Source organism: gamma proteobacterium symbiont of Scutellera amethystina, assembly GCF_059730845.1.
Map to the genome: position 1 here is coordinate 2,001,831 of NZ_AP035935.1, position 57,025 is coordinate 2,058,855.

Annotated in this window: 54 protein-coding genes, 1 pseudogene and 1 other annotated feature (1 of these 56 running past the window's edge); of the genes and pseudogenes, 23 read left to right on the forward strand and 32 right to left on the reverse strand. The window is 57.6% G+C overall.

Annotated elements, in window-relative coordinates; all coding sequences use genetic code 11:
- Both AC6I79_RS09250 and oppF read left to right on the forward strand, forming a co-directional pair.
- On the forward strand, positions 1–174 hold the final stretch of the coding sequence (locus AC6I79_RS09250) for an ABC transporter ATP-binding protein (RefSeq protein WP_021510087.1). It extends 846 nt beyond the left edge of the window; only the last 174 of its 1,020 coding nucleotides appear in the window; its start codon lies off the left edge, out of view; the stop codon is at positions 172–174.
- Positions 171–1,175, forward strand: coding sequence for a murein tripeptide/oligopeptide ABC transporter ATP binding protein OppF (gene oppF, locus AC6I79_RS09255; RefSeq protein ID WP_058785617.1), 1,005 nt, complete (start codon positions 171–173; stop codon positions 1,173–1,175). The genes AC6I79_RS09250 and oppF overlap by 4 nt, the downstream gene beginning before the upstream one ends.
- Before the next feature lie 59 nt (positions 1,176–1,234).
- Here the strand turns inward: oppF and AC6I79_RS09260 are convergent, their stop codons facing one another.
- Both AC6I79_RS09260 and cls read right to left on the reverse strand, forming a co-directional pair.
- Positions 1,235–1,564, reverse strand: a complete 330-nt coding sequence (locus AC6I79_RS09260) for an HI1450 family dsDNA-mimic protein (protein ID WP_013509338.1) — start codon at positions 1,562–1,564, stop codon at positions 1,235–1,237.
- Between the two features lie 37 nt (positions 1,565–1,601).
- Positions 1,602–3,062, reverse strand: a complete 1,461-nt coding sequence (cls, locus tag AC6I79_RS09265) for a cardiolipin synthase (protein ID WP_021510090.1) — start codon at positions 3,060–3,062, stop codon at positions 1,602–1,604.
- A 162-nt stretch (positions 3,063–3,224) separates the two neighbouring features.
- Between cls and AC6I79_RS09270 the strand changes: the two genes are divergently transcribed.
- On the forward strand, positions 3,225–3,398 hold the full coding sequence (locus AC6I79_RS09270; protein ID WP_088517180.1) for a YciY family protein: 174 nt from the start codon (positions 3,225–3,227) through the stop codon (positions 3,396–3,398).
- A gap of 16 nt (positions 3,399–3,414) precedes the next feature.
- Here the strand turns inward: AC6I79_RS09270 and AC6I79_RS09275 are convergent, their stop codons facing one another.
- Positions 3,415–3,588 (reverse strand): hypothetical protein, encoded by a 174-nt coding sequence (locus AC6I79_RS09275; RefSeq protein ID WP_021510092.1) that lies wholly within the window; start codon positions 3,586–3,588, stop codon positions 3,415–3,417.
- On the reverse strand, positions 3,588–3,884 hold the full coding sequence (locus tag AC6I79_RS09280; RefSeq protein ID WP_010617723.1) for a YciI family protein: 297 nt from the start codon (positions 3,882–3,884) through the stop codon (positions 3,588–3,590). The genes AC6I79_RS09275 and AC6I79_RS09280 overlap by 1 nt, the downstream gene beginning before the upstream one ends.
- A gap of 205 nt (positions 3,885–4,089) precedes the next feature.
- Here AC6I79_RS09280 and tonB point away from each other — a divergent pair, with 205 nt between their 5' ends.
- Complete coding sequence (gene tonB, locus AC6I79_RS09285; RefSeq protein WP_181444748.1) at positions 4,090–4,821, forward strand: TonB system transport protein TonB; 732 nt, start codon at positions 4,090–4,092, stop codon at positions 4,819–4,821.
- Positions 4,822–4,872: 51 nt separating this feature from the next.
- Here tonB and yciA read toward each other — a convergent pair whose 3' ends face one another.
- From yciA to AC6I79_RS09305, 4 genes are read right to left on the reverse strand one after another with little or no spacing between them, the layout of a single operon-like run.
- Complete coding sequence (gene yciA, locus AC6I79_RS09290; RefSeq protein ID WP_058758638.1) at positions 4,873–5,289, reverse strand: acyl-CoA thioester hydrolase YciA; 417 nt, start codon at positions 5,287–5,289, stop codon at positions 4,873–4,875.
- Positions 5,290–5,343: 54 nt separating this feature from the next.
- On the reverse strand, positions 5,344–5,883 hold the full coding sequence (locus AC6I79_RS09295) for a septation protein A (protein WP_058758637.1): 540 nt from the start codon (positions 5,881–5,883) through the stop codon (positions 5,344–5,346).
- A gap of 60 nt (positions 5,884–5,943) precedes the next feature.
- Positions 5,944–6,678, reverse strand: a complete 735-nt coding sequence (locus tag AC6I79_RS09300; RefSeq protein ID WP_104092993.1) for a YciC family protein — start codon at positions 6,676–6,678, stop codon at positions 5,944–5,946.
- Positions 6,679–6,705: 27 nt separating this feature from the next.
- The gene (locus AC6I79_RS09305; protein ID WP_260642135.1) at positions 6,706–7,122 is read right to left on the reverse strand and encodes a YkgJ family cysteine cluster protein; all 417 of its coding nucleotides are present in this window, start codon (positions 7,120–7,122) and stop codon (positions 6,706–6,708) included.
- Positions 7,123–7,367: 245 nt separating this feature from the next.
- Between AC6I79_RS09305 and ompW the strand changes: the two genes are divergently transcribed.
- Positions 7,368–8,000, forward strand: coding sequence for an outer membrane protein OmpW (gene ompW / locus AC6I79_RS09310; protein ID WP_058771265.1), 633 nt, complete (start codon positions 7,368–7,370; stop codon positions 7,998–8,000).
- Between the two features lie 47 nt (positions 8,001–8,047).
- Here the strand turns inward: ompW and AC6I79_RS09315 are convergent, their stop codons facing one another.
- From AC6I79_RS09315 to AC6I79_RS09340, 6 genes and pseudogenes are all read right to left on the reverse strand, one after another.
- Positions 8,048–8,362, reverse strand: a complete 315-nt coding sequence (locus AC6I79_RS09315) for a BON domain-containing protein (protein WP_021510099.1) — start codon at positions 8,360–8,362, stop codon at positions 8,048–8,050.
- 172 nt (positions 8,363–8,534) lie between these two features.
- Positions 8,535–9,338, reverse strand: a complete 804-nt coding sequence (gene trpA / locus AC6I79_RS09320; protein ID WP_058771266.1) for a tryptophan synthase subunit alpha — start codon at positions 9,336–9,338, stop codon at positions 8,535–8,537.
- Positions 9,338–10,531, reverse strand: a complete 1,194-nt coding sequence (trpB, locus tag AC6I79_RS09325) for a tryptophan synthase subunit beta (protein ID WP_498027712.1) — start codon at positions 10,529–10,531, stop codon at positions 9,338–9,340. Before trpB ends, trpA begins: the two co-directional genes overlap by 1 nt.
- Positions 10,532–10,577: 46 nt before the next feature.
- A complete protein-coding gene (gene trpCF / locus AC6I79_RS09330) occupies positions 10,578–11,945 on the reverse strand; it encodes a bifunctional indole-3-glycerol-phosphate synthase TrpC/phosphoribosylanthranilate isomerase TrpF (protein WP_498027713.1) in 1,368 nt (455 codons plus the stop codon).
- Position 11,946: 1 nt separating this feature from the next.
- A pseudogene (gene trpD, locus AC6I79_RS09335) lies at positions 11,947–13,540 on the reverse strand (bifunctional anthranilate synthase glutamate amidotransferase component TrpG/anthranilate phosphoribosyltransferase TrpD).
- Positions 13,540–15,102, reverse strand: a complete 1,563-nt coding sequence (locus AC6I79_RS09340) for an anthranilate synthase component 1 (RefSeq protein ID WP_031280219.1) — start codon at positions 15,100–15,102, stop codon at positions 13,540–13,542. Before AC6I79_RS09340 ends, trpD begins: the two are co-directional and overlap by 1 nt.
- A 23-nt stretch (positions 15,103–15,125) precedes the next feature.
- Positions 15,126–15,230 (reverse strand) — a sequence feature (Trp leader region).
- 155 nt (positions 15,231–15,385) lie between these two features.
- On the opposite strand from AC6I79_RS09340, the gene rnm reads away from it, so the two are divergent.
- A complete protein-coding gene (gene rnm / locus AC6I79_RS09345) occupies positions 15,386–16,270 on the forward strand; it encodes an RNase RNM (RefSeq protein ID WP_088517175.1) in 885 nt (294 codons plus the stop codon).
- 12 nt (positions 16,271–16,282) lie between these two features.
- Positions 16,283–16,903, forward strand: coding sequence for an L-threonylcarbamoyladenylate synthase (locus tag AC6I79_RS09350; RefSeq protein ID WP_021510107.1), 621 nt, complete (start codon positions 16,283–16,285; stop codon positions 16,901–16,903).
- On the opposite strand, the gene AC6I79_RS09355 is transcribed toward AC6I79_RS09350, so the two are convergent.
- Complete coding sequence (locus tag AC6I79_RS09355) at positions 16,904–17,560, reverse strand: S1 family serine peptidase (protein ID WP_181444749.1); 657 nt, start codon at positions 17,558–17,560, stop codon at positions 16,904–16,906.
- Positions 17,561–18,378: 818 nt separating this feature from the next.
- On the opposite strand from AC6I79_RS09355, the gene rluB reads away from it, so the two are divergent.
- Positions 18,379–19,257 carry a 23S rRNA pseudouridine(2605) synthase RluB gene (gene rluB, locus AC6I79_RS09360; RefSeq protein ID WP_021510110.1) on the forward strand — a complete coding sequence of 293 codons (879 nt, stop codon included), beginning with the start codon at positions 18,379–18,381 and terminating at the stop codon, positions 19,255–19,257.
- Positions 19,258–19,290: 33 nt separating this feature from the next.
- On the opposite strand, the gene cobO is transcribed toward rluB, so the two are convergent.
- Together cobO and AC6I79_RS09370 are read right to left on the reverse strand one after the other, a co-directional pair.
- The gene (cobO, locus tag AC6I79_RS09365; protein WP_159378128.1) at positions 19,291–19,878 is read right to left on the reverse strand and encodes a cob(I)yrinic acid a,c-diamide adenosyltransferase; all 588 of its coding nucleotides are present in this window, start codon (positions 19,876–19,878) and stop codon (positions 19,291–19,293) included.
- Positions 19,875–20,639 (reverse strand): YciK family oxidoreductase, encoded by a 765-nt coding sequence (locus AC6I79_RS09370; RefSeq protein WP_159378129.1) that lies wholly within the window; start codon positions 20,637–20,639, stop codon positions 19,875–19,877. Before AC6I79_RS09370 ends, cobO begins: the two co-directional genes overlap by 4 nt.
- 174 nt (positions 20,640–20,813) lie before the next feature.
- Between AC6I79_RS09370 and sohB the strand changes: the two genes are divergently transcribed.
- A complete protein-coding gene (gene sohB, locus AC6I79_RS09375; protein ID WP_058758624.1) occupies positions 20,814–21,860 on the forward strand; it encodes a protease SohB in 1,047 nt (348 codons plus the stop codon).
- A 26-nt stretch (positions 21,861–21,886) separates the two neighbouring features.
- On the opposite strand, the gene AC6I79_RS09380 is transcribed toward sohB, so the two are convergent.
- Positions 21,887–22,135 (reverse strand): DUF2498 family protein, encoded by a 249-nt coding sequence (locus AC6I79_RS09380; RefSeq protein WP_394517425.1) that lies wholly within the window; start codon positions 22,133–22,135, stop codon positions 21,887–21,889.
- A gap of 370 nt (positions 22,136–22,505) precedes the next feature.
- Between AC6I79_RS09380 and topA the strand changes: the two genes are divergently transcribed.
- From topA to acnA, 5 genes are all read left to right on the forward strand, one after another.
- Positions 22,506–25,103: a type I DNA topoisomerase gene (gene topA, locus AC6I79_RS09385; RefSeq protein WP_498027714.1), complete on the forward strand. Its 2,598-nt coding sequence runs from the start codon at positions 22,506–22,508 to the stop codon at positions 25,101–25,103.
- 192 nt (positions 25,104–25,295) lie between these two features.
- The gene (gene cysB / locus AC6I79_RS09390; protein ID WP_021510116.1) at positions 25,296–26,270 is read left to right on the forward strand and encodes an HTH-type transcriptional regulator CysB; all 975 of its coding nucleotides are present in this window, start codon (positions 25,296–25,298) and stop codon (positions 26,268–26,270) included.
- A 492-nt stretch (positions 26,271–26,762) separates the two neighbouring features.
- Positions 26,763–26,921 carry a YmiA family putative membrane protein gene (locus tag AC6I79_RS09395; RefSeq protein WP_071813666.1) on the forward strand — a complete coding sequence of 53 codons (159 nt, stop codon included), beginning with the start codon at positions 26,763–26,765 and terminating at the stop codon, positions 26,919–26,921.
- 3 nt (positions 26,922–26,924) lie between these two features.
- Positions 26,925–27,101 carry a YciX family protein gene (locus tag AC6I79_RS09400; RefSeq protein WP_021314644.1) on the forward strand — a complete coding sequence of 59 codons (177 nt, stop codon included), beginning with the start codon at positions 26,925–26,927 and terminating at the stop codon, positions 27,099–27,101.
- Between the two features lie 436 nt (positions 27,102–27,537).
- On the forward strand, positions 27,538–30,219 hold the full coding sequence (gene acnA / locus AC6I79_RS09405; RefSeq protein WP_159378132.1) for an aconitate hydratase AcnA: 2,682 nt from the start codon (positions 27,538–27,540) through the stop codon (positions 30,217–30,219).
- Positions 30,220–30,290: 71 nt separating this feature from the next.
- Here the strand turns inward: acnA and ribA are convergent, their stop codons facing one another.
- Positions 30,291–30,884: a GTP cyclohydrolase II gene (ribA, locus tag AC6I79_RS09410; protein ID WP_058758620.1), complete on the reverse strand. Its 594-nt coding sequence runs from the start codon at positions 30,882–30,884 to the stop codon at positions 30,291–30,293.
- Between the two features lie 230 nt (positions 30,885–31,114).
- On the opposite strand from ribA, the gene pgpB reads away from it, so the two are divergent.
- The 5 genes from pgpB to yciH all read left to right on the forward strand — a co-directional run bounded on the left by pgpB (position 31,115) and on the right by yciH (position 34,723).
- On the forward strand, positions 31,115–31,879 hold the full coding sequence (pgpB, locus tag AC6I79_RS09415) for a phosphatidylglycerophosphatase B (RefSeq protein WP_021505947.1): 765 nt from the start codon (positions 31,115–31,117) through the stop codon (positions 31,877–31,879).
- Between the two features lie 126 nt (positions 31,880–32,005).
- Positions 32,006–32,311 carry a LapA family protein gene (locus tag AC6I79_RS09420; RefSeq protein ID WP_058771279.1) on the forward strand — a complete coding sequence of 102 codons (306 nt, stop codon included), beginning with the start codon at positions 32,006–32,008 and terminating at the stop codon, positions 32,309–32,311.
- A 6-nt stretch (positions 32,312–32,317) separates the two neighbouring features.
- The gene (lapB, locus tag AC6I79_RS09425; protein ID WP_215785860.1) at positions 32,318–33,487 is read left to right on the forward strand and encodes a lipopolysaccharide assembly protein LapB; all 1,170 of its coding nucleotides are present in this window, start codon (positions 32,318–32,320) and stop codon (positions 33,485–33,487) included.
- 205 nt (positions 33,488–33,692) lie between these two features.
- Positions 33,693–34,400, forward strand: a complete 708-nt coding sequence (pyrF, locus tag AC6I79_RS09430) for an orotidine-5'-phosphate decarboxylase (RefSeq protein WP_021505950.1) — start codon at positions 33,693–33,695, stop codon at positions 34,398–34,400.
- Entirely contained in the window at positions 34,400–34,723 is a 324-nt protein-coding gene (gene yciH, locus AC6I79_RS09435) for a stress response translation initiation inhibitor YciH (protein ID WP_021505951.1), read from the forward strand. Before pyrF ends, yciH begins: the two co-directional genes overlap by 1 nt.
- 69 nt (positions 34,724–34,792) lie before the next feature.
- On the opposite strand, the gene osmB is transcribed toward yciH, so the two are convergent.
- A complete protein-coding gene (osmB, locus tag AC6I79_RS09440; protein ID WP_031279061.1) occupies positions 34,793–35,008 on the reverse strand; it encodes an osmotically-inducible lipoprotein OsmB in 216 nt (71 codons plus the stop codon).
- A 383-nt stretch (positions 35,009–35,391) separates the two neighbouring features.
- Between osmB and araD the strand changes: the two genes are divergently transcribed.
- Positions 35,392–36,090, forward strand: a complete 699-nt coding sequence (gene araD / locus AC6I79_RS09445; RefSeq protein ID WP_021505953.1) for an L-ribulose-5-phosphate 4-epimerase — start codon at positions 35,392–35,394, stop codon at positions 36,088–36,090.
- A gap of 293 nt (positions 36,091–36,383) precedes the next feature.
- The gene (locus AC6I79_RS09450; RefSeq protein ID WP_021505954.1) at positions 36,384–37,250 is read left to right on the forward strand and encodes a crotonase/enoyl-CoA hydratase family protein; all 867 of its coding nucleotides are present in this window, start codon (positions 36,384–36,386) and stop codon (positions 37,248–37,250) included.
- 15 nt (positions 37,251–37,265) lie between these two features.
- On the opposite strand, the gene pdeR is transcribed toward AC6I79_RS09450, so the two are convergent.
- The 5 genes from pdeR to AC6I79_RS09475 form a co-directional block, all read right to left on the reverse strand.
- Positions 37,266–39,251, reverse strand: a complete 1,986-nt coding sequence (gene pdeR, locus AC6I79_RS09455; protein ID WP_058758614.1) for a cyclic di-GMP phosphodiesterase — start codon at positions 39,249–39,251, stop codon at positions 37,266–37,268.
- 153 nt (positions 39,252–39,404) lie between these two features.
- Entirely contained in the window at positions 39,405–39,701 is a 297-nt protein-coding gene (locus tag AC6I79_RS09460; RefSeq protein WP_088517171.1) for a YbdD/YjiX family protein, read from the reverse strand.
- Positions 39,694–41,760, reverse strand: coding sequence for a carbon starvation CstA family protein (locus AC6I79_RS09465; protein WP_132462449.1), 2,067 nt, complete (start codon positions 41,758–41,760; stop codon positions 39,694–39,696). Before AC6I79_RS09465 ends, AC6I79_RS09460 begins: the two co-directional genes overlap by 8 nt.
- 185 nt (positions 41,761–41,945) lie before the next feature.
- Positions 41,946–43,880, reverse strand: coding sequence for an exoribonuclease II (locus AC6I79_RS09470; RefSeq protein WP_152390975.1), 1,935 nt, complete (start codon positions 43,878–43,880; stop codon positions 41,946–41,948).
- A gap of 126 nt (positions 43,881–44,006) precedes the next feature.
- Positions 44,007–46,316 (reverse strand): FdhF/YdeP family oxidoreductase, encoded by a 2,310-nt coding sequence (locus tag AC6I79_RS09475; RefSeq protein WP_498027715.1) that lies wholly within the window; start codon positions 46,314–46,316, stop codon positions 44,007–44,009.
- 247 nt (positions 46,317–46,563) lie between these two features.
- On the opposite strand from AC6I79_RS09475, the gene AC6I79_RS09480 reads away from it, so the two are divergent.
- Both AC6I79_RS09480 and AC6I79_RS09485 read left to right on the forward strand, forming a co-directional pair.
- The gene (locus tag AC6I79_RS09480; protein ID WP_481657612.1) at positions 46,564–48,153 is read left to right on the forward strand and encodes a PTS transporter subunit EIIC; all 1,590 of its coding nucleotides are present in this window, start codon (positions 46,564–46,566) and stop codon (positions 48,151–48,153) included.
- Positions 48,154–48,341: 188 nt separating this feature from the next.
- On the forward strand, positions 48,342–49,238 hold the full coding sequence (locus tag AC6I79_RS09485) for a LysR family transcriptional regulator (protein WP_132462945.1): 897 nt from the start codon (positions 48,342–48,344) through the stop codon (positions 49,236–49,238).
- On the opposite strand, the gene AC6I79_RS09490 is transcribed toward AC6I79_RS09485, so the two are convergent.
- The 7 genes from AC6I79_RS09490 to sapA form a co-directional block, all read right to left on the reverse strand.
- Positions 49,235–50,365 (reverse strand): CMD domain-containing protein, encoded by a 1,131-nt coding sequence (locus AC6I79_RS09490; RefSeq protein WP_498027716.1) that lies wholly within the window; start codon positions 50,363–50,365, stop codon positions 49,235–49,237. The two genes, AC6I79_RS09485 and AC6I79_RS09490, sit on opposite strands and share 4 nt — an antisense overlap.
- Positions 50,366–50,559: 194 nt before the next feature.
- Positions 50,560–51,348, reverse strand: coding sequence for an enoyl-ACP reductase FabI (gene fabI, locus AC6I79_RS09495; RefSeq protein ID WP_021505963.1), 789 nt, complete (start codon positions 51,346–51,348; stop codon positions 50,560–50,562).
- 141 nt (positions 51,349–51,489) lie between these two features.
- Complete coding sequence (gene sapF / locus AC6I79_RS09500) at positions 51,490–52,293, reverse strand: putrescine export ABC transporter ATP-binding protein SapF (RefSeq protein ID WP_058758607.1); 804 nt, start codon at positions 52,291–52,293, stop codon at positions 51,490–51,492.
- On the reverse strand, positions 52,293–53,288 hold the full coding sequence (sapD, locus tag AC6I79_RS09505) for a putrescine export ABC transporter ATP-binding protein SapD (protein ID WP_021505966.1): 996 nt from the start codon (positions 53,286–53,288) through the stop codon (positions 52,293–52,295). The genes sapF and sapD overlap by 1 nt, the downstream gene beginning before the upstream one ends.
- Entirely contained in the window at positions 53,288–54,178 is an 891-nt protein-coding gene (gene sapC, locus AC6I79_RS09510; protein ID WP_021505967.1) for a putrescine export ABC transporter permease SapC, read from the reverse strand. Before sapC ends, sapD begins: the two co-directional genes overlap by 1 nt.
- Positions 54,165–55,130, reverse strand: a complete 966-nt coding sequence (sapB, locus tag AC6I79_RS09515) for a putrescine export ABC transporter permease SapB (RefSeq protein ID WP_021505968.1) — start codon at positions 55,128–55,130, stop codon at positions 54,165–54,167. Before sapB ends, sapC begins: the two co-directional genes overlap by 14 nt.
- A 2-nt stretch (positions 55,131–55,132) precedes the next feature.
- Entirely contained in the window at positions 55,133–56,755 is a 1,623-nt protein-coding gene (gene sapA, locus AC6I79_RS09520; RefSeq protein ID WP_058758605.1) for an ABC transporter substrate-binding protein SapA, read from the reverse strand.
- Positions 56,756–57,025: the final 270 nt, after the last annotated feature.

Sequence of the window (57,025 nt, forward strand, 5' to 3'; positions counted from 1 at the left end):
TCGCTGACCACCATTCCCGGCAACCCGCCCAACCTGTTGCGTCTGCCGCAGGGCTGTCCGTTCCAGCCGCGCTGCGCATATGCCATGGATATTTGTGCCAAATCACCGCCGCTTGAACCGTTTGCCGAAGGGCGCCTGCGCGCCTGCTTCAAACCGGTGGAGGAGTTAGTATGAGCACCGTAACTGAAGAGAAAAAAGTGTTGCTGGAAATCGCCGATCTCAAGGTGCATTTCGATATCAAAGACGGCAAGCAGTGGTTCTGGCAGCCGCCGAAAACCCTGAAAGCGGTGGATGGTGTCAGTCTGCGTCTGTATGAAGGCGAAACCCTCGGCGTGGTCGGTGAATCCGGCTGCGGCAAATCCACGCTGGCGCGCGCCATTATCGGTCTGGTGAAAGCCACCGACGGGCGCGTGGCGTGGCTGGGGCGCGATCTGCTGGGCCAGAGCCAGGAAGAGTGGCGTCAGGCGCGCAGTGACATTCAGATGATCTTCCAGGACCCGCTGGCCTCGCTCAACCCGCGTATGACCATTGGTGACATCATCGCCGAACCGCTGCGCACCTACTATCCAAAGATGCCGCGTCAGGAAGTGAAGGATAAGGTTAAAACCATGATGATGAAGGTTGGTCTGCTGCCGAACCTCATCAACCGCTATCCGCACGAGTTCTCCGGTGGCCAGTGCCAGCGTATCGGTATCGCCCGTGCACTGATTCTTGAGCCGAAGCTGATTATCTGTGATGAGCCGGTGTCGGCGCTCGACGTGTCGATTCAGGCGCAGGTGGTTAACCTGCTGCAAAAACTGCAGCGTGAAATGGGCCTGTCGCTGATTTTCATCGCGCATGACCTGGCGGTGGTGAAGCACATCTCTGATCGCGTACTGGTGATGTATCTCGGCCACGCGGTTGAGCTGGGGACCTATGATGCGGTGTATAACGATCCGCAGCATCCGTATACCAAAGCGCTGATGTCGGCGGTGCCGATTCCTGATCCGGACCTGGAGAAGAATAAGCAGATTCAGCTGCTGGAAGGGGAACTGCCGTCGCCAATCAATCCGCCATCAGGCTGCGTATTCCGCACCCGCTGCCCGATTGCCGGCCCGGAGTGCGCCAAAACCCGACCGCTACTCGAAGGCAGTTTCCGCCATGCGGTGTCCTGTCTGAAAGTTGATCCGCTATAAGGGCGGTGCCATAAACAACAACGCCGGGCAGTGCCCGGCGTTTTTTTATGCGCTGCGGCTTATTCACGCCACAGAATATGACACAGCTTATGATCTTTCTCGCGGCACAGCAGGATCCGCGCGAACACATCGGTAATCGGTTCGCCGTCCGCTTCACCGAGGCCGATCACCACTTCTGAGAAGAAGTCAGGGTTGAGATCGAAATCCACATGTTCCTGCCAGTCTTCGGATGGATCAAACAGCTCGGCACCGCCGCGCTCTTCAAATTGCAGATTGAACAGAATGATGTCTGCCGGATCGAGGTTATCGCCTGCCAGCTCAAGAAAAATATCGTAAGCCTGTTCCAGCGTTTCATCTTCAGTAAGGCGATTATTTAAATCCATGGTCATTCCTGCTTGCCCTGAGGCGGTAATATTTTCGCTCGTTTTACAGTAAAGGGCTAAAGAAGTAAAACAGTCGTTCGACGATGCGCTGCCACCAGGCACGTTTTGCCCAGCGCGCGCCGTCCAGCAGACGCGAACGGGCGATATAATCATCCTGGACGGTGGCGAGATCGCTACCAAAGCCGTCATCATCCACCACCAGCGTGATCTCGAAGTTGAGCCACAGGCTGCGCATATCCAGGTTCACCGTGCCCACCAGGCTGAGCTGACCGTCCACCAGCACACTCTTGGTGTGCAACAGGCCATCTTCAAACTGATAGATTTTCACCCCGGCTTCCAGCAGTTCAGTGAAGAAGGCGCGGCTGGCCCAGCCGACCAGCAGCGAGTCATTGTGGCGCGGTACAACAATGCTCACCTCAACGCCACGCAGCGCGGCGGTACAGATGGCGTGCAGTAAGTCGTCGCTCGGCACGAAGTAGGGCGTGGTCATGATCAGCTGCTCGCGCGCAGAATATACCGCCGTCAGCAGCGCCTGATGAATCATGTCCTCCGGGAAGCCCGGACCTGAGGCGATCACCTGAATGGTGTGACCGCTCTCCTGCTCAAACGGCATCACATTGCCGTCCGGGGCCGGCGGCAGAATACGTTTGCCGGTTTCGATTTCCCAGTCGCAGGCGTAGACGATGCCCATGGTGGTGGCCACCGGGCCCTCCATGCGCGCCATCAGATCAATCCACTGACCCACGCCAGCATCCTGTTTAAAGAAGCGCGGATCCACCAGGTTCATGCTGCCGGTATAGGCAATGTAGTTATCGATCAGCACCACTTTGCGGTGCTGACGCAAATCCATGCGGCGCAGGAACACACGCCACAGGCTAACCTGCAATGCCTCGACCACATCAATACCGGCGTTGCGCATCATGCCCACCCACGGACTGCGGAAGAACGCCACGCTGCCGGCGGAGTCCAGCATCAGGCGGCAGTGCACGCCGCGCCGTGAGGCAGCCATCAGCGATTCCGCCACATCATCAGCCAGACCACCCGGCTGCCAGATGTAGAACACCATCTCAATATTATGGCGCGCCAGCTGGATATCGCGGATCAGCGCCTGCATCACGTCATCGGCGCTGGTCAGCAGCTGCAGCTGATTGCCTTTAACGCCGGCAATACCCTGACGATGACGGCACAGCTCGAACAGGGAACGCGCCACGTCACTGTGTTCAGTCGCGAAAATGTGACGACACTGTTTCAGGTCGTTGAGCCATTTGGCGGTCGAGGGCCACATGGTGCGGGCGCGTTCTGCGCGACGTTTACCTAAATGCAGTTCGCCAAACGACAGATAGGCGATAATACCCACCAGCGGCAGAATGTAGATGATCAGCAGCCAGGCCATCGCCGAGGTCACCGCACGCCGCTTCATCAGGATGCGCAGCGTAACCCCGGCAATCAGCAGCCAGTAGCCAAACAGCAGCAACCAGCTGATAAGGGTATAAAATGTGGTCATAAAGTGGACGTCCCGTTCGCGCTTTGATGGGCAAAGTTTACGTGTTGATCTGCGCCAGCGAAACCTTTAATCGTTGATGACGTTTCGATGAAGGTTTCGATTTGGCATTTTTAGCCAGATCACTATAATGCGTCGCGGGTTTAGCCAGTCAGAGAGGATGTGATGAGACGCAGCAGAAATGAAGTGGCCCGCTGGAGAATGTTACGCCAGGCGCATCGCCGTCGTGCCCGCTGGCTGGAAGGGCAGTCACGTCGTTATAAGCGCATCCATGCGATTCGTCATCAGGTAGCGCAGCAGCAGCGCCGCTCCATCCTGTTTATCACGCAGAATACCTGAGCAATGAACGCGGTCGTCAGTGGCCGCGTAATACCAGTGAAACATTCACTATCTGCAGGGCCGCCGCCAGTACCACCAGCATGACGATGTGCTGGCGCGCCTGACGCCAGCCCTGACGGCGCCACAGCCACAGCGCACGACCAATCAGCAGCAGCACCAGCACTAACAACAGAAGGGGCTGCCACTGCATCAGAACACCCGTTTAAACGGTTTAACCGTGACTTTATCGTACACGCCAGCGGCGATATATGGATCGTCATTGGCCCACGACTGGGCCGTTTCCAGCGATGAGAACTCGGCAACAATCACAGAACCGGTGAAACCAGCCGGGCCCGGCTCATTACTGTCGACGGCAGGCAGAGGACCGGCGACAATCAGACGCCCCTCATCCTGCAGCAGCTGCAGACGCGCCAGGTGTGCCGGGCGCACAGAGTTACGTTTTTCCAGTGAATCTGCGGTATCTTCCGCATAAATGACGTAAAGCACGATGGGATACTCCCGTTAGACTTGCCGAATTTGCGAGACACGTTAAGTGATCGCTAAACAGAGTGCAAACGAAAGATAATGGGCGCGCGCTGCAACGCAGGCAGGGTTAAAAAGCGCCTTTCTTTTGGGCTTCAGTAGCGTGCTTATTGAAACTGATTGCTATTTGCATTTAAAATCAGCGCTTCACTCAATGAACATGACTGATATGACGACGTTGACTACGCCTTTTCCAACCCGAACGCCTGTGTCCGTGATTTTATCCGTGCTCCTTCACGGTTCGGTAATCGCCGGCATTCTTTATGCTTCATTTCATCAGACCATTGAGGTTCCTAAAGCGTCTCAGCCTATCAGCATTAGCATGGTAGCCCCCGAAGTGCAGCCTGAACCGGCGCCGGCAGCAGTAACCCCGCCGCCGCCGCCCGAGCCGGAACCCGAGCCGGAAGTCGCGCCAGAGCCACCAAAAGCCGAGCCGGTGCCGATCCCTAAGCCGGAACCTAAACCGAAGCCAAAACCGAAACCGAAGCCAAAGGTGGAGAAAAAGGCAGAGCCGAAGCCGCGCCAGCAGGTGAAGCCGCAGGAGAATCCGTTTAAACAGGACGCGCCAGCCGCGCAAACGCGCCCCTCGACGGCACCGAAGAGTAACCCGTCCCCAACGCAGACGGTGTCGGATGGACCGAAAGCGATGAGCGTCAGCAAGCCGGCGTATCCGGCGCGTGCGTTCGCGCTGCGCGTTGAAGGGCGGGTGCGGGTGAAGTTTGACGTGGACAGCGATGGGCGCGTCGATAACGTCGAGATTTTGTCCGCCGAGCCGCGCAACATGTTTGAGCGCGAAGTGAAGCAGGCGATGAAGAAGTGGCGCTATCAGCCAGGGCGGCCGGGCAAGGGGCTGACGATGAACATCGTGTTCCGCATTAACGGCGGCGCGAACATCGAGTAAAGCCAGACAGGCAAAGAAAAAGCGGCCATTCCGGGCCGCTTTTTTATACGCTTAATTGCTCAGATTGGCCTGGCCTTCCGGCAGCGGACGGGATTTCCCGCTGTTATCGACCGCTACGTAAACAAACACCGCTTCGGTGGCGCAGTAAGTCTGGCCGATCGGTTCGGACGACACTTTTTTAATCCACACTTCCACGTTAATGGTCATCGAGCTATTGCCGGTGCGGATGCAGCGCGCGTAGCAGCTCACCACATCCCCGACGGCGACGGGCTTGAGGAAGGTCATACCATCCACGCGCACCGTTACCACGCGGCCTTTGGCAATCTCTTTAGCCAGTATCGCGCCGCCCATATCCATCTGCGACATCAGCCAGCCGCCGAAGATATCACCGTTGGCATTGGTATCTGCCGGCATCGCCAGGGTACGCGAGACCATCTCGCCTTGCGGCAACTTATGTTTTTCGTCCATTGCTCAGTTCTTCTGCAGGTGAAGACAAGCCCGGCGGAGACCGGGCTGCATCGATTATTTTTGTTCTTGTTGCGGCATCTGTCGCCAGATGTACAGGCCGCTTAACAGCGTAAACAGCAGGGTCAGGCCGGTAAGACCGAACACCTTAAAGTTAACCCAAAACGCCTGGGATAACCAAAACGCGACATAAATATTCGCCAGGCCGCAGGCCAGGAAGAACAGGGCCCAGGCGATATTCAGCCGACGCCATACCGCACCCGGCAGCTGCAGCTCTTTGCCAAGCATGGTCTGGATCAGCGGTTGCTGCATAAACCACTGGCTGTACAGCAGTGCCAGCGCAAACAGCGAGTAAATCACCGTGACTTTCCACTTGATGAACTCATCGTTGTGGAACACATAGGTCAGGGTGCCGAACACCGCAACCAGCACAAAGGTGAAAATGGTCATCTTTTCCAGCTTGCGGTACAGCACCCAGCTGACCACCAGCGCGATACCGGTCGCCACCACCAGCGCGCCGGAGGCGACGAAAATGTCGTACAGCTTGTAGAAAATAAAGAAAACTACCAGGGGAAGAAAATCGAGTAACTGCTTCATAGCGTTTCCAGTCAGGGGCAGGAGCGTTGAGTTACGGCGCCGCAGCGGGCGCCGTAACGCTTAACGTAACAGCATATACAGCCGGTACAAATAGATAATCAGAATGGCTGATACCAGGTTGCCCAGCGCGTTGAGCACCACCGAAGCGATATTGGCAGGCAGCACGGTCAGCGAGGAGAAGAAGAACATCAGCGCAATTTTCGCCAGCAGCCACAGAATAATCGCCGGGGCGATCACCTTAATGTTCTTCCAGGCCAGACGCATACTGGCGCGCATCGCACTGAAAATGCCCATTTTTTCACTTGCCAGCATCACCGGCGCCAGCGACAGCAGAATCGCCAGAATCACACCCGGCACCATCAGTACCATAAAGCCCAGCTGAACCAGCAGGGTGATCAGGAAGGTCTGCACCAGCAGTTTCGGCAGCAGCGGCGCAGAGGCGCCAATCGCGCGCAGCGCGCTGACGCGCTGTCCACTGGATACCATCGGCAGCAGGCACAGCATGCCGCCCAGCAGCAGCGTGTTGCCAATCAGGGCAGCAAAAGTGCCGGCGGCAGAGGCGCGCAGCAGAATGCGTTGCTGATCCGGTGACATGTTCTGAACGATTTCAAACAGCGATGAGGCGCTGCTGTCGGTCTGGCTGAGCAGGGATAACTGATCCTCGCCCGGCGTCAGGGCGTGGCCAACAATCACGGTAATAAACGAGGTCAGCAACGCCATCAGCACGATGGTGACCAGCTGATGGCGCAGAAAATTTCCTGTGTCACGGTATAACGAGCTTGCCGTGATAGACATGTACACTCCTTGAAGGAACGGGGTTAATTAACCCGGCGATTGTACATGTTCTGCAGGCAGGCTGGCACCCGGAATCCCATAACTTTCTGTCATCTCAGGTAAAGAAGGGTGAAAAAGCGCGGGTAAACCATAGCGCGCCCGGGCGCGATCGCAGGCGTCATTCGGCACGCCATTTTCGCCGGACATGGCGAACTCCCGGCACGGTGACGGCCGCTGCGCATAAATCCCGCAGGATACACAGCCGCCAATTTCACCCTGCAGCGCCACGCAGCGCGGAGCACGATCGTTGGTGCCGCGCATGTTGCGCATCAGCAGGCTCAGGGGTTCTGTCAGTTCAACCGGCACCGCGCCACCGCCGTCGTCGGCTTCGGCCCAGTAAAAAGAAACGCGAAAATGGGCGCAGCAGGCGCCACAGGTCATACAGGGGTTAAGTAAATCGCTCATCTGATCGCCCGCCACTCCTGAGGCTTCGAACCAAAATCACAAAAGGGGAATAGCAACATAATCACGCCGTGTCATGGCGGCAACAGGATTTTTATGTCCGCTTGTAAAGGCAAAATTGATCTGAATCAATTCATTGTTTTATAAGTGATTAATTTGAATTGATGCTGATGATCTTTTCGCAAAAAAGGGGTAAATCTTGTGCCGCGATTAACCTCAATACCCTGTTTTCCGGCAAAGGAGTGATTATGAAACTGGCTAAATGCGCGCTGCTGCTGGCGCTGGCGATCCCGCAACTGGCACTGGCTCACCAGGCCGGTGATTTTTTTGTGCGCGCCGGTAGCGCGACCGTTCGTCCGACCGAAGGCTCTGATAATGTGCTGGGTATGGGCGGCTTCAGCGTCAGTAATGATACCCAGCTGGGTCTGACGTTTACCTGGATGGCGACCGACAATATCGGCGTTGAGCTGCTGGCGGCCACGCCGTTCCGCCACAAAGTGGGACTTGGCCCGACCGGCAACCTCGCTACCGTGCGTCAGCTGCCGCCCACCCTGATGGCGCAGTACTACTTTTTCGATAGCCAAAGCGCGCTGCGCCCTTACGTTGGCGTCGGGATCAACTACACCACCTTCTACGATGCGAAGTTCAACCAGACCGGGCAGGATGCGCAGCTGAGCGATTTAAGCGTGAAAGACTCCTGGGGCGTAGCGGGTCAGGTCGGGCTGGATTATCAGATCAACCGCGACTGGATGCTCAACGCGTCATTGTGGTACATGGACATCGATACCGAGGTGAAATTCAAAGCGGCGGGCGAACAGCAGAATATCAATACCCGCATCGATCCGTGGGTGTTCTTCTTTGGCGCGGGCTACCGTTTCTGATTTTTACACCAGAAAGAAAAAGGGCGACCCGCAGGTCGCCCGTTTAGTTACTTAATCTGCATATTGTTGACGACGGATTTTACCCCCGCCACGTTACGCGTTACCGCAACCGCACGGTTGGCCATCTGCGGCGAGCTGACAAAGCCGCTCAGCTGTACTTTCCCTTTGAAGGTCTCAACGTTAATTTCTGTCGATTTCAGCGCCTCGTCATTCAGCAGCTGTGCCTTCACTTTGGTGGTAATGACCGTGTCATCGATGTAACCGCCGGTCCCTTCCTTTGTTGCTGTTGGTGCACAGGCACTTAAGGTGAGCGCCATCACTGCAGCCACTAAAAAACCCGCAACGACTTTGAACAATTTCATTGGTTATCTCCCTGTCATAGATGGTGGTGCACCGTAACGTGACGGCACGCTTAAGTGTGGGCCGTGCCTCGCATTTCGGCAACTCAGGCGCGATGAAAAAGTTTGTCGCAGGGGAGAAAAAAGGGGGCAGGAAGTAAGAAGGGCCCTGCAGCTTGTGCAGGGCCGTGCCAACTCAGCGGGTAGCCGCTTTGAGATCGCTGACGAACGTTTGCAGTTCGCTAAGCAGCGCCGTTGGGTCGTTCTGATTACGCTCGATGATTTTCACGATGGCCGAGCCGGAGATGGCTCCGGCGGCTCCGGCGGCAACTGCCTCTTTCACCTGACCCGGCTCAGAGATGCCAAAGCCCTGCAGCGGCGGCGCAGCATGATATTCGCGCAGCTTCTCGATCAGATGATGCAGCGGCAGGCTGGCGCGGTTTTCCGCCCCGGTAACGCCCGCGCGCGACAGCAGATAGGTGTAGCCACGGCCGTGCGAGGCGATTTCGCGCAGCAGATCGTCATCCGCGTTGGGCGGACAGATAAAGATCGGCGCAATGTTGTGACGCATCGCCGCCTGGCGGAAGGGGGCCGACTCTTCCACCGGCACGTCAGCCACCAGCACCGAGTCAACGCCCACCGCAGCGCACTGCGCGTAGAAGTTGTCGATACCTCTGCTGAACACCAGGTTGGCGTACATCAGCAGGCCAATCGGCAGATCGGGGTATTTCTGGCGCACGGTGGCGAGCATTTCAAAACACTGCGCCACGGTGGTGCCGGCGGCAAAGGCGCGCAGCGTAGCGCCCTGAATCGTCGGTCCATCGGCCAGCGGGTCGGAGAATGGAATCCCCAGCTCCAGCGCATCCGCACCGCCCGCGACCAGCGCATCGATAATTTTCAGCGACAGCGCCGGCGACGGATCGCCAAGGGTGACGAAGGGCACAAACGCGCCTTCCTGTTTCGCGGACAGACGTTGAAACAGCTGATTATAACGCTCCATCAGATCTCTCCCTTAGCTTTCAGAATATCGTGAACGGTAAAAATGTCTTTGTCACCGCGGCCGGAAAGGTTCACCACCAGCAGCTGTTCTTTGTCCGGATTATCGCAGATCATCTTCAGCGCATACGCCAGCGCGTGCGATGACTCCAGTGCCGGAATGATGCCTTCGGCACGACACAGCGTCTTAAAGGCCTCCAGCGCTTCATCATCCGTGATTGACACGTAGTCAGCGCGGCCGGTGCTGTTCAGGTGCGCATGCTGCGGACCGACCGACGGGAAATCGAGACCGGCAGAGATGGAGTAGGACTCTTCGATCTGTCCCTCTTCGGTCTGCATCATCGGCGCCTTCATGCCGAAATAGATGCCGACGCGACCGTGCTTGAGCGGCGCACCGTGCTCACCGGTGTCAATACCGTGACCCGCAGGCTCCACGCCGATCAGGCGCACGCTGCTCTCTTCGATGAAGTCCGCAAACATGCCGATGGCGTTAGAACCGCCGCCGACGCACGCCAGTACTGCATCCGGCAGGCGACCCTCTTTTTCCAGAATCTGCGCTTTGGTCTCTTCGCCAATCATGCGCTGGAATTCACGCACAATGGTCGGGAACGGGTGCGGACCTGCGGCAGTGCCGAGCATGTAGTGCGCGGTTTCGTAGCTGCCGGACCAGTCGCGCAGCGCCTCGTTACAGGCATCTTTCAGCGTGGCCGAGCCGCTGTGTACCGGAATCACCTCTGCGCCCATCAGCCGCATACGGAACACGTTGGGTGACTGACGCTCAACGTCTTTCGCGCCCATGTAAATACGGCATTTCATGCCGAGCAGGGCACACGCCAGTGCCGATGCCACGCCGTGCTGACCGGCGCCGGTTTCCGCGATGATCTCGTTTTTGCCCATGCGTTTTGCCAGCAGCGCCTGGCCCAGCACCTGGTTAGTTTTGTGAGCGCCGCCGTGCAGCAGGTCTTCGCGCTTCAGGTACAGGCGGGTTTTGCTGCCTTTGGTCAGGTTGCTGCACAGCGTCAGGGCCGTCGGGCGACCGGCGTAGTTTTTCAGCAGGTCAGTAAATTCTGCCTGAAACGCCGGATCGCGCTGTGCTTCAACAAAGGCCGTTTCCAGCTGACGCAGTGCTGGCATCAAAATCTGCGGCACATACTGGCCGCCGAACTCGCCAAAGTAGGGATTAAGTAATGTCGTCATCGTGTCCTCTTCCTTATCCGGCCCGCCCGCAGGCGGGCAGACGCAATTAATAGGCGCGCAGCGTGCGGAATACCGCCGCGACTTTGCTGGCATCTTTGATGCCCGGCGCGGACTCCACGCCGGAGTTGAAGTCGAGGCCGGCGCAGCCGAGCTGAGCAGCTTCGACGCAGTTATCGGCGCTCAGGCCACCGGCCAGCAGCACATCAACCAGGTCTTCACCCTGCAGCAGCGACCAGTCAAAGCGCTGACCGCTGCCACCCTGGCCATTATCCAGCACGTAGCGATCAACGTGCGGCCAGTCGCGTGGCGGCAACCGATCTTGAATGCTCAGTGCCTTCCAGATGCGCACGCTGGCTGGCAGCGCCTGGCGCAATTCCGCGACGTAGGCTTTGTCTTCGTCGCCGTGCAGCTGGACGGCCGCAAGCGATAAACGCGTCGCTAACGTGACAACGTCACTGATAGCCTGATTGCGGAACACGCCGACATACTTCAGCGGCGCAGCGGCGATCACCGCCTGCGCCTGCGCCTCGTTAACCTGGCGCGGCGAACCGGCGGCAAAGATCACGCCGCCATACAGCGCGCCAGCCTGATGCGCGGCCTGCGCATCTTCCGGGCGGGTCAGGCCGCACACCTTGTTATCGCCCAGCAGTAAGCGGCGTACACCGGCGTCGAGGTCGTGCTCTTCCATCAGCGCCGAGCCAATTAAAAAGCCGTTGGCAAAATGGCTCAGCTCGCGCACCTGGGCGTAATTATGGATGCCAGACTCGCTGATCACGGTGACGCCATGGCTAAGACGCGGGGCCAGCTGACGCGTGCGATTCAGGTCAATCGACAAATCACGCAGATCGCGGTTGTTGATGCCGACCACTTTAGCTTCCAGCGCGATAGCCCGCTCCAGCTCTTCTTCATTACTGACTTCGGTCAGCACGCCCATTTTCAGGCTGTGCACCACCGCAGCCAGCTGACGGTACTGCTCATCATCCAGTACGGACAGCATCAGCAGAATGGCATCGGCCTGATAATGGCGCGCCAGGTAAATCTGGTAGGGATCAATAATAAAGTCTTTGCACAGCACCGGCTGCGTGATGGCGGCGCTGACCACCGGCAGGAAATCAAAGCTGCCCTGGAAATATTTCTCATCGGTCAGCACTGACACTGCAGAGGCGTAATGGCGATAGATCCCGGCGATAGTCGCGGGATCAAAATCGGCGCGAATCAGCCCTTTCGACGGGGAGGCTTTTTTACACTCCAGAATGAAGACGGTGCGCGTGCCACGCAGCGCCTCGTAAAAATGACGCTCCGCCGGCTGCAGATCGTTCTGGAAGGAGGCCAGCGGCTGCTGCGATTTACGTGCTTCAACCCACAGGGCTTTATCCTGCACAATTTTCTCTAATACGGTGCCCTTGATACTCATTTCATCCTCTCGCTGCCAGTGCCACAACGCGCTCGTACGCCTGACCGCTGCGAATGGCAGCCATGGCGCGCTCAGCGTTATCGCGCAAATCTTCATTTCCGAATACTTTCAGCAACATTGCGACATTTACCGCAACGGCCTGCTCGTGGGCGGGCTGGCCTTTACCCTGGAGCAAACGCGTCAGAATGTCACGGTTTTCTTCCGGTGTGCCACCGGCCAGCGCCTCTTTCGGCTGGAAGCTGAAGCCAAAGTCTTCCGGCGTCAGCTGGTAACTGGTGATCTCACCGTCACGCAGCTCAGCGACCTGGGTCGCACTGTGCAGCGCCACTTCATCCATGCCGCCACCGTGCACCACGGCAGCACGCTGGTAGCCCAGCACTTTCAGCGTCTGGGCGATGGGCAGTACCAGTTCCGGACTGTAGACGCCAATCACCGCCAGCGGTGGGCGCGCCGGGTTGATCAGCGGACCCAGCACGTTAAACAGCGTGCGGGTTTTCAGTTGCTGGCGCACCGGCATCGCGTGGCGGAAACCGCTGTGATATTGCGGCGCAAACAGGAAACAGACGTTGAGATCGTCCAGCGCCTGCCGTGCCTGCTGCGCCGGCATGTCGAGGTTGATACCGAAAGCGGCCAGCAGATCGGAAGATCCGGATTTGCTGGAGACGCTGCGGTTGCCGTGCTTGGCCACTTTCAGCCCGCAGGTGGCGGCGACAAAGGCGCTGGCCGTTGAAATATTAATGCTGTTGCTGCCATCACCGCCGGTGCCAACGATATCGGCAAAAGTATAGTCCGGACGCGGGAACGGTCTGGCATCGGCCAGCAGCGCGGAGGCGGCACCGGCGATCTCTTCCGGGCGCTCGCCACGCACTTTCATGGCGATCAGCGCCGCTGCCAGCTGCGTCGGCTCCAGCTGTCCGGTAATAATCGCGCTGAACAGCTGGTGGCTCTCGGCCTGGCTCAGCGTTTGCGCCTGATACAGTTTTTCCAGAATAGTTTGCATCATCATCTCCCTGTTATTTCGCCAGCGCCCAGGCCAGTGTTTGCTCCAGCAGACGTGCGCCCTGCGTGGTGAGAATCGACTCGGGATGGAACTGGAAGCCGCACACGCGGTCCGTTTCGTGACGCACCGCCATCACCATGCCGTTGTAGCTGGCGTTAACCGTCAGTTCCGCCGGCGTATTGCTGCCTACCAGCGAGTGGTAGCGCGCCACCGGCAGCGGGTTGCTGAGGCCGGTAAACATCGCCTCGCCATCATGGGTAATGGCGGAGGCTTTACCGTGCAGAATTTCACCCGCCTGGCCGACGTGGCCGCCGTAAGCTTCGACAATGGCCTGATGGCCGAGACAGATACCAATGATCGGCAGCTGACCGCGCAGCGCCTGTAACAGCTGTGGCATGCAGCCGGCATCTTTGGGTGCGCCAGGGCCGGGTGAAAGCATCAGCACCGGGTTTTCCATCTGCTGCAGGCGGTCGATCAGCACTTCTGCCGGGACGTTGTTGCGGTAGATCACCACGTTGTGGCCAAAGGTACGCAGCTGATCAACGAGGTTGTAGGTAAAGGAGTCGATATTATCGAGCAGCAGGATATCGGCCATCAGAAAATCTCCTTGCAGTGATGGGCAGTAGCGATGGCGCGCAATACCGCGCGGGCTTTGTTGCGGCTCTCATCCGCTTCAGCCTGAGGCTGAGAATCCAGCACCACGCCGGCACCGGCCTGCACGGTGGCAACGCCACCTTCCACCCAGGCGGAGCGGATGACGATGCAGGTATCAAGGTCGCCGCTGGCGGTGAAGTAGCCGACCGCGCCGCCGTAGCTGCCGCGCCGCGTGCCTTCTTTTTCCGCAATCAGCTGCATCGCACGCACTTTCGGTGCGCCACTCAGCGTGCCCATGTTCATGCAGGCGCGATAGGCGTGCAGCACATCAAGATCGTTGCGCAGCGTGCCTACCACGCGGGACACCAGATGCATCACAAACGAGTAGCGGTCCACTTTGGTTAAATCCGCCACGTAACGGCTGCCGGGCACACAGATACGCGCCAGGTCGTTGCGCGCCAGATCAACCAGCATCAGGTGCTCAGCCAGCTCTTTATGATCGGTGCGCATTTCCAGTTCAATACGGCTGTCCAGGTCGCGATCCAGCGAGCCATCCGCATGGCGACCGCGCGGACGCGTACCGGCAATCGGGTAGATTTCGATCTGGCGCGAGCTGGCGTCATACTTCAGCGAGCTCTCCGGCGAAGCGCCGAACAGCGCAAAATCCTGATCCTGCATAAAGAACATGTACGGGCTGGGGTTGCTGTTTTTCAGCGTATCGTAAGCCGCCAGCGGTGACGGGCACGGCAGCGAGAAGCGGCGCGAAGGAACCACCTGGAAAATTTCGCCGATGCGAATGGCCTGCTGCAGTTCGCTTACCACGTTGCAGTAAGCCTCATCGCTCTGGCTGGTGCTCAGCGTCATCTGCTCGACGCGCTGCACCGGCAGCGCTGGCGCTGGCTGCGTCATCTGACCGTGCAGCTGTTCAATACGGCTCTGCAGACGCTGAAACTCGCTGGTCGACGGCGCAAACAGGCTGGCCTGCAGACGGGCGCTGCGCTGTTGGTGATCGATCACCAGTAACGTTTCGGCGAGGTAGAAACAGTAGTCAGGGCAGCTTTGGTCATTGCGCAGCGGCGGCAGATCTTCAAATCCCGCCACCAGATCGTAGGCAAACAGGCCGCCCAGCAGCATGGCTTCACGTTCTTCGGCCGGGCTGTTCACCAGATGCGGAATCAGACGCAGTGCATCAAACACCGACAGCGCCTTCAGGCGGGAGTCTTCATCGTGCAGACCCTCAACCGGCGTGAAATGCAGCTCACGTCCGTCCGGGCGAACGGCGATGCGCACCTCGGGCGGCAGCGCTTCGTCCAGCAGCGGCAGCAGCGCGCGGCCGTTTTCCGACAGCGCCTGCAGGGTAACAACATTGCCCAGGGCGCTGATGCGCAGCGCGCTATCGACAATCAGCAGGCTTTTCAGGTTCTGCTTGCTGTCGATATCGGCAGATTCAAGCAGCAGAGTTGCCGGACGTGCGCCGCATAATTGATGAAACACTGCGGCCGGATCTTCGCGGTAGGGCGCGGTACCGGTAATCAACTTCAATGTAGGTTTCGCATTAGCCATAATGGATTCTCTGAATTTCGCTCAAAAAAAAGCCCGCTCGGTGGCGGGCTCAGGTATCTGCACTGCGGTTACGCAAAATGTGCATGACGACGTCGCCCGTGAAAGGGATCATCGCGCCACCAACCATTAACATGCGTACCAATAAGAGCCATGATTAAATACCCGTTACGTGTGAACTTGTGTACTAGTTAACTGGTTCGGGTGAAAAAAGTCAATACCCTTTTTCAGTTACGGGCAAAATCGTTATCATGCCAGCCGGTTTATTGCAGTCGCTGGAGTGACCTTGTCAGATATCGCCCGTTTTCCACTTTATGATTTACACAGCCATACCCAGGCTTCTGACGGTTTGCTGACGCCGACCGCGCTGGTGCAGCGCGCCGTTGAGATGCACGTCGGCGTGCTGGCGATTACCGATCACGACAGCGTGGCGGGCGTTGCCGAAGCGCAGGCGGCGGTGCAGCAGCTTCAGCTACCGCTGCGGGTACTGGCCGGTGTGGAAGCGTCTACGCTGTGGGAAAATCACGAAATTCATATTGTCGGACTCAACGTTGATACGCAGCATCCGGCGTTAACTGCTTTTCTGGCGCAGCAGCACCAGTGCCGTATGGCACGTGCAGAACTGATTGCCGAACGGCTGGAGCGCGCGCGCATTCCTGACGCACTGGCCGGCGCTCAGCGTCTGGCGCAGGGCGGGGTGATTACCCGCGGGCATTTTGCCCGCTATCTGGTAGAGCTGGGCAAAGCCGATAACATGGCGCAGGTATTTAAAAACTATCTGGCGCGCGGCAAAACCGGCTACGTGCCACCACAATGGTGTACAATTAAACAAGCCATTGATGCTATTCATCATTCTGGTGGCGTGGCGGTACTGGCCCATCCTGCGCGCTACGGGCTGTCGGCCAAATGGCTGAAGCGACTGATTGCGCATTTTGCCGCAGAAGGCGGCGATGCGATGGAAGTGGCGCAGTGTCAGCAGGCACCGAATGAACGTACCCAGCTGGCGAGCTATGCGCGCGATAATCAGCTAGCGGCCTCGCAGGGGTCCGATTTTCACCAACCCTGTCCGTGGATTGAACTGGGGCGCAAGCTATGGCTGCCGGGCGGCGTGGAGCCGGTCTGGGAGCGTTTTCCCGCTTTAGCGCCGGTCAGATCGCACGTTGATGGGTGATATGAGGTTTTTATGAGTCAACTTTTTCACATTCATCCGGAAAATCCGCAGCCGCGTCTGGTTAATCAGGCGGTGGATTATCTCAACAAAGGCAGCGTTATTGTCTATCCGACCGATTCCGGCTACGCGCTGGGATGCCGTCTGGAAGAGAAGAATGCCATGGAACGCATCTGCCGCATTCGTCAGCTCGATGGTAACCATAACTTTACCCTGATGTGCCGCGATCTCTCTGAGCTGTCGACCTATTCGCAGGTGGATAACAGCGCGTTTCGCATTCTGAAAAACAATACGCCAGGCAATTACACCTTCATTCTGAAGGCCACCAAAGAAGTGCCGCGTCGTCTGATGAACGACAAACGTAAAACCATCGGCCTGCGCGTACCGTCAAACCCGGTGGCGCTGGCGCTGCTGGAACGCCTCAATGAGCCGATGATGTCGACCTCCCTGATGCTGCCAGGCAATGATTTCACTGAATCCGATCCGGAAGAGATCCAGCACAGCATCGGCAAGCTGGTGGATTTAATTATCGATGGCGGCACGCTGGGCCAGCAGCCAACCACCGTGATCGATCTCACCAGCGATGCGCCCGTCATCGTGCGTGAAGGGGCAGGCGATACCCGCCCGTTCCTGTGATTACGCCGGGCCAGGCGCTGTTTGTGGCGTCTGGCCGATGTTGGCTTCCAGCCAGCGTTTGAAATCGCCGTACGGAATGTACAGCGAGACATCTTTTAAGATGACTTTTTTGCTGCGTACGTTAGCAATTTCATGGCTGTAACCCACAATCACTCCGCTGATGGTCTGGTCGGCATTATAGACAGCGCCGCCTGACATCCCCTGAACGACACCGGCATCGGAAGCCATTGCCATACAGGGCTTTTTATTCCAGCGATTATTAATGGCGGTGCGCGCCAGATTAACGCCGCTCGACTCCACCGGCATCGCGGAAATAAAACTGTAGCCATACATTTTAATTGGCTCGCCCACCGCGCTGCTGCGGAATTTCGCCAGCGTATCCGGACTGTTTTTATGATAAATAATCGCGACGTCGCAATAGGGGTGATAAGCCTTCACGCGCTGCACGGCGGTTTTGGCCACGTGCGCGGCAGTCAGACTGTATTCCGGTGTTAACGGAATGGTTGTACCGAGGATGCCCAGACCCAGTACCGTCGGGATGCCGGTCACGCTCATATCCACGTGCTGCAGCGCCGTACGACTGTACTCAGTATGGCCCACGGAACAGCCGCTCAGTGCCAGCGCTGCAAGCGCCGGCCAAAGCAGGGAGGTTCTCATGATGGCGGTCTTCATTTAATGTCCGTCAGCAAAATCCCTGGTGAAGACTTTCGACAGACAAATTAAATTCAATCCGTGAAACGATTAGCGCGCCATTTCCCGAGCGCGCCGGATTATATTATCAGGCCAGCTGTACCATTATTTGTTAATGGCTTGTTGTTTGAAAGCTTATAAAAAGTAATTAAAATAATTTCTGATACTGCTTAGCCGAATTCAGGATTAAATTTTACACAGTTTTCGCGGCAGAACAATTCATCATATTTAATCTTTATCAAATAAAAGCGAAAATACAGACTTAATCCAACCTGCAGCGCCAATCTGCTGTATGGCTGGTGCTGCTGGCTGCAATAAGCTTTACTAACACCACTATTTAGTTCTTTGTGCTAATTTTGGTGTTTTACGCCGATTTTCTGTTTGCACATCTGCAGCCTGGCCGGGAACGCTGCGGGTAATAGACTGGTGAGCCTCTTTAATCTATTGCGGCACTAATCGGCGCGTCATTAAATAAATAAACGGTCTCAGGCAAAACAACGTAATTTCAGCGGGTTGCGCAGGCTATCATCACGCTCTTTACGCAAATCAATCAGAAATCTGAATCAATGACCTTGCTGCCCGCTTCAGCCTCCGGACCACAGGCGCTTTATTATCGGCAGAAAAGGAAAAGGTGTTAACGAAACTTTAGCTGGTGTAAAATCTCCGGCCGTCCGCGCTGGCACCTGGCGCGAAGCGGTCACAGATTCTGATACGGGACCTGGTAACGCCGGTATCTTACCTCTTCATTACCACGACGCCTGGGAAGGCGACAACGAGGCAGCTCCATGAGCGAGAAATTACAAAAAGTATTAGCGCGCGCCGGACACGGTTCGCGCCGTGAAATCGAAGCAATGATTTCAGCCGGACGCATCAGCGTCGATGGCAAACTGGCGACGCTGGGCGATCGCATCGAAAATGACAAAACCCTGAAAATCCGTATTGATGGCCATCTGGTATCGATTGCTGAATCGGCCACCGAGGTGTGTCGCGTACTGGCGTATTACAAACCGGAAGGTGAGCTGTGCACGCGCAACGATCCGGAAGGGCGCCCAACGGTATTTGATCGTCTGCCGCGCCTGCGCGGTTCACGCTGGATTGCCGTCGGCCGTCTGGACGTGAACACCTGCGGTCTGATGTTGTTCACCACCGACGGTGAGCTGGCCAACCGCCTGATGCACCCAAGCCGCGAAGTTGAGCGTGAATACGCAGTGCGCGTATTCGGTGAAGTGGATGACGAAAAAGTGCGTCAGCTGAGCAAGGGCGTGCAGCTGGAAGACGGTCCGGCAGCGTTCAAAACCATCAAATTCGCCGGCGGCGAAGGCATTAACCAGTGGTACAACGTCACCCTGACGGAAGGGCGTAACCGCGAGGTGCGTCGTCTGTGGGAAGCGGTTGGCGTGCAGGTAAGCCGTCTGATGCGCGTGCGCTACGGCGATATTCAGCTGCCAAAAGGTCTGCCGCGCGGCGGCTGGATGGAGATGGAACTGCCGGCGGTCAACTACCTGCGTAAGCTGGTGGGACTGCCGGAAGAGACGGTGACCAAAGTGGCGGTCGAGAAAGATCGTCGCCGCACCAAAGCGAACCAAATCCGCCGGGCGGTGAAACGCCATAGCGCGGTAAGCAATAACAGCCCGCGTCGCAACAACACCAAACGCGGTGCCTGATGCTCCCCGACGCCGCGCCTGCGGCGTCCGTTTTTACCAGTCGATTCCCTGCTGTGCCTGAATGCCGGCGTCAAACGCGTGTTTGACCGGACGCATCTCGCTGACGGTATCCGCCAGTTCCAGTAGCGTGCGGTGACAGCCGCGCCCGGTAATGATCACACTTTGCTGCGGCGGACGCTGCTGCAGTGCAGTGACCAGCTCATCCAGATCGAGATAATCCATACTCACCATGTAGGTGATTTCATCCAGTATCACCAGATCCAGCGACGTGTCTTGCAGCATGCGTCTGGCCTGTTGCCACACCTGCTGGCAGGCGGCCGTATCGCTGGCACGGTTTTGCGTCTCCCAGGTAAAGCCGGTGGCCATCACCTGAAACTCCACGCCGTGCTGCGCCAGCAGATTACGTTCACCATTGGGCCATTCGCCCTTAATAAACTGCACGGCAGCCACGTTTTTACCGTGGCCACAGGCGCGCAGCGCGGTGCCAAAAGCGGCGGTGGTTTTACCTTTGCCGTTGCCGGTAAACACCATCAGGATGCCGCGCGTTTCGGTGGCGGCGGCGATGCGGGCGTCAACCTGCTCTTTCAGCCGCTGCTGGCGTTGCTGGTGACGATCGCTCATGCGCTGGCCGGTCCCGGCTTGCGCCCCGGTTGTGCATCGTAGCTGATGCCGGTTTTACGGCGGCTGTCATCGCCCATCAGATAGAGGTAGAGCGGCATCAGGTCGGCCGGGGTTTTCAGCAGGCTGGCATTCTCCTCCGGGAAGGCGCTGGCGCGCATTTTGGTGCGCGTGCCGCCGGGATTGATGCAGTTCACCCGCAGATGGCGGTTTTTATACTCATCGGCCAGCACCTGCATCATGCCTTCGGTGGCGAATTTCGACACGGCATAGGCGCCCCAGCCCGCGCGGCCGGTGCGGCCCACGCTGGAGGTGGTGAACACCAGTGAACCGGCGTCGGATTTCAGCAGCAGCGGCAGCAGCGCCTGCGTTAAATAGAAGGTGGCGTCGAGGTTGATTTGCATCACCTGCTGCCAGACCGCCGGATCGAGTTCCGCCAGCGGCACGATTTCACCGAGAATGCCGGCGTTATGCAGCACGCCATCCAGCCGCGGCACCAGCGCGGCAACCTGTTGCGCCAGCTGCTGGCAGCTTTCCGGTGTGGCGTGCGCCAGATCCAGCAGCAGCGTAGCCGCGGGCTGTTTATTGAGCTGATTAATCGCCTCAGCGGTTTGCTGCAGCGTGGTGGCATTGCGGCCGAGCAGAATCACGCGCGCACCGTAGCGCGCATAGGTCAGGGCGGCTTCGCGGCCGATGCCGTTGGAAGCACCGGTCACAAGAATGATGCGATTGTCCAGCAGGTCGCTTTTCGGTTGATAATGCACAGCGATGTCCTTTGCAGGTCAGAGGGTTTTTTGGCTTTATGCCTCAATTTGGCGCAAGGTGCAATCGCCGCAACGCGCATTCTGTGCCGCCTGCCGGCATTTCAGGCGACGAACGGCATCAAAGCGGGTAAACTCAGGGTTTGACTGTAATTCACTGTTTAATAAGGCGGCAGAATGGATTTACTCTCCAGTTATGGATTATTTCTGGCCAAGGCCGTCACCGTCGTGGTGGCGATCGCAGCTATTGTACTGATTGTGCTCAATGCCGCGCTGCGTAAACGTCACAGCGGCGGTCAGCTGCGCTTAACCCATCTCGACGAAGCCTATCGCGAGATGAAAGAGGACCTGCAGCTGGCGAAGATGAAGCCGCAGGCGCAAAAAGTGTGGCTGAAGCAGCATAAGAAAGAAGAGAAACAGAAAGCCAAAGCCGAAAAGCGCAATGCCAAAGCCGGTGTGACTGAAGCGGCGAAGCCGACTCTCTATGTGCTGGAGTTCAAAGGCAGTATGGACGCCGGTGAAGTCAGCTCGTTGCGCGAAGAGATCTCCGCGGTGCTGGCGGTAGCGCAACCGGGTGATGAAGTGCTGCTGCGGCTGGAAAGTCCCGGTGGCGTGGTGCACGGTTATGGCCTGGCCGCGTCGCAGTTACAACGTCTGCGTGATGCGGGGCTGCAGCTGACGGCGGTGGTGGATAAAGTTGCCGCCAGCGGTGGCTACATGATGGCCTGCGTTGCGGATCGCATCGTGGCGGCGCCGTTCTCCATCATTGGTTCCATCGGTGTGGTGGCGCAAATCCCTAACTTTAACCGGCTGCTGAAGCGTAACGACATTGATGTGGAGCTGCACACTGCCGGCCAGTACAAGCGTACGCTGACGCTGTTTGGTGAGAATACCGAGGAAGGGCGGGAGAAGTTTCAGGAAGACCTGAATGAAACCCATCAGCTGTTTAAAGATTTTGTGCATCAGATGCGTCCGGCGCTGGATCTGGACAAAGTGGCGACGGGCGAACACTGGTATGGCCGTCAGGCGCTGGATCTGGGGCTGATTGATGAGATTGGTACCAGCGATGCGCTGATCATTGCGCGTATGGACCGTTTTAGCGTGCTGGGCGTGCACTTCGCGCGCAAGAAAAAGATGATTGATCGCGTGACCCACAGTGCCAGTGTGGCAGCCGAGCGGCTGATTCTGAAAATCTGGCAGCGCGGTGATAAACCGCTGTTGTGAATAAACCCGGCGCAGGCCGGGTTTTTTTATGCCAGGTGATACTGCGTGGAGAGCACCACGGCAAGGTGCTTAAACACGTTAAACACCGCTGTGGTTTTGGCGGTCGGCAACCCTTCATCATCGAGGAACCACGGGCCGCGAAACACCAGAACCTCGCCCTGCTGAATCACCTCAGTGGCTTCCATCCCGGCAAAATATTCATCGTGCTGCTCAATGAGCTGATTAGCGATTTCCAGTAGCGCCTGGTGTGAAATGGATTCCGTTTCTGCTGACATTTTTCACCTCTTTTTTGACAGCGAATTTTCTCCTTCTATATTACTTGCCTGTCGGTGCGTTCAGCAAATCAGCGTTCGGTCAGAAAACTGGCGAGAAATTAAACAGAATGCTAATTAAGTTGCGTAACAGATTTTATCAGGTAGAGTGTGGGCGATTCAGCTTTCAGGGAGATCACACCAGGATGTGTGATACCGTCAGACGGAAAACTCGCTCTTAATCATCAAGTTGCAAATGCCGATGCAATCTGACCAGAGATTGTCCCCGCTGGCTTGAAAAGCAAAAAGTCAGCAGCAATATTGAACCCATTGGGTTTTGGGGCTGCCAATCCTCTCCCGTTTATCAGGACGTTTCAATTAGGTAAAGGTACATATGGGTAAAGCACTCGTCATCGTTGAGTCCCCGGCAAAGGCCAAAACAATCAATAAATACCTCGGTAATGACTACGTGGTGAAATCCAGCGTCGGTCATATCCGTGATTTGCCGACCAGTGGTTCAACGGCCCGTAAAAGTGCCGACGGGGAAAAGGCGAAAACCGGCAAGAAAGTAAAGAAAGATGAAAAGGCCGCGCTGGTTAATCGCATGGGCGTTGACCCGTGGCACGGCTGGGAAGCGGACTATCAGATTCTGCCCGGCAAGGAAAAAGTCGTCTCCGAACTGAAGAACCTGGCTGCCGATGCCGACCACATCTATCTCGCAACCGACCTTGACCGCGAAGGGGAAGCCATTGCCTGGCACCTGCGGGAAGTGATCGGTGGCGATGACAAACGCTTCAGCCGCGTGGTGTTTAACGAAATCACCAAAAATGCGATTCGTCAGGCGTTCGAGAAGCCGGGCGAACTGAATATTGAGCGCGTCAATGCGCAGCAGGCGCGTCGTTTTATGGACCGCGTGGTGGGCTATATGGTGTCGCCGCTGCTGTGGAAAAAAATTGCCCGTGGCCTGTCGGCCGGACGCGTACAGTCGGTTGCCGTGCGCCTGGTGGTGGAGCGCGAGCGAGAAATCAAAGCCTTCGTACCGGAAGAGTACTGGGAAATTGACGCCGATCTGTCGACGCCGAAAGGCGATGCGCTGGCGGTCAGGGTGACGCATCAGGGCGACAAAGTGTTCCGCCCGGTTAACCGCGAGCAAACCGAAGCGGCCGTGACCATCCTGGAAAAGGCGCGTTACGCCGTTCTGGATCGTGAAGACAAGCCGACCAGCAGCAAACCGTCGGCGCCGTTTATTACCTCGACGCTGCAGCAGGCGGCGAGCACCCGCCTTGGTTTTGGCGTGAAGAAAACCATGATGATGGCACAGCGTCTGTATGAAGCCGGTCACATCACCTATATGCGTACCGATTCCACCAACCTGAGTCAGGACGCGGTGGCGATGGCGCGTGGCTACGTGGAGAAAAAATTCGGCAAGAACTACCTGCCGGATGCGCCCAACACCTACGCCAGCAAAGAGAATTCACAGGAAGCGCACGAAGCGATTCGTCCTTCTGATGTCAACGTTGCCGCCGAGCAGCTGAAGGATATGGAAGCGGATGCGCAGAAGCTGTATCAGCTGATCTGGCGCCAGTTCGTGGCCTGCCAGATGGTGCCCGCGCAATATGATTCCACCACGCTGACCGTCGGCGCGGCAGATTTCAAACTGAAAGCGAAAGGGCGTACGCTGCGTTTCGACGGCTGGACCAAAGTGATGCCGGCGCTGCGTAAAAATGATGAAGATTTGACGCTGCCGCCGGTGAACGTGGGCGACACGCTGGATCTGAAATCCCTGCTGCCGGGCCAGCACTTTACCAAGCCGCCGGCGCGCTTCAGCGAAGCTTCGCTGGTACGCGAGCTGGAGAAGCGTGGCATTGGCCGCCCGTCTACCTATGCCTCGATCATTTCCACCATCCAGGATCGCGGTTACGTGCGGGTGGAAAACCGCCGTTTCTACGCCGAGAAGATGGGGGAGATTGTTACCGATCGTCTGGAAGAGAACTTCCGTGAGCTGATGAATTATGATTTCACCGCGCACATGGAAGACAGTCTCGACCAGGTCGCGAATAACGAAGCGCAATGGAAAGCGGTGCTGGATTCATTCTTCAGTGATTTCAGCCAGCAGCTGGAGCAGGCGGAGAAAGATCCGGAAGAGGGCGGCATGCAGCCGAACCAGATGGTGCTGACCTCCATCGACTGCCCAACCTGCGGACGCAAAATGGGAATTCGCACCGCCAGCACCGGCGTGTTCCTGGGCTGTTCCGGTTATGCACTGCCGCCGAAAGAGCGCTGCAAGCAGACCATTAACCTGATCCCGGAAAACGAAGTGCTTAACGTGCTGGAAGGCGATGATGCCGAAACCAACGCGCTGCGCGCCCGTCGTCGCTGCCAGAAATGCGGCACCGCGATGGACAGCTACCTGATCGACAACGGCCGTAAACTGCACGTCTGTGGTAATAACCCGGAGTGTGACGGTTATGAAATCGAGCAGGGTGAATTCCGTATTAAAGGTTATGACGGTCCGATTGTTGAGTGCGAAAAATGTGGCTCTGAAATGCACCTGAAGATGGGGCGTTTTGGTAAGTACATGGCCTGTACCAACGACGAGTGTAAAAATACCCGTAAGATTCTGCGTAACGGCGAAGTCGCGCCGCCGAAAGAAGATCCGGTACCGCTGCCGGAGCTGCCGTGCGAAAAATCGGATGCGTATTTTGTGCTGCGTGACGGAGCTGCGGGCGTGTTCCTGGCCGCTAACACCTTCCCGAAATCGCGTGAAACCCGTGCGCCGCTGGTGGAAGAGCTGCAGCGCTTTGCTGACCGTCTGCCGGAGAAACTGAAATATCTGGCCGAAGCGCCGGCAGTGGATCCGGAAGGCAATAAAACGCTGGTGCGTTTTAGCCGTAAGACCAAACAGCAGTATGTTGCCTCAGAAAAAGAGGGCAAAGCGACCGGCTGGTCGGTTTTCTATATCGACGGTAAGTGGCAGGAAGCGAAGAAGTAACCCCCCTGGAGGCCAGCGTTCGCTGGCCTTTTTCCCATCCTTATAGCTAATCGTTCTACATTCTTACGTTAACTGATATAGTAGTTATAGCTTATTGCATTTTGCTGACTCGCTTTCCCTCATTATTACGCCATCAGGGCGGATACACGCCTGCAGGGAATGCACCTCTGTCGCTATCGGGAAGATATAACTATGAAATTGCAGCAGTTGCGTTACATCGTTGAAGTCGTTAACCACAACCTCAATGTCTCCTCCACGGCAGAGGGGCTGTATACCTCGCAACCGGGCATCAGTAAGCAGGTGCGCATGCTGGAAGATGAGCTGGGCGTGCAGATTTTTGCCCGCAGCGGCAAACATCTGACGCAGGTGACGCCAGCGGGTGAAGAGATTATCCGTATTGCCCGCGAAGTTTTGTCCAAAGTGGATGCGATCAAATCGGTTGCCGGTGAACACACCTGGCCAGATAAAGGATCGCTGTACGTGGCCACGACCCACACTCAGGCGCGTTATGCACTGCCTGGCGTAATCAAAGGCTTTATCGAACGCTATCCGCGCGTCTCCCTGCATATGCATCAGGGCTCGCCCACACAAATTGCTGAGGCGGTCTCCAAAGGCAATGCCGATTTCGCCATTGCCACCGAAGCGCTGCACCTGTACGACGACTTAATTATGCTGCCGTGCTATCACTGGAACCGTGCCATTGTGGTCACGCCGGATCATCCGCTGGCGGGGAAATCCAATGTGTCGATTGAGGAGCTGGCTGATTTCCCGCTGGTAACTTACACCTTCGGTTTTACCGGCCGCTCAGAACTGGATACTGCGTTTAACCGTGCCGGTTTAACGCCGCGTATTGTTTTTACCGCAACCGATGCCGACGTGATCAAAACCTACGTGCGTTTAGGCCTGGGGGTTGGGGTGATTGCCAGCATGGCGGTGGACCCGGTTTCCGATCCGGATTTGGTGCGCATCGAAGCTTCAGAAATCTTCACCAATAGCACTACCAAGATTGGTTTCCGGCGCAGCACCTTCCTGCGCAGCTATATGTATGATTTCATTCAGCGCTTCGCACCGCATCTGACGCGAGACGTGGTGGACGCCGCTGTGGCGCTGCGCTCAAACGAAGATATCGAAGCGATGTTCCGCGATATCAAGCTTCCTTTCAGGTAATCACCTAACTCATTATTTTTGCGGGATGTCCAGCGACTTCCCGCACACCTCCCGCCGCTTAGCACCAGCAGAACCTCAAAAAATTCCATTATTTTTTTGTAAATGAAACATGCGTCACATGTTTTTTCATTGTTATTTATTAAATGCGAATCAGTACACAATTTTTACTTTGCCGCTTTGCGGACTGCCAGGAATATTCCCATACTCCAGTTAAGAGCTGATGAGAAAGGGCTTTTTAACTGGCTCGTTAAATTAAACTCAAATTTAGAGTGGATCTAATTTTGGTTTAAGCCAAATTTACAATGTAACTATTAAATTAATAGTTTGCAGCGTGCTTAAATTTATCTCATCAGTTTTGGCGGTTTTGATAAATAGCGTTAATCGTTGTGCTCAATAAAAATAACTGGATTTTTGGACTTAACAAGTTTAGGATTCGTCCTAAATCTTCATCGTTGTTATCAATCGTTTTATTGAGAGTGATTATCAAAAACTATGACTACGAGATTAACTGTACAACCGGACTTCCGGGCTAAAAGCACCAAGGTAGAGCGTTCAGGTAACATCCGTCGCAAAGCCTGGTTGACTGTCTTCGCTGCTTCAGCACTGTTCTGGGTAGTGGTGGCGTTAATGATTTGGCGTATGTGGGGTTAAGCCATGTGGGCAAATACACTCAGTCGTAAATATCCGGTCGCTGCGCGTCAGCCTAAAGCACCGGTGTGCAAAGCCAAAGAAGCGCCTGCTGAACCGCAAGTGGCAATCCCGGCTTCCTGGGAACTGAGTGAGCAGCAGCGCAGCTTTATTGAATCATTCATGGATCCGAAGTCTAAATAACGCAGTCTGCGTCCAATTCTTATTAAGACATACTGTCGCGCATTTTACCGGACTCTCCGGTGGGCACGTTAAAAGCCCGTCCTTTAACACTCAGCATCTAAAAAAACGGTGTCATCAGTACAACGCTGAAGACGATGGCTTTTTGTTGCCCGCGATCCGGGAGGAGTGACAGATGAATACCACAACTTTTTCATGGCTCAGCGTTTATGCCTTCTCAATGGCCTTTTGGGCTGCGGCCGTCTGGGCCGTCCTGTAATTCGCTAATCCTGCCAGTTAACGCTTTCTGAATGCCCTGACATTAGTCAGGGCATTTTTCGTTGCGGTTTTGTGTGTCAATTCGTGTTGTTATCAAAACGTTAACGAAAATGTGGTCTATCTTTAAGCTAAACCTTGCACTCTCTGAGGTTTAGCAGAAGAGCCCATAAAAGGAGGAGTTATGTCGTTAACGTTACGTGAGCAGAGTCAGGATGCGCTGGAAGTAGGGGCAAAAAAATATCATTACTACAGCTTGCCGAAAGCCGCTCAGCAGGTCGGTGACATCGATCGCTTACCAAAATCCCTCAAGGTTCTGCTGGAAAACCTGCTGCGCTGGCAGGATGAAGATTCCGTAACGGCAGCAGATATTCAGGCGCTGGTGGCGTGGCAGCAAACTGCACATGCCGATCGCGAAATTGCTTATCGTCCGGCGCGCGTATTAATGCAGGATTTCACCGGTGTACCGGCCGTGGTTGACCTTGCGGCGATGCGTGAAGCCGTTAAGCGGCTGGGCGGTGATGTGGCGAAAGTTAACCCGCTGTCACCGGTCGATCTGGTGATTGACCACTCGGTCACGGTCGACCATTTTGGCGATGACGATGCATTTGAAGAAAACGTGCGCCTGGAGATGGAACGCAACCACGAACGCTATGTTTTCCTGCGCTGGGGGCAAAAAGCCTTTAACCGTTTCCGCGTCGTGCCGCCGGGCACCGGTATCTGTCATCAGGTCAATCTGGAGTACCTTGGTAAAGCCATCTGGCATGAAACGCTGGACGGCAAAGAAGTGGCTTATCCGGATACGCTGGTCGGCACCGATTCCCATACCACCATGATCAACGCCCTGGGTGTGCTTGGCTGGGGCGTAGGCGGCATTGAAGCTGAAGCCGCCATGCTGGGCCAGCCGGTTTCAATGCTGATTCCCGATGTGGTGGGTTTCAAGCTGACCGGCAAACTGCGCCCCGGTATCACCGCCACCGACCTGGTATTAACTGTGACGCAGATGCTGCGCAAGCACGGAGTGGTCGGTAAGTTTGTCGAATTCTACGGTGATGGACTGGCCGATCTGCCGCTGGCGGATCGCGCAACCATCGCCAACATGGCGCCGGAATATGGTGCAACCTGCGGTTTCTTCCCGATTGATGAAGTAACGCTCAGCTACATGACGCTCACCGGGCGCGATGCGCAGCAGGTTGAGCTGGTGGAAGCCTATGCAAAACAGCAGGGGCTGTGGCGTAAACCGGGCGATGAGCCCATCTTCACCAGCACGCTGGCGCTGGATATGGCCGAGGTCGAATCCAGCCTGGCCGGTCCGAAACGTCCGCAGGACCGCGTATCACTTGGTGATGTGCCGGCGGCGTTTGATGCCAGCAACGAGCTGGAAGTGAATCACGCGCAGAAGCCGCACAAAACCGTCAGCTATCGGGACAGCGAAACCGGCGACTCAATTCAGCTGGATGATGGGGCAGTAGTGATTTCGGCGATTACGTCCTGTACCAACACCTCCAACCCCAGCGTGCTGATGGCGGCTGGCCTGCTGGCGAAAAAAGCCGTTGAGCGTGGATTGATGCGCAAGCCCTGGGTTAAAGCCTCGCTGGCACCAGGATCAAAAGTGGTGTCAGATTATCTCGCCGTGGCGCAGCTGACACCGTACCTCGATGAGCTGGGCTTTAACCTCGTGGGTTACGGCTGTACCACCTGTATCGGTAACTCCGGCCCGCTGCCGGATGAGATCGAAAGCGCCATCAAAGAGGGCGATCTGACGGTGGGTGCCGTATTGTCCGGCAACCGTAACTTTGAAGGGCGCATCCATCCGCTGGTGAAAACCAACTGGCTGGCGTCTCCGCCGCTGGTGGTGGCGTATGCGCTGGCGGGTAACATGAAGATCAACCTGCAGACCGATCCGATCGGTCAGGATCAGCAGGGCAATGATGTCTATCTGCAGGACATCTGGCCATCGCCGGAAGAGATTGCCGCATCGGTGCAGAAAGTCACCAGCGACATGTTCCATAAAGAGTATGCCGAGGTGTTCGACGGTACGCCCGAGTGGCAGCAGATCAAAGTCAGCGAAGCCGCCACCTACGACTGGGATGAAGGCTCCACCTATATCCGGCTGTCCCCGTTCTTTGACGATATGGAAAAAACGCCGCAGCCGGTGCAGGACATCAGTGGCGCGCGCATCCTGGCGATGCTCGGTGATTCGGTGACGACCGACCATATTTCCCCTGCTGGCAGCATTAAAGCGGAGAGTCCGGCGGGGCGTTATCTGCTTGCGCACGGCGTTGAGCGTAACGACTTCAACTCGTATGGCTCACGACGCGGCAACCACGAAGTCATGATGCGCGGTACTTTCGCTAACATCCGTATTCGCAACGAAATGGTGCCTGGTGTCGAGGGCGGTTATACCCGGCACTATCCGAGCCAGGAACAGCTGGCTATCTACGATGCGGCGATGAAGTATCAGGAGGAGGGCGTGCCGCTTGCAGTGATCGCCGGAAAAGAGTACGGCTCCGGATCCAGCCGCGACTGGGCGGCGAAAGGTCCGCGTCTGCAGGGCGTGCGCGTGGTGATTGCCGAATCGTTCGAGCGTATTCACCGCTCTAACCTTATCGGCATGGGTATTTTACCGCTGGAATTCCCGGCGGGCGTAACGCGTAAGACGCTGCAGCTGACCGGGGAAGAGCGTATCGACGTGGCAAATCTGGCGCAACTGCAGCCCGGTTGCAGCGTCCCGGTAACGCTGACGCGGGCTGACGGCAGTCAGCAGACACTGGATACTCGTTGTCGTATCGATACCGGTAATGAGCTGACCTATTACCAGAACGACGGCATCCTGCATTACGTGATACGCAATATGCTCAACTAAAAAACAAAGCCGGGCATGCCCGGCTTTATTATTGACGCAGAAAGTTCATGACGCGAGAGCGCACCGCCGCATTACGATTTCGGCAGCAGATGCCCCATCTTCTCAGCTTTCGTATCGAGATAGTGCGCATTTTTCGGGTTACGGCCGACGATCAGCGGCACGCGCTCGACAATATTGATGCCCGCTTCTGACAAAATCTCCACTTTGCGCGGATTGTTGGTCAGCAAACGCACTTCATTAATGCCCAGCAGTTTAAACATGTCGGCGCACAGGGTGAAGTCACGCTCATCGGCGGCAAAGCCCAGCTGATGGTTCGCTTCCACCGTATCGTAGCCTTTGTCCTGCAACGCATAGGCGCGAATTTTGTTCAGCAGCCCGATGTTGCGCCCTTCCTGACGATGGTACAGCAGCACGCCGCGTCCTTCTTCCGCAATGGCGGTCAGCGCCGCTTCCAGCTGGAAGCCGCAGTCGCAGCGCAGGCTGAACAGCGCATCGCCGGTAAGACATTCGGAGTGGACGCGCGCCAGCACCGGATTGTGATCGCTAATATCACCATAAACCAGCGCGACGTGGTCGTGGCCGGTTGCCAGTTCTTCAAAACCAACCATCAGGAAATCTCCCCATGGCGTGGGCAGTTTGGCTTCTGCTACCCGTTTCAGCTGCATGTGACTCTCCAGAACCTTCAGAGGATGCGCTATCATCATGATAACGCACGGGCCCGACTGGCCCGACGAAACTGCCAATATTGTGCCACAACCTGAACCAGGGCCGCTAATCAGTCAGAGTGATTGTAGTGATAAAGCACAATTATCTAAGCCGCAACGGGTATGTTATTCTTTTTTCAACTAAAGTTATGCAATACGCCTGTCAGGTCGGGAAACAATAAAGGGACGAGATGTTAAAAATTGTGCAACGCACCACGCTGGGTGCGTTTTTATTACTGCTGATGCCGCTGGGCGTATGGCTTTCCGGCTGGCAGTGGCAACCGGGGGAGAGCGGGCATCTGTTGCGCGTGCTGTTCTGGATCACCGAAACCGTCACCAGTCCGTGGGGCACGCTGACCAGCCTGATTCTGAGCGGCTGGGTATTGTGGTGCCTGCGCTTTCGCCTCAGGCCGGCCATTCTGTTATTGATTATCATGAACGGCGCGATTCTGGCCGGTCAGTCGACCAAAACCTTTATTAAAGAGCAGGTGCAGGAGCCGCGGCCGTATGTGGTCTGGCTTGAGCACAGCCACGGCGTCAACGAACAGCAGTTTTATCAGCTGAAACGGCAGCAGCGCGGCGAAATGGTGTCCGCCTTGCTCGCCAATGACACAAAGCTGCCCGCCTGGTTAAAAAATCACTGGGCGTTTGAGACGGGCTTTGCTTTTCCGTCTGGCCATACCATGTTTGCCGCCAGCTGGGCGCTGCTGGTGATTGGCCTGTTATGGCCGCGCCGGCATGTTGTTACGGTGGTGGTGCTGTTTGTCTGGGCGACGCTGGTCATGGGCAGCCGGCTGGTACTGGGCATGCACTGGCCGCGCGATCTGGTGGTCGCGACGCTGATCTCGTGGCTGCTGGTGACGCTGGCAACCTGGCTGGCGCAGCGCTTTTGTGGCCCGCTCAGCGTGCCACCGGAAGAGCAGCGTGAGATTGCCGGGCGCGATGACGGATTGTAATTTCTCCCTTTGCCCCCATATGATTGATTGTACTTGCAGAAAGGGCACTAACTGCTGCGCGGATAAGCAGCAACGGCGGCACTTTTTTGGCATACTCTACCGGATAACCTCACGACAGGACGCATTGTGAAATATTTGCTGATTTTTCTCGTGGTTTTGGTCATTTTCATCATCTCCGTCACGCTCGGAGCGCATAATGACCAGATTGTCACCTTCAACTATCTGCTGGCGCAGGGCGAATTCCGCATTTCAACCTTGCTGGCCTGCCTGTTTGGTGCCGGATTTTTGCTGGGCTGGGCGATCTGTGGCCTGTTCTGGCTGCGCATTCGTGTTTCGCTGGCGCATGCACAGCGCAAACTGAAACGTATGCAGGCGCAAAATGAACAATCTGCTGCGGTAAATAGCACCTCCACTGCAGTGCGTCGGGATTAATGTTCGATGCTTGAATTGCTGTTTCTGCTTCTTCCTGTCGCGGCGGCGTACGGCTGGTATATGGGCCGCCGCAGTGCGCAACAGGATAAGCAACAGGAAGCTAACCGTCTGTCACGCGAATACGTGGCAGGGGTCAACTTTCTCCTTTCTAATCAGCAGGATAAAGCGGTCGATCTGTTCCTCGATATGTTGAAAGAGGACAGCGGCACCGTTGAAGCCCATCTGACGCTCGGTAACCTGTTCCGTTCGCGCGGCGAAGTCGACCGCGCCATTCGCATCCACCAGTCGTTAATGGAAAGCGCGTCGCTTACCTACGATCAGCGTTTGCTGGCCATCCAGCAGCTGGGACGCGACTATATGGCCGCCGGCTTGTACGATCGCGCCGAAGACATGTTCAGTCAGCTGATCGATGAAACCGATTTTCGCATCAGCGCGCTGCAGCAACTGCTGCTGATTCATCAGGCGACCAGCGACTGGCAGAAAGCCATCGAGGTGGCGGAGCGGCTGGTAAAACTCGGCAAAGATAAGCAAAAGGGCGAAATCGCCCATTTCTACTGCGAGCTGGCGCTGCAGGCGCTGAGCAGTGACGACCTCGATCGTGCCATGAGCCTGTTGAAAAAGGGTGAAGCGGCCGACCATCAAAGCGCGCGCGTTTCCATCATGATGGGACGTATCCTGATGGAGCAGGGCGAATACGCGAAAGCGGCGCAGCGGCTGCAGCGCGTGCTGGAACAGGACAAAGAACTGGTGAGCGAAACGCTGCCGATGCTGGAAACCTGCTATCAGCGGCTGGAGCAGCCTGACAGCTGGGCGCAGTTCCTGCAACGCTGCGTTGAAGAGAACTCCGGTGCCGCGGCGGAACTCTATCTGGCAGACATTCTGGAGCAGCAGCAGGGGCCGGAAGCGGCACAGCTCTACATTAACCGTCAGCTGCAGCGTCATCCCACCATGCGCGTGTTCCATCGTCTGATGGATTTCCACCTGCATGAGGCAGAAGATGGCCGCGCCAAAGAGAGTCTGATGGTGCTGCGCGACATGGTTGGCGAACAGATTCGTACTAAACCGCGCTACCGCTGCCAGAAGTGCGGCTTCACCGCGCATGCGCTTTACTGGCACTGCCCATCGTGCCGTGCCTGGTCTTCCGTTAAACCGATTCGCGGACTCGACGGCCAGTAAGCTGGCCGCGTTCGGTGATTATTCATAACGCATAGTAGTTACAACATACTTATAGAGAAATTATCATCCACGCTTCAGCACTGTGCATCGCCTCGTCAAACAGCAAGGCAATCGCCGTCGCAACGTTGTCGTGGCCGGGTTGCACGGGTAGAATGCTTGCCGTTTGTCCATCGCGCCTGCGGGTGCCAGCCTCTGAGGAAACGTTATGCCTGTTACTCACTCACCGATTCTGGTGGCACTCGACTATCATGATCTCAATAGCGCACTGCAGTTCGTTGACCGTATCGATCCGGGCCAGTGCCGTCTGAAAGTGGGTAAAGAGATGTTTACCCTGTTTGGACCGTCGCTGGTGAAGACGTTGCAGGCGCGCGGTTTCGAGGTATTCCTCGATCTCAAATTTCATGACATCCCGAACACGACGGCACATGCGGTCGCGGCGGCAGCGGATCTCGGCGTATGGATGGTCAACGTGCATGCCAGCGGCGGGGCACGGATGATGAATGCGGCGCGCGAAGCGCTGCTGCCGTTTGGCAGTGATGCGCCCTTGCTGATTGCGGTTACGGTGCTGACCAGCATGGACGAAGACGATCTTAAAGGTCTTGGCATCACCTTATCGCCGGCGCAGCAGGCTGAGCGTCTGGCACGGCTGACACGCGAATGTGGTCTTGATGGCGTGGTGTGCTCGGCGCAGGAAGCCGCGCACTTTAAACAGGTTATCGGGCAGGATTTCGCGCTGGTCACGCCGGGTATTCGCCCGGCGGGTAGCGAGGCTGGCGATCAGCGCCGCATCATGACGCCGCAGCAGGCACAACAGGCCGGTGTGGATTACATGGTGATTGGGCGACCGATCACCCAATCTGCCGATCCGGCGCAGACGCTGCAGCAAATCCTGCACAGTTTACAGGAGGGCTAATGGCTCAGGACAATCCGCTGGTTTACTCCACCGAAACCGGCCGTATTACACATAGCGAAGAGAAACCGCAGCGACCGAAAGGCGATGGCATCGTGCGCATTCAGCGCCAGACCAGCGGGCGTAAAGGTAAAGGCGTGTGCCTGATCACCGGCATCGATCTCGATGATGACGCGCTGGCAAAGCTGGCGGCCGAGCTTAAGAAGAAGTGCGGCTGCGGCGGGGCGCTGAAAGAGGGCGTGATTGAGATTCAGGGCGATAAGCGCGATTTGCTTAAAACGCTGCTGGAAGCCAAAGGCATGAAGGTTAAGCTGGCGGGCGGTTAATGAAAGCGGGCCACACAAGGTGGCCCGATGTAACGTAGATGCGCTGCGTAGCCTGCTACAATATTATTATTAATCAACCTGATGGCCAATAATGCCGCCCACCGCAGCGCCACCGACGGTACCCAGCGCGCTGCCGTTGGTGAGCACCGATCCACCAATAGCACCGGCACCGGCGCCAATCGCCGTGTTGCGGTCACGTTTTGACCAGTTGGAACAGCCGCTCAGGGCCACCACTAACGTCGTTGCCAGCACGGCAACCGTCACGCGTTTCATTGTTGTAGTCATGGACATCTCCTTGATGGTTTGCTCAGAGGCAACTCGTTAAGTATAGATGTTACGCCCTGAAGTTGTTCGCCCAATGCACTCAGGCGGTGCTTTTCCTTCAGCCTGCACGCTGGCGCGCAGCCCTTAGCGCGCGTTGTTCACGCTGCTGGCAAAGACCATTTTGGTACCGCCGCAGGCTTGAGATAATTCTAGGCGTAAGCGGATGTGTATGCAGAAAGAAAACTCTGAAATCCTGACGTGGTGTCCGCATCCGGATCCCGTATCAAACCCCACACTTTGCCCGCTTTAGCCACTTTCCGCTGCTAATCCAGCCATTCCCTCCATAACGTTTTTACCGGTGGCTCCGCACAATTCAGTGATGACTGTATGGCGGAGAAAACACAATGCTGGAAGCGCTGAAACAGCAGGTTCTGGAGGCCAATCTCGACCTGCCGCGTTACAACCTGGTGACCTTTACGTGGGGCAATGTCAGCGCGGTAGACCGCGAGCGCGGGCTGCTGGTGATCAAACCCTCGGGCGTTAAATATGAGCAGATGCAGCGCGACGACATGGTGGTGGTCGAGCTGGAAAGCGGCAATGTCGTGGAGGGCCAGCTGCGGCCATCTTCGGATACCGCAACACACCGCGCACTGTATCTGGCGTGGCCGGAGATTGGCGGCATCGTGCATACCCATTCGCGCCACGCCACCATCTGGGCGCAGGCGGGCAGGGACATCCCTGCATGGGGCACTACGCACGCTGATGATTTTTATGGCACCATTCCCTGCACCCGCGCGATGCAACGGGCAGAGATTGAGCAGGAATATGAATGGCACACCGGCCAGGTCATCATTGAAACCTTTGCGCAGCGCGGCATTGAGCCCGGCGCGATTCCTGCTGCGCTGGTGAACTCCCACGGGCCGTTTGCCTGGGGTAAAGATGCACATAGCGCGGTGCACAGTGCGGTGGTGCTGGAAGAGGTGGCCTATATGGCGCTGCACACCGAGCAGCTGCGTGCCGAGCTGCCGCCTATCGCCCAGACCCTGCTTGACCTGCACTATCTGCGCAAGCACGGGAAGAACGCCTGGTACGGGCAAGGCTGAGCGCGTGATGTTTTCTCAAGGCACCGGCGGGTGCCTTTTTTATTTAAGGGGATTGCGTGCCCGGACGAGACGGGGACTGTTGATGCTGTCGTTGATTCACCATGCGTTAAGCGTTTTTATGCGCTTGCCGGCTGTTGCGCCGTCATTAAGTAAGCCCGCTAATCTTTCCTCAGGCAGGGGCTCGGGGATCTCTCTGGATTTTACGTTATAAATCAAACTCTCATTTGGTCTGGCCTCACTCTGCATTACGCTGATGTGGCGTTTAACGCATCACATAAATAGAGGATGAGACGATGACAGTAATTAACCAACCAACCTGCCGCCTGTTTACCGAAGTCGGCCAAACCACACAGCTCGCCGCCTATTATGAGGAAGGTCGACACACCATGTGGATGATGCTGCGCGCTCAGCCGCGCCCCAGTTTCAACCACGAATTAATTGAGGAGATCATGAACCTGAGCTACGCCGCCCAGCGTTCCGGTCTGCCGATTGATTTCTGGGTGACCGGATCGCTGGTGCCGCAGATGTTTAACGCCGGGGGCGATTTGCGTTTCTTTGTCGAATGCATTCGCAACAACCGCCGTGAAGCACTGCGCGCCTACGCCCGCGCCTGTGTTGACTGCATCCATTCGGCGGCCCGTGGGTTTGATACCGGCGCAGTGACGCTGGCGATGATTGAGGGCAGTGCCTTAGGCGGCGGTTTTGAAGCAGCGCTGGCGCACCACTTCATTCTGGCGCAGAACAGTGCGCGTATGGGCTTCCCGGAAATTGCCTTCAACCTGTTCCCCGGCATGGGCGGCTACTCGCTGGTCGCGCGCCGTTCCGGGATGAAGCTGGCCGAAGAGCTGATCTGTGAAGGGGAGTCGCACAGCGCAGAGTGGTATGAAACCCGTGGTCTGGTCGACAAAGTGTTCCAGCCCGGTGACAGCTACCGCACCACGCGTACCTTCATCGATACGCTGCGGCCAAAACTGAATGGAGTCCGTGCCATGCTGAAAGCGCGACAGCGCGTGCTGCAGCTGTCACGGGCAGAACTGATGGATATTACTGAGGATTGGGTCGACTATGCTTTCACGCTGGAACCGAAAGATATTGCCTACATGGAACGTCTGGTACAGCTGCAAAATCGTCACAGCGCATCACTGCGTAAAGCCGGTTAGCAGTACGCTAAGACGTTAAACGCGGGCAGGATGCTTAGCCAGCCAATGCCCGAGCTGCTCTGCGGGCATTGGTTTCGCATAATAATAACCCTGACGCCCATCGACACCGTTGGTCAGCACAAACTTCTCTTCGGCTTTGGTTTCGATGCCTTCGGCAATGACCTGTAAATCCAGGGCTTTCGCCACGGCAACGATCGCGCGCACCAGCGACTGCGATACCGGTTGCTTGTTGATATTGCGCACAAAACTTTGATCCAGCTTAATCGCATCGATCGGCACGCGCGCCAGCTGGGAAAGCGAAGAGTAGCCCGTGCCGAAATCATCCAGATGCACCTGTGCGCCTAACTCCTGAAACTGTTTCATCAGCTTCAGCGCACCGGCCTCGTTCTCGATCAGGCAGCTTTCCGTCAGCTCGATGTCTATCGGACATTCGCTGATGCCCGCTTCGCTCAGCGCCTGTTTCAGGTCGCTGTAGATGCTCTGATCGATCAGCTGCTTGGCGGAAACGTTCACTGCGACGCGCAGGTAAATGCCTTCGCTGCGCCATTTAACGATTTGCTGCAGCACGTTCAGCATCACCCAGCGCCCGAGCGGCACAATCAGTCCGGACTCTTCCGCGTAAGAGATGAAATCGCCAGGTGGCACCAGGCCGCGTTCAGGTGAATTCCAGCGCACCAGCGCCTCGGCACTGCGCACTTCGCCGTCGCGATCGATCTTCGGCTGATAGTGCACCACCAGATGATCCTGCTCCAGCGCTTTGCGCAGATTGGTATCCAGCCACAGATATTCAAATACGCGCTGGTTCATCTCGCTGGCGAACACGCAGAATTTGCCGCGCCCGTTCTCTTTAGCGTGGTACATCGCGGTATCGGCGTTACGAATCAGACTTTCGCGATCTTCACCATGCAGCGGGGCGAGGGCGATACCAATCGAGCAGCCGCTGTAGACTTCGATCAGCCCGATACGGAACGGCTGACGCAGCCGCTCCAGAATGCGTGAGGCCATCGCCTCCAGCGCCGCCTGACTGGTGTGCTCAGCCAGTACCACAAACTCATCACCGCCGAGGCGCGCCAGCGTCTGGTCCTTGCCGAGACAGCTGAGGATCGCCAGCGACACCGCCTGCAGCAGCTGGTCGCCAAACATATGGCCGTAGGCATCGTTTACCTTCTTAAAATTGTCGAGATCGAGGTAAACCACGCCGGTCTGGCTGCCGTTAGCCAGCTCCAGTGCCAGGCTAATTTGCTGATGGATAGCGTTGCGATTCGGCAGGCCCGTCACCGTGTCGGTATTGGCCATAACGCGTAAGCGCTCCTGCGCCCGACGCTCTTCTGTGATGTCGGTTCCGGAACAGATGAGGAAAATTTCATTTTTTCCGCTACCGCTGTGGACGAACTTATTACGAAACAGAAACAGTCGCTGACCTTTTCGGGTTTTAACCCAGCGCTCCACTTCATAAGAGTTGCCGTCGCGAAAGAAGCCGGCGATGTTACGGCGCGACGCCTGCGCTTCCTGCTTGGTCATAAACAGCTGAAACACATTGCGGCCAATCACTTCCTGCTCCTTCAGGCCAGTGTACTCTTCGCTCAGGCGGTTAAAACGCTGAATGTTGCCGCGCTGATCGAGGATGACGATCACCGAATTCGCTTCTGACACGACTTGTTCGGCGAAGGAGAGGCCAAGGGTTAAATCGCGCGCCACCGACGAGGTATCGCCCCAGGCGGACGCAGTGCCGGCCCAGGTGGACTGATTCACTTTACGGCCGACAAAGTGCATCGGCACCGGCGAGCCATGCAGTGAAAGGGTCAGGTTGATGCTGGAGGTAATTACCGTCATGGCACGCAGCAGACTGGCCTGAGCCGGCGTCAGGGGCACCGCCATATTGGTATTGGCATTTTCATCTTCGGCAAAATGTAGCGCATCGCTATCTGAAGTTAAACGCCAATGAGGGCTGGTTGTGCCAAACAAGGTATATAGCAACGTTTGCCCTTGTTCATCGGTCATGGAAACTTCCTCCGGAGGAATGCGCAGCAGGGGTATCTCATTATTTTAGCAACAGTATTCAACCTCCTGCGCCAGCACAAGATGCAAACTGAATATATTTTTGTTTTTATTAAAGAATGGCACGAAAAAGCCCCGGATTCCGGGGCTGAAAGGTTAGCACGGGCACTTGCCGAGTTTGCCCGCCTGGCTGGGAAAACGCGCCTCCAGGCAGTAACGATGGAAGGCGCGCTCATCCATGGGGGGCTGTTCCGGATGTTTTTCGCGCATATGCTTCAGATAAGTTTGATAGTCGTGCACGCCCACCATTAACCGGAAGCTCTGCTGTAATCCCTGCCACAGACGCTGCCAGCGTGAGCGCGGCGCGGCAGGGGCGCGGGCAGCGAGCGGTAAGCACTGCTGAATTTGCCAGCCCGCGTGCGGCTTTTTCCAGCGTAAAATGGCCTCAGACATTTCGCACCTCCGAACGCAGTGACACGTCCGACTCATGGGTAGTCGGCACTGAACTGCGCAGCGCGCGCCGGATCACGAAGAACGCCGCAATCAGCATGGTTACCGCGACCAGCATGAAAAAGCCGCACAGCGCCGCGTTGATCTGGTTGCTGAACACGATGGTTTGCATGTCGGCCACGGTTTTCGCCGGTGCGATAATCACGCCCTCATCGAGACCTTTACGGAACTTACTGGCCTGCGCGAGGAAACCAATTGACGGTTTTTCATGGAAAATTTTCTGCCAGCCGGCGGTCATGGAGGTGATAAACAGCCAGGCGGTCGGCACAATCGTCACCCAGGCGTAACGCTGCTTTTTCATTTTGAACAACACCACGGTACCGAGAATCAGCGCCATCGACGCCAGCATCTGGTTACCGATGCCGAACAGCGGCCACAGGGTGTTGATGCCGCCGAGCGGATCGACCACGCCCTGATACACGAAGAAACCCCAGCCGGCCACCGCCACGGTGGTACCGGCCATGTTTCCGAGCCACGAGCGATTGTTAGCCAGCGAAGGCACCACGGTCCCGACCAGATCCTGCACCATAAAACGGCAGGCGCGGGTACCGGCATCAACGGCGGTGAGGATAAACAGCGCCTCAAACAGAATGGCGAAGTGATACCAGAACGCCATCATCGCGCGGCTGTTAAACACCTCGGTGATGATATGCGCCATCCCGACGGCAAACGTCGGAGCGCCACCGGCGCGGGAGAGAATGGTGCTTTCGCCCACTTCGCCGGCGATACCGCTCAGCATCTCCGGCGTCACCACAAAGCCCCAGCCGTTAATTACCTGAGACGCGTTCTCCACCGTGGTGCCAATCAGCGCCGCCGGTGAGTTCATGGCAAAGTAGACGCCCGGATCGAGCACCGAGGCACAAATCAGCGCCATGATCGCCACAAAGGACTCCATCAGCATGGCGCCATAGCCGATAAAGCGAATATGGCTTTCGCGCTCCACCAGTTTTGGCGTCGTACCGCTCGACACCAGCGCGTGGAAGCCGGAGATCGCGCCGCAGGCAATGGTGATAAACAGGAACGGGAACAGCGCGCCGGAGAACACCGGCCCCGTGCCGTCGATAAAGCGCGTCACCGCCGGCATCTTCAGTTCTGGCATGGCGAACAGAATGCCCACCGCCAGCCCGATGATCACGCCGATTTTCAGGAAGGTGGAGAGGTAATCACGCGGCGCCAGCAGCAGCCACACCGGCAGCGACGAGGCAACAAAACCGTAGATCACCAGCACCCACGTCAGCTCGGTGCCTTTCAGGGTAAAAATCGGTCCCCAGTATGGATCGGCCGCCACGTCACCGCCGTAAATGATCGCCGCCATCATCAGCACAAAGCCGATGATCGACACTTCGGCGATTTTACCCGGACGCAGAAAGCGCATATACACGCCCATGAACAGGGCAATCGGAATGGTGGCGGCGATGGTAAACAGCCCCCACGGACTGTTAGCCAGCGCTTTCACCACCACCAGCGCCAGTGCGGAGAGAATAATGATCATCACACCGAGCGCACCGAGCATGGTGACCACGCCAGCGAACGAGCCCAGTTCCTGGCGCGCCATCTCACCCAGCGAACGACCGTCGCGGCGCGTGGAGATAAACAGCACCAGAAAATCCTGCACCGCGCCGGCCAGCATCACGCCGACCAGAATCCAGATGGTGCCGGGCAGAAAACCCATCTGCGCCGCCAGGATCGGCCCGACCAGCGGACCGGCACCGGCGATCGCGGCAAAGTGGTGGCCAAACAGCACCCATTTGTTGGTGGGAACATAGTCCAGCCCGTCATTGAAGCGCTCTGCCGGCGTGCGGCGCCGGTCATCCAGCTCAAAAATGCGCCTGGCGATAAACAGGCTATAGAAGCGATACGCGATGCTGTAGCAGGCGACGGAGGCGATCACCAGCCAGACGGCATTAACATGCTCGCCGCGACTGAGCGCCAGCATGGCGAACGCAGCCGCACCAATTAACGCCACCGCTAACCAGATCAATCCGGTTCTGACGTTGTTCATGAGTTAACTCCTTGTAGGGACCGGGAAAAAAGGCGATCGGAATACAACAAGTTAAAAGTAATGTAATGAATTGTTAACGACAGGGAATCGGATCAGAAGTGTGAAGCGGGAAACAAATTTAACAACTGCTGGGGCGGGCGGGGAAAAATGCGGGATAACGGCTGTTATCCCGCACGATTTCATGCTCAGGCGGCCGGACGGGCCACCACGCTGCGTGTTTCCATGCGCACTTCGGCGATGGTCACATCAATCACATCGGTCACGCGGTAGGCCACTTCACCTTTGATCTGCACGGTGCCGCTCTCCTGCGAGCACACCAGTTCGTCACGCACGGCGTGAATGAACGGAGCAGGGATAAAGGCGACCGCACCGTTCTCCAGCAGGCGCACGCGCATGCCGCCGCGCGAAACGTCGATGATCTCCGCGCTGAATTTGCGGTCAGTGCCGGCAAACGGCGCGAGGAAGCGCGCGTACAGCCAGTCACCGACATCACGCTCGGCCATACGGTTGAGACGGCGACGCTCACTCATGATCAGGGTCACGTCATCCTGTGGCCGCGCAATGCTTTCGCCGCGCACGATAGCCTTCAGCAGACGATGGTTGATCATATCGCCGAATTTACGAATCGGTGACGTCCAGGTCGCGTAGGCTTCGAGGCCGAGACCAAAGTGCGGGCCCGGTTCGGTGCTGATTTCGGCGAAACTCTGGAAACGACGAATGCGGCTGTCGAGATACTGGGTTGGCTGCGCATCAAGCTGACGACGCAGCTGACGGAAGCCTTCCAGCGTGGTAATGGCCTGCGGATCAACCGTGATACCGTGACCAGCCAGTACCCCAGCCGCCTGTTCCGCGTTCGCCTGGTCGAAACCGGTGTGCAGGTTGTAGATACCGAAGCCAAGCTTCTCCTGCAGCACTTTAGCGGCGCAGACGTTGGCGAGGATCATCGCTTCTTCCACGATGCGGTTAGCGATGCGGCGCGGTTCCGCAATAATATCCAGCACTTCGCCTTTCTCACCCAGCACGAAGCGGTAGTCAGGGCGATCTTTAAACACCAGCGCGTGCGTCTGACGCCACTCGCCGCGCGCCAGGCACAGGCGATGCAGCAGGCGAATCTGCTGCGCGATGGTGTCATTTTCCGGCTGCCAGCTGCCGCTGTTCTCCAGCCAGTCCGACACTTCGTCGTACACCAGCTTGGCTTTGGATTCGATCCACGCGGCAAAGAAGTGGGCATCGTCAGCCAGGCTGCCATCCGGCAGTACAGTGACGCGACACACCAGCGCCGGACGCCTGACGTTAGGGCGCAGCGAGCAGACATCATCTGACAGTTCGCGCGGCAGCATCGGGATGTTAAAGCCCGGCAGATAGTTGGTGAAGGCGCGTCTGGCGGCCAGCTGGTCGAGTTCGCTGCCGGCGGCAACGTAAGCGGTCGGGTCGGCAATGGCGATGGTCAGCGCCAGCTTGCCTTCTGCCAGCTCTTCAACATACAGCGCATCGTCCATATCTTCGGTGCTGGCGCTGTCGATGGTGACAAAGTTCAGCGCGGTGAGATCTTCACGCTGCAGCTGTTCGTCCAGCATCTCGCCAAAGCCCACTTCCGGTGCTTCGCGCTCCAGATTGTGGCGCGACAGCGTGACCCACCACGGCGCGAGGTGATCGTCCGCGGTGACAACAAATTCGGTCAGTTCGGCATAGAAACCGCGATCGCCTTTCAGCGGATGACGGCGCATCTCTGCCACGGCCCAGTCACCGTTCTGGAAATCGTGGGTCAGGCCACGCACCGCACGGCACTGAATCGCGTCTTTCAGCAGCGGATGATCCGGCACGATAGACAGGCGGTCATCTTTTTTCTGCACGCGGCCGACAAAGCGCGTCAGGAACGGCTCAATCAGGGTTTCCGGCTCCGCGCTCTCGCGGTCTTTATCAGTGTGGATCACGGCGGAAATGCGGTCGCCGTGCATCACTTTCTTCATCTGCGGAGGGGGAATGAAGTAGCTTTTCTGAGCGTCAACTTCGAGGAAGCCAAAGCCTTTTTCCGTGCCTTTCACAACACCTTCGGCGCGCGGGGTCTGCGCGTGAAGCTTCTCTTTCAGCTGCGCGAGCAGCGGGTTATCCTGGAACATAATATATTTAGTTTCGTGGCCTAAGAGCGGTGGACAGTTTTACGCGAATCAGGTCCGCGCGGCAAGGCTAAAACAGGCGAAAAAGCCGCTTTACGCGGCTTTTTACTTTCTGGTAACGCACAGAACTCAGGCGATACGCTGGGTGGGCGCGGCGGCGGTCAGCGCCAGCTTCACCGGTACCGATTTGGAGGTGGGCGTACCGCTGCCGTCACCGTAGCTGGAGAGCGGTACCAGCGGATTGGTCTCCGGATAGTAGGCGGCGAGGTTACCGCGCGGAATATTATACGGCACCAGCTTAAAGCCGCTGACGCGACGCGTCAGACCGTCATTCCACAGGGTTTCAATGTCAACCAGCTGCCCTTCGCTGAAACCGAGGGACACCATGTCGTCCGGGTGGATAAACACCACTTCACGCTGACCGTACACGCCGCGATAGCGGTCATCCAGGCCGTAAATGGTGGTGTTGTACTGGTCATGCGAGCGCAGCGTCTGCAACGTGAATGGCACTTCAACGTCATTGCCCAGCTGCGGGAACAGCGAGGTCGGCAGTGCCGCCGCGCTGAATTCTGCCTGACGCGATGGCGTATTGAAACGCAGTTCCGCGGCAGCGTTACCGAGGTAAAAGCCGCCGGGAATATCACACTGACGGTTAAAATCAGCGAAGCCGGGGATGGTCGCCGCAATGTGATCGCGAATGACGTTATAGTCAGCGGCCATGCCGAGCCAGTCGATGTGGTCACTGCCCAGCGTGGCGTGCGCGATACCGGCCACAATGGCTGTTTCCGAACGCTGCGTTTCCGCCAGCGGAATGCCGACACCTTCTGAGGCATGCACCATGCTAAACGAATCTTCTACGGTGATGAACTGGTTGCCGCTGGCCTGGCGATCGCGCTCGGTACGGCCCAGCGTCGGCAGAATCAGGCCTTCGTGGCCCGGTACCAGATGGCTGCGGTTCAGCTTGGTGCTGATGTGTACCGTCAGACCACAATGCTGCAGCGCTTCTTCGGTAACCGGTGAGTCCGGCGCCGCCGCGGCGAGGTTACCGCCCAGCGCAATCAGCACTTTGACTTCATCACGCAGCATGGCGTTGAGCGCTTCAACCGTGTTATGACCGTGTTCGCGCGGCGGTTCAAAAGCAAAATGTGCGCCCAGTGCATCGAGGAACGCTTTCGACGGTTTCTCGTCGATGCCCATGGTGCGGTTGCCCTGCACGTTACTGTGGCCGCGCACCGGACACAGGCCCGCGCCTTGTTTGCCGAGCTGGCCAAACAGCAGCTGCAGGTTAACGATTTCCCGTACCGTATCGACCGAGTGTTTGTGCTGAGTAATGCCCATCGCCCAGGTGATGATCACCCGTTCGGCGCTCTGGTAAATGGCGGCGGCTTCGCGAATCTGCGCTTCGCTCAGGCCCGACTGCTGCACAATCTGCTCCCAGCGGGTCTCGTCGACGGCCGCCAGATACTGCTCAACGCCCTGGGTGTTGGCGTCAATAAAGGTCTGATCGAATATGCCTTTTTCACCGGCGGCCAGCCGTTTACGCTGCTCTTCCAGTAGCGCTTTAACCATGCCGCGCACCGCCGCCATATCGCCGCCGAGGTTGGGCTGATAATAGGCAGAACTGATGTTGCCGGCCATCGACGTCACCACTTCCAGCGGCTTCTGCGGATCGGCAAAACGTTCCAGGCCGCGCTCACGCAGGGTATTAAAGGTGACGATTCTGGCGCCGTGATCGGCGGCGTGACGCAGGCTGTGCAGCATGCGCGGATGGTTGGTGCCGGGGTTCTGGCCAAAGACAAAAATCGCATCAGCATGGTCGAAATCGTCCAGGCGAATGGTGCCTTTACCGACGCCAATGCTGCGTTTCAGTCCGGTGCCGCTGGCTTCATGGCACATGTTGGAGCAGTCAGGGAAATTGTTGGTGCCCAGCACGCGACCAAACAGCTGGTACAGCCACGAGGCTTCATTGCTGGCGCGACCGGAGGTGTACAGCTCCAGCTGATCCGGATGATCCATTGCCTGCAAATGCTGCGCGATCAGCGCAAAGGCGTCATCCCAGCTAATCGGTTCATAGTGATCGGTCGCGCTGTTGTAGCGCATCGGGTGGGTCAGGCGGCCCTGATACTCGAGGAAATAGTCGCTCTGCTGATACAGGGTGCTGACGCTGTGGCGGGCAAAAAATTCTGGCTCAACGACGCGGCGTGTCGCTTCCCAGGTCACGGCTTTCGCGCCGTTTTCGCAGAAGCTGAAGGTGCTTTTGTTATCATCGCCCCAGGCACAGCCCGGGCAGTCAAAGCCGCGCGCTTTGTTCATGCGCATCAGGTTACGCATGTTTTTCAGGGCGGCTTTACTGTCAAGGACAAAACGGGTGGTGGCTTCCAGCGAGCCCCAGCCGCCCGCAGCGGCGCGATAGGGCTGAATCTTACGTTTAAATTTCATGATAGTCGCAGGCTTATTGTTTATGAATTGTTATCAGAATATGACTTCTGTTGGTGAGAAGTGTGCGACTGACGGCAAAAGTTGTCTAATTGATTGACTTAATGGTGCGATAGTTAACGTTTATCGCGCGCCAGGGATAAAAGCGTGATCGGCATCATAAATTATCGGCTGTCGCGCGCCGGCGGGTAAGTGTGCGGCCAAATAGTGGCTAATAATTGCTCTTTCCGTTAGCAAAAGGGCGCGCTCCATGAAGCAACTTGCCAGTCAGGTTCACGCATTCGGCAAAGCCTTAATGATGCCGATCTCCGTCATTGCTGCCGCCGGTATTTTTCTCGGTCTGGCCGCCGCGTTGCAGAATTCGGCGATCACCGGTGAAGCATTTGCCAGTTTGCAGGTGCCGCAGCTGATCATCGGTTTTATTCGTAAAGTGGCGGGCGCGCTGTTTGCCAACCTGCCGGTATTTTTTGCCGTCGCCAGCGCAATTGGGCTGGCCAAAGCTGAGAAACCCACCGCCGCGTTTGCGGCAGTGATTGGCTATATCGCCATGAATGTGGGGATCAGCGCCACGCTGGCGGCGAAGGGGCTGACGGCAGCCACCACCACGCCCGAGGCGCTGCAGCAGGCGGGCATGGACCAGACCAGCGCCATGATGACGTCAGCCGAGTACATCGACATGCTCGGCATTTTTACCTACAACATGAGCGTGCTGGGCGGGGTGATTGCCGGCCTGCTCACTGTGATGCTGCACAACCGCTTCTATACCCAGCAGTTGCCCACGGCGATCAGCTTTTTTGGCGGGCGTCGCTTTGTGCCCATCGTGACGGTGGTGGTGCTGCCGCTGACGGGCGTGCTGCTGGCGCTAATCTGGCCAACCATCGGCCAGGGCATTGCGTGGGTCGGCCAGATGATCGGTAAAAGCGGTCAGTACGGTGCCTTTTTGCTCGGTGCCTGCGAGCGCCTGCTGATTCCGACCGGTCTGCATCACATCCTCAATGAAACCGTGCGCTTTACGCCGATTGGCGGCATGGCGACGGTGGACGGCCAGACCATCGTCGGCGCGCTGAATATTTTTAACACTTCGCTGACCCATCCCGGCGCGATTCCGGACGACACCGTGCGCACCGCCACGCAGTTTCTCGCCCAGGGCAAAATCCCGGTGATGATGTTCGGTCTGCCCGCCGCCGCGCTGGCCATCTATCACACCGCCAAACCTGAACATAAGCAGCGGGTCAAAGCGCTGGTGCTGGCCGGCGCGCTGACCTCATTTACCACCGGCATCACTGAACCGCTGGAGTTCTGCTTCATCTTCGTCTCGCCGGTGTTGTACGTGATGCACGCGCTGCTGACCGGCCTGTCGTTTATGCTGATGTCGATGCTGCACCTGATGATCGGTAACGTGCAGGGCGGCGCGATTGATCTGCTGGTGTTTGGCATTCTCGGCGGCAGCAAAACCCACTGGTGGTGGACGCTGGTACTGGGCGCCATTTATGCGCCGGTTTATTACTGGGGCTTTCGCCTGGTGATTACCCGGATGCAGGTGGAAACGCCGGGACGCGAATCCGAAGAGGAAGCCAAACCGCAGCAGGTGGCGGCGGATGAACGCACCCGCGTGATCATCAGCGGGCTGGGCGGTGAGGCCAATATAGAGGACGTCGATTGCTGCTTCACTCGCCTGCGCGTGCGGGTCAAAGAGATGAAAGAAGTGGTGGATCAAACGCTGCTGTCGACCGGTGCCAACGGCGTCAACCGCGTCAGCGAGCACGATGTGCAGGTGATCTACGGGCCGCAGGTCGAGAAAATCGCTAACGAGGTGAAAAGTGCGCTCGGCGTCGCCTGATGCCGGGCGGTACCGTTAATCATGTGGGGCGCGGTCGGTGGCGACCCGCCGCGTCTCCGCGTATACATCACCCGCTATCCGCCTGAGCAATCCGCCTGACAACGCAGAAATTTCTTCGCTGAGTGCGCGTTGGGGCGCGACGAGTTTTGCTACCATAACGCGATAAAAATTCGACGGTGGATAAGAAAATCGACATCAAGCAATTGATTTATTTGTGCAATTTGGAGCGCGAGCGCCATTTTGGCCGCGCGGCGGAGGCCAGCTTCGTCAGCCAGCCCACGCTCTCGATGCGGCTTAAAAACCTTGAGCGTGAGCTTGGGCTGTCGCTGATCAATCGCAGCAACAACTTTGACGGCTTCACGCCGGAAGGGGAACGCGTGCTGACGTGGGCGCGCGAAATTGTTTCGGTGTATCAGGGACTGAAGCTGGAAGTGGAGTCGCTCAAACACGGCGTCAACGGCACGCTGCGGCTGGGCGTGATGCCGCAGTGCAGCGTGGCGCTGCCGGCGTTACTGAAAGCGGTGGAAGCGCGCTATCCGCAGCTCGACTATCGCGTTTCCGCCATGAGCGCCGATCAACTGCTGGAAGCGCTTAACAGCCACACCGTGGACGGCGGTATCGGCTTTTTTGAGCTGACGTCACTGCGGGAACTGCATTTCCAGACCGCGCTGCTCAACGATCGCGGTGTCGAAGCGATTTTCCATCCCGATCACTTCCCGGCGCTGCTGCAGCATGAGCGGCTATCGCTGTACACGCTGGCGAGCCAGCCGCTGTGCCTGGCCGAGCCCACGCGCTATTTCCGGCGTTACCTCGACGGACAGCTGCGTGAAACCGGCGTGCTGCCGCGGGTGATTGTGGAAAGCGCCTCGGTGATGCAGCTGATTCAGAGTGCGCAGGTTGGTCTGGGCGTCATGGTGTCGCCCTGCGGCCATCTGCTACCGGAAATGCTGCACCATCTGGCGCGCCGGCCAATTGATATCGCGCCGATGGGACGTCAGGCGGCGCTGGTGATTGCTGAGCCGGGCAGGGCGTCGCCGCTGTCGCAGCACTTCTTTGACGAAGCACGCCGCCACCTGGCAGATTAGCGCGCTTCGCCCAGCGCCATCAGCAGTCGATCCTGCCAGCTGGCAAATGCCACCGCCTGCATCAGCGTGAACAGGCGCTCGCTGCCCCAGCCCGCGTTTAACAGCGGCTGCAGATGTGCGGCACTGAAGCGCTCCGGCAGCCGGGTAAGCTGGGCGCTCAGCGCGATTACCTGCTGCGTCAGGCTGTCATCGCTGGCCTGATCCACATCGTGCAGCAAACGCGCGCGCCAGCCGTTCGCCAGCTGCGCGAACTGGCGTCGGCAGCCCAGCACGCGCGCGCTGACTGCCTGCGCCAGTTGTTCTTCTTCCCCAGCATAAGCCTCAAGCCGCTGACGCAGCGTCGCCCAGCCATACAGCGCCTGGGCATCGTGCACCAGCAGCCAGACAGCGTCGTCGAGTCCGGCCATACCCTGACAAAAGGTCACCGCCGCCAGCTGGTCAGCGCTGGCATAGCGCAGCTCAACCGGCTTGATGGCGTGCTGCCAGGCAGCAGCCTGACTGAACAGCGCCGCATCGGCGTCGGCGGGTGGCGTGACGCCAGGGATCCAGCGCACCGGCAGGCCCATCATCGCCTGAAGCGCGGCGACCACGCGCGCCTGATAGCTGACGTAGCCTACTAGCTGGTTGAGCGTAACGATATCGGGTTCAGTCAGGCCTACCGCATCCAGCGCGCTGATGCTGCTGGCGGTAATCAGCTCAGGCTGCATCGCCAGTTGGCGCGCATACTGCGTGATTTGCGTCAGGCGATTATTGCTTTCGCGCGAAGAATCCGGTCCCGGCAGCGGATTAAGCCGCGCCGAGTAGTGATTGCACAGCCGCTGCACGCCAGCCACCTGTGCCACCGTGAGTGCGGTGCTGAGACGATCGTACAGCGTTAGCGTGTGGGTCAGCGAGGTGCTGACCGCATCAGGCAGCAGGGTATGGCTCAGGTCGCGTGCCGCCTGTAGCACTGGCTGGAAGCGCTGCAGCAGCGGCTGCAGAGCGTTGGCTTCCTGCTGCAGGCCGAGCAGAAAACGGTCATCAATATGAGCGGCTTCGGGAACCAGGGGAGCAGCAGCGGACGTATGCGGGCGAGTCTGGCTTTCATAAAACCAGTGGTCATGGCCGGGAGAACGGCGGTGTTCCATGGTCATTCCTTTCGCAAAAAACGGACTGAGTGCACAACGGGCAAATCTGAAAAGCGCATCGCCACTCAAGGGCTAGCTTATCGTCGCTGAACGGCTGTCCACGGCAAAAGAATGATGGGGAATAATTAATAGCGTGTGGCTATAAGGCGGGGAGAGAAAAGAAAAAGGGCGAGCACCTGGCTCGCCCGCAGAACTTATTTCAGTTCCAGCTCGTTCATCGCGGCAATGCTGAAGCCGCCATCCACGTGCACCACTTCACCGGTGATACCACCCGCCAGGTCTGAACACAGGAAGGCCGCAGAGTTACCTACGTCTTCGATGGTGACGGTACGGCGAATCGGGGTAACCGCTTCGCAGTGTGCCAGCATCTTACGGAAATCTTTGATGCCTGATGCAGCCAGGGTACGGATTGGACCGGCAGACACGGCGTTAACACGCACGCCTTCCGGACCCATCGCGTTCGCCATGTAACGCACGTTGGCTTCCAGCGACGCTTTCGCCAAACCCATCACGTTGTAGTTCGGGATAGCGCGCTCTGCACCCAGGTAAGAGAGGGTCAGCAGTGCTGCGTTCGGGTTCAGCATCGCGCGGCACTCTTTGGCCATCGCCACAAAGCTGTAGGCGCTGATGTCGTGCGCGATTTTGAAGCCTTCACGGGTAACGGCGTTCACGTAGTCGCCATCCAGCTGGTCGCCCGGGGCGAAGCCGATGGAGTGAACAAAGCCGTCAAATTTCGGCCAGGTTTTTGCCAGTTCAGTGAACAGGGCAGTGATGCTCTCGTCTTCTGCCACATCGCATGGCAGAACAATGTCTGAACCCAGTTCTTTAGCGAACTCTTCCACGCGACCTTTCAGTTTGTCGTTCTGGTAGGTGAAAGCCAGTTCTGCGCCCTGTTTGTGCATCGCCTGCGCAATACCGTAGGCGATGGAAAGTTTACTGGCAACGCCAGTAATCAGAATGCGCTTACCGGAAAGAAAACCCATAGCTGTAATCCTTATGGTCATTGTTGTTGGCGGTCGCGATGATTAAAAATTGTGCGACCGACGTTAATCGACGTGCGGATTCTAGCACGTCTGTATCAAATGGGGTAAATCGCGCCGCGTTTTCCGCTACGGCCGTAGCACTCAACGCTCGCGCCGCCACGCCTCGGCGGTTAACGCTTCGCCAAAATGGCTGGCAATCAGCCGTTTGGTTAAGTCGTGCAGCGGCGAGGCCAGCACGTCAGCGGTGCCGCCGCGCTCCACCACTTCGCCCTGATGCATCACCAGTACCTGATCGCTGATGTGCTTCATCATGCCAAGATGCTGAGTAACATAAATATAGGCGATGCCGTGTTTCTCCTGCAGCTCCAGCATCAGGTTCACCAGCTGCGAACGCATGGTCATGTCCAGCGAGGCGAGGGCTTCATCGGCGACAATCACCTTCGGCTGCAGAATCAACGCGCGCGCCAGCGCCAGACGCTGCTTCTGGCCGGGGGCCAGCATGTGCGGATAGTAGCCGGCGTGGTCGCGCAGCAGCCCGACCTGACGCAGCGTGGCAATGATGCGCTTTTCGCGTGCTTCATCATCAAGATCGGTATTCAGCCGCAGCGGAAAGTCGAGGATCTGGCTGACGCGCTGGCGCGGATTGAGCGACGTCGACGGATCCTGAAAAATCATGCGAATCCGCTGGCTGCGGTAGCCGTAATCGCCGTAGCTAAGCGGGTGATCGTCAATCAGCATCTCACCTTCGCTTGGCGCCACCATGCCGCTCAGCATCTTCGCCAGCGTGGATTTGCCCGAACCGTTTTCGCCGATAATGGCCAGCGTCTGCTTTTCACGCAGGGTAAAACTGACGTTTTTCACCGCTTCAACATGCTGGCGTCGGAACAGCCCGGTGCGGTAGCGGTAGGTTTTGCTCAGGTTGCGCACTTCCAGCAGGGTTTCCATTATTGGCTCTCCATATTCAGCGGGAAGTGACAGGCATAAAGATGCGCTTTAGTGCCGCTCAGGCGCGGCGTTTCGATGCATTTACGCTGCGCGTAAGGGCAGCGCGGACCGAGACGGCAGCCAATCGGCAGATGTTCCAGCGACGGTATCGCGCCGGACAGCGTATTCAGGCGGCTTTTATGCGGCAGCGCGCGGCCAAAGTCGGGCATGGCGCGGATCAGCGCCTGCGTATACGGATGGTGCGGCGTTTCCATCAGATCGTCACTCTGCGCGGTTTCCACCGTTTGTCCGCAGTACATCACGTTGATGCGGTCCGCCCACTGACTCATGGTGCGCAGGTCATGGCTGATCAGCAAAATCGTGGTGTTGTTATTCTGATTGAGGCGGCTCAGCAGACGGAAAATCTGCGCCTGGGTGGTGGGCTCCATGGCATTGGTCGGCTCATCGGCAATCAGCAGGCGCGGCTGATTAGCCAGCGCGATGGCGATCATCACCTTCTGACATTCGCCCTCGGTCAGCTCATACGGGAAGCTGCGCATAATGTCTTTGTGATCTTTAATGCCGACGCGGTGCAGCAGCTCAATGGCGCGCTCTTTGCGCCAGAACCACAGGCGCTGATACCAGCGGCCTTTAAAGGTCCAGCGTGGAATGGCCTGCATCAGCTGGCGGCCGACACTTTCAGAAGGATCGAGACAGGATTGCGGCTCCTGAAAAATCATCGACACGTTATGGCCAACGATGCGCCGCCGTTCGCGCGGCGACAGGCGCAGCAGATCGATGTCATCGAACACCATGCGGTCGGCGGTGACGCGCCAGTTATCTTTGGTCACGCCGCAGATGGCTTTCGCCACCAGACTTTTCCCCGAGCCGGATTCGCCCACCAGGCCACGCACTTCGCCCTCGTTTAGCGTCAGATTGATGCGATCGACCGCTTTCACCGGACCTTCAGCGGTCATGAATTCAATGGTCAGATTTCGGATGTCCAGTAACGGCATTATTCCACTCCCGCAGCGACGGCGCGACGGATGCCATCGCCCAGCAGGTTAACAATCAATACGCTTACCATCAGCGCGGCACCCGGCAGCATCACCGTCCACGGCGCCACGTAAATCAGCTCCAGCGCGTCACCCAGCATCGCACCCCATTCGGGCGAGGGCAGCTGCGCGCCGAGGTCAAGAAAGCCGAGCGCGGCGATGTCGAGGATCGCCATCGACAGCGAGCGGGTAAATTCACTGACCAGCAGCGGTAGGACGTTTGGCAGCACCGCATTCCACAGAATATTCAGGTTGCGCGCGCCATCCAGCCGCAGCGCCACCACATACTCTTTTTCCATCTCATCATGCACCGCCGTGTAGATTTCGCGCACCAGACGCGGGATCAGCGCCAGCAGTACCGCCAGCATCGCATGCTCCAGTCGCGGGCCAAGAAAGGCCACCACGATAATCGCCAGCAGCAGAGAGGGAATCGACAGCAGCGTATCCAGCACGTGATTCATCACCGCCGAGCGCAAACCGTGGGTTATCCCCGCCAGCACGCCCAGCAGCAGCGCGCAGATTGCTGCCAGCACCGTAACCAGCAGCGCAGAGCCAACCGTCGGTGCCACGCCGCTCAGTAAACGGCTTAGCACATCGCGCCCGAGATCGTCAGTGCCGAGAAAGAAGGAGACATCGCCGTAGCGCGACCACGACGGCGGCAACAGCTGATAGCCGAGAAACTGCTGGTCGATACCGTAGGGGGACAGCAGCCCGCCGAACAGGCAGAGAAACAGCAGGATGCCGAAGCCGTACAGGCCAATCATGGCGCTGGTATCGCGATAAAAGCGCTGCCAGCTGAGGCGAAACGCACTCGGCAGCCGCTTCTCGGCGTAGATGTTATCTGAGGGCATACCACTCCTTGTGTTTCAGCGGATTGAGCGCCGCACCGATAATATCCGACAGTACGCTGACCAGAATTACCAGCCCGCCAACCACCATCACGCCCGCGGAGATCGCCGCGTAATCCTGCTGACGGATGGCGTTAATCAGCCAGCGTCCCAGTCCGGGCCAGTTGAACACCACTTCGGTGATCATCGCCAGCGTCAGCATGGTGGAGAATTGCAGGCCAAGACGCGGGATCACCGGCGGCAGTGCGTTGTGCAACACGTGACGGCGAATCACGGTGAAGCGCGACAAGCCGCGCGTTGCCGCTGCCTTGACGTAATTTTTATCCATCACGTCGCTGGTGCTGTTGCGCAGCAGGCGAATCACTTCGGTGGTCGGTGCCACAGCCAGCACGATCACCGGCAGGATCAGGTGCGTCAGCGCGCTGACCAGCATCTCATGCCGCCACGGTGAAGGGCTAAGCCAGGCGTCAATCAGGGCAAAACCAGTAATGTTCTGCACCGGATAGAGCAGGTCGAAACGACCGGAAACCGGCAGCCAGCCCAGCGTCAGCGAAAACAGCAGGGTAAACAGCAGCGCCAGCCAGAACACCGGCATTGAGAAGCCGAGCAGCGCCAGCGCGCTGATGGCTTTATCCTGCCATTTATTGCGCATCACGCCGGCGCAGATGCCGAGCGGAATACCGACCAGCAGCGCCAGCATAAACGCCAGCACGCACAGTTCCAGCGTGGCGGGAAACACCTCGCGCAGCTGTATATCAATTGCCTGACCGTTGGTGCTGGAGACACCGAAATCAAACTGCAGCAGCCCTTTAAACCAGAACCACCAGGCATCGAATAGCGAGGCGCCTTCCAGCGGCGCGTTAGGCGTGAAATAGCTCAGGCTGAAACTCACCAGCGAGAGTAAGAACAGGGTGATGATCAGCAGCAGCAGGCGACGCAACAGATAGATGATCATGCTTACTCCTCGCCGTGCTCATCGCGGTAAACCCCGGCGAACGAGGCATTACCGAAGGGACTCAGCACCAGGCCTTTAATATCGTGCCGGTAAGCCTGCAGGCGCAGCGACGACGCCAGCGGCAGCACCGGCAGCGCCTGCGCCAGCATCTGCTGGGCGCGATCGTAGCTGTCGATACGCGCCGACAGCTGCTGCGACAGCAGCGCGCGCTGCAGCGCCTCATCAAACGCCGGCGAACACCAGTGCGCGTAGTTGGTCTGCGAACGAATCGCCGCGCAGCTCAGCAACGGGCGGAAGAAACTGTCCGGATCGTTACTGTCGGTGGCCCAGCCGGTCAGGGTTAAATCATGATTCATGGCCATCAGCTGTGCTTCCTGAAAACGCCCCTCGACCGGCGCGATGGTGACGCGCACGCCCACCTGCGCCAGATCCGCCTGCAACAGCTCGGCGGTTTTGAGCGGGCTGGGGTTCCACGACATCGAGGTGGTCGGCACCACCAGGCGCAGATGCAAATCTTCAATGCCCAGCGCTTTTAGTGCCTCACGCGCTTTTGCCGGATTGTATTCCGTCACGCGCGCATCATTATCGTAAGCCCACGAGGCGCGCGGCAGAATCGAGGCTGCGGTTTCCGCCGTGCCGTAATAAATCGACTCCATCAGACGTTCGTTATTGATCGCCAGCGCCAGCGCGTGGCGCACTTCCGGCCGGTCGAGCGGCGGTTTGCGGGTGTTAAACGCCAGATAGGCGATGTTCATGCCAGGACGCAGCGTCATGCGCAGGCGCGGATCGTCGCGCAGAATCGACAGCTGGCTGGCGGCCGGGTAGGCCAGTACGTCACATTCGCCGGTCAGCAATTTCGACAGGCGGCCAGTGCCGCCCACGCCGAGGTCGATCACCACCTGTTGCAGACGCGGCACGCCTTTCCAGTAGTGCGGATTGCGCGCCAGACGCAGATATTGCCCGGTGCGGTACTCACTCAGCTGGAACGGGCCGGTGCCCACCGGCTGGCGATCCAGCTGTTCCTGCTGGCCTGCCGCGCTCAGCTGGCTGGCGTACTCCTGTGACAGCACCGGCGCGTAATGGGTGGCGATATGCCACAGGAACGAGGCGTCCGGGCTGTTGAGGCGGATCTCTACCGTGTCGTTATCCAGCTTCTTCACGCTCTGCACCGAGTCGGCAAACTGCAGGCTGTCGAAGTAGGGATAGCTGCCGCCGTTGACGTTATGCCACGGATGCTGGCGGTCAAACATGCGGGCAAAACTGAAGACCACGTCGTCGGCGTTCATTTTGCGCGTCGGCGTAAACCAGTTGGTGTGCTGGAACGAAACATCTTTGCGTAAGTGGAAGCGGTAAGTCGCGCCGTTATCGCGCACTTCCCAGCTCTGCGCCAGATCGGGGATCAGGCGATAGGTATAAGGGTCGACGTCGAGCAGGCGGTCATACAACTGTGCCGCCAGCGTATCGACCACCAGCCCGCTGCTGACCATCTGCGGGTTGAAGGTGTTAACCGTGCCGTTGACGCAATAGACAAAGCCGCTGTGGCGGATAGAGTCCGCGGGCGCGGCGAGCGCAGAGGCACTCAGGACGCTGAGACCAAGCAGCAGCGCGGGGAATAATTTTGGCATAGAACTCAACGATTCTCGGGCAATAGCGAGAGTGTATCGCAAAGCAAGCGTACTCCCCAAATCCGCCGCGTATCTGCGCTTTTTTTACCCAGCGGGAGACGGGGGTAAGCACAACCTTAGTGTGGAAATGAGAAAAATTCTCAATTAGAGCTTTACAGATGATAATAGGAATGATTATTATTCTTCTGCGCTTCGACGGTGGCTCTACCGAAGAAGAGCACGACATTGCTCACATTGCTTCCAGTATTACGTTGCCCGCACCTCGTGTTG

Coding starts and splice junctions, on each gene's coding strand:
- AC6I79_RS09400 (WP_021314644.1), top strand. CDS start 26,925: ATGTGGGCAAATACACTCAGTCGTAAATATCCGGTCGCTGCGCGTCAG.
- yciH (WP_021505951.1), top strand. CDS start 34,400: ATGGCTCAGGACAATCCGCTGGTTTACTCCACCGAAACCGGCCGTATT.
- osmB (WP_031279061.1), bottom strand. CDS start 35,008: ATGACTACAACAATGAAACGCGTGACGGTTGCCGTGCTGGCAACGACG.
- AC6I79_RS09340 (WP_031280219.1), bottom strand. CDS start 15,102: ATGGCTAATGCGAAACCTACATTGAAGTTGATTACCGGTACCGCGCCC.
- pdeR (WP_058758614.1), bottom strand. CDS start 39,251: ATGACCGATGAACAAGGGCAAACGTTGCTATATACCTTGTTTGGCACA.
- AC6I79_RS09355 (WP_181444749.1), bottom strand. CDS start 17,560: ATGAGAACCTCCCTGCTTTGGCCGGCGCTTGCAGCGCTGGCACTGAGC.
- cobO (WP_159378128.1), bottom strand. CDS start 19,878: ATGAGCGATCGTCACCAGCAACGCCAGCAGCGGCTGAAAGAGCAGGTT.
- AC6I79_RS09295 (WP_058758637.1), bottom strand. CDS start 5,883: ATGAAGCAGTTACTCGATTTTCTTCCCCTGGTAGTTTTCTTTATTTTC.
- AC6I79_RS09305 (WP_260642135.1), bottom strand. CDS start 7,122: ATGAGCGATTTACTTAACCCCTGTATGACCTGTGGCGCCTGCTGCGCC.
- AC6I79_RS09380 (WP_394517425.1), bottom strand. CDS start 22,135: ATGTCAGCAGAAACGGAATCCATTTCACACCAGGCGCTACTGGAAATC.
- AC6I79_RS09490 (WP_498027716.1), bottom strand. CDS start 50,365: ATGGAACACCGCCGTTCTCCCGGCCATGACCACTGGTTTTATGAAAGC.
- ribA (WP_058758620.1), bottom strand. CDS start 30,884: ATGCAGCTGAAACGGGTAGCAGAAGCCAAACTGCCCACGCCATGGGGA.
- sapD (WP_021505966.1), bottom strand. CDS start 53,288: ATGCCGTTACTGGACATCCGAAATCTGACCATTGAATTCATGACCGCT.
- sapB (WP_021505968.1), bottom strand. CDS start 55,130: ATGATCATCTATCTGTTGCGTCGCCTGCTGCTGCTGATCATCACCCTG.
- AC6I79_RS09270 (WP_088517180.1), top strand. CDS start 3,225: ATGAGACGCAGCAGAAATGAAGTGGCCCGCTGGAGAATGTTACGCCAG.
- acnA (WP_159378132.1), top strand. CDS start 27,538: ATGTCGTTAACGTTACGTGAGCAGAGTCAGGATGCGCTGGAAGTAGGG.
- cysB (WP_021510116.1), top strand. CDS start 25,296: ATGAAATTGCAGCAGTTGCGTTACATCGTTGAAGTCGTTAACCACAAC.
- cls (WP_021510090.1), bottom strand. CDS start 3,062: ATGACCACATTTTATACCCTTATCAGCTGGTTGCTGCTGTTTGGCTAC.
- AC6I79_RS09350 (WP_021510107.1), top strand. CDS start 16,283: ATGAGTCAACTTTTTCACATTCATCCGGAAAATCCGCAGCCGCGTCTG.
- araD (WP_021505953.1), top strand. CDS start 35,392: ATGCTGGAAGCGCTGAAACAGCAGGTTCTGGAGGCCAATCTCGACCTG.
- oppF (WP_058785617.1), top strand. CDS start 171: ATGAGCACCGTAACTGAAGAGAAAAAAGTGTTGCTGGAAATCGCCGAT.
- yciA (WP_058758638.1), bottom strand. CDS start 5,289: ATGGACGAAAAACATAAGTTGCCGCAAGGCGAGATGGTCTCGCGTACC.
- AC6I79_RS09480 (WP_481657612.1), top strand. CDS start 46,564: ATGAAGCAACTTGCCAGTCAGGTTCACGCATTCGGCAAAGCCTTAATG.
- pgpB (WP_021505947.1), top strand. CDS start 31,115: ATGTTAAAAATTGTGCAACGCACCACGCTGGGTGCGTTTTTATTACTG.
- trpA (WP_058771266.1), bottom strand. CDS start 9,338: ATGGAGCGTTATAATCAGCTGTTTCAACGTCTGTCCGCGAAACAGGAA.
- sohB (WP_058758624.1), top strand. CDS start 20,814: ATGGATTTACTCTCCAGTTATGGATTATTTCTGGCCAAGGCCGTCACC.
- fabI (WP_021505963.1), bottom strand. CDS start 51,348: ATGGGTTTTCTTTCCGGTAAGCGCATTCTGATTACTGGCGTTGCCAGT.
- AC6I79_RS09475 (WP_498027715.1), bottom strand. CDS start 46,316: ATGAAATTTAAACGTAAGATTCAGCCCTATCGCGCCGCTGCGGGCGGC.
- rluB (WP_021510110.1), top strand. CDS start 18,379: ATGAGCGAGAAATTACAAAAAGTATTAGCGCGCGCCGGACACGGTTCG.
- AC6I79_RS09460 (WP_088517171.1), bottom strand. CDS start 39,701: ATGTCTGAGGCCATTTTACGCTGGAAAAAGCCGCACGCGGGCTGGCAA.
- topA (WP_498027714.1), top strand. CDS start 22,506: ATGGGTAAAGCACTCGTCATCGTTGAGTCCCCGGCAAAGGCCAAAACA.
- AC6I79_RS09450 (WP_021505954.1), top strand. CDS start 36,384: ATGACAGTAATTAACCAACCAACCTGCCGCCTGTTTACCGAAGTCGGC.
- sapC (WP_021505967.1), bottom strand. CDS start 54,178: ATGCCCTCAGATAACATCTACGCCGAGAAGCGGCTGCCGAGTGCGTTT.
- AC6I79_RS09470 (WP_152390975.1), bottom strand. CDS start 43,880: ATGTTCCAGGATAACCCGCTGCTCGCGCAGCTGAAAGAGAAGCTTCAC.
- AC6I79_RS09260 (WP_013509338.1), bottom strand. CDS start 1,564: ATGACCATGGATTTAAATAATCGCCTTACTGAAGATGAAACGCTGGAA.
- sapA (WP_058758605.1), bottom strand. CDS start 56,755: ATGCCAAAATTATTCCCCGCGCTGCTGCTTGGTCTCAGCGTCCTGAGT.
- ompW (WP_058771265.1), top strand. CDS start 7,368: ATGAAACTGGCTAAATGCGCGCTGCTGCTGGCGCTGGCGATCCCGCAA.
- AC6I79_RS09465 (WP_132462449.1), bottom strand. CDS start 41,760: ATGAACAACGTCAGAACCGGATTGATCTGGTTAGCGGTGGCGTTAATT.
- AC6I79_RS09300 (WP_104092993.1), bottom strand. CDS start 6,678: ATGTCTATCACGGCAAGCTCGTTATACCGTGACACAGGAAATTTTCTG.
- AC6I79_RS09395 (WP_071813666.1), top strand. CDS start 26,763: ATGACTACGAGATTAACTGTACAACCGGACTTCCGGGCTAAAAGCACC.
- AC6I79_RS09275 (WP_021510092.1), bottom strand. CDS start 3,588: ATGCAGTGGCAGCCCCTTCTGTTGTTAGTGCTGGTGCTGCTGCTGATT.
- tonB (WP_181444748.1), top strand. CDS start 4,090: ATGACGACGTTGACTACGCCTTTTCCAACCCGAACGCCTGTGTCCGTG.
- sapF (WP_058758607.1), bottom strand. CDS start 52,293: ATGGAAACCCTGCTGGAAGTGCGCAACCTGAGCAAAACCTACCGCTAC.
- AC6I79_RS09315 (WP_021510099.1), bottom strand. CDS start 8,362: ATGAAATTGTTCAAAGTCGTTGCGGGTTTTTTAGTGGCTGCAGTGATG.
- pyrF (WP_021505950.1), top strand. CDS start 33,693: ATGCCTGTTACTCACTCACCGATTCTGGTGGCACTCGACTATCATGAT.
- trpB (WP_498027712.1), bottom strand. CDS start 10,531: ATGACGACATTACTTAATCCCTACTTTGGCGAGTTCGGCGGCCAGTAT.
- trpCF (WP_498027713.1), bottom strand. CDS start 11,945: ATGAGTATCAAGGGCACCGTATTAGAGAAAATTGTGCAGGATAAAGCC.
- lapB (WP_215785860.1), top strand. CDS start 32,318: ATGCTTGAATTGCTGTTTCTGCTTCTTCCTGTCGCGGCGGCGTACGGC.